37 protein-coding genes and 1 riboswitch are annotated in these 46222 nt (G+C 71.4%); of the genes, 22 read left to right on the top strand and 15 right to left on the bottom strand.

Annotated features, from left to right (window positions below):
- Nucleotides 1-677: 677 nt before the first annotated feature.
- The 4 genes from ACIBMZ_RS15605 (at nt 678) to mshC (ending at nt 4133) form a co-directional block, all read left to right on the top strand.
- Nucleotides 678-1391, top strand: a complete 714-nt coding sequence (locus tag ACIBMZ_RS15605; protein ID WP_396694151.1) for an MSMEG_4193 family putative phosphomutase — start codon at nt 678-680, stop codon at nt 1389-1391.
- Between the two features lie 52 nt (nt 1392-1443).
- A complete protein-coding gene (locus tag ACIBMZ_RS15600; RefSeq protein WP_117229826.1) occupies nt 1444-2019 on the top strand; it encodes a DUF3090 domain-containing protein in 576 nt (191 codons plus the stop codon).
- Nucleotides 2016-2834 (top strand): SCO1664 family protein, encoded by an 819-nt coding sequence (locus tag ACIBMZ_RS15595; RefSeq protein ID WP_396694149.1) that lies wholly within the window; start codon nt 2016-2018, stop codon nt 2832-2834. Before ACIBMZ_RS15600 ends, ACIBMZ_RS15595 begins: the two co-directional genes overlap by 4 nt.
- 66 nt (nt 2835-2900) lie before the next feature.
- A complete protein-coding gene (gene mshC / locus ACIBMZ_RS15590; protein WP_396694147.1) occupies nt 2901-4133 on the top strand; it encodes a cysteine--1-D-myo-inosityl 2-amino-2-deoxy-alpha-D-glucopyranoside ligase in 1233 nt (410 codons plus the stop codon).
- Nucleotides 4134-4191: 58 nt separating this feature from the next.
- Here mshC and ACIBMZ_RS15585 read toward each other — a convergent pair whose 3' ends face one another.
- Nucleotides 4192-4983, bottom strand: coding sequence for a GntR family transcriptional regulator (locus tag ACIBMZ_RS15585; RefSeq protein ID WP_396694145.1), 792 nt, complete (start codon nt 4981-4983; stop codon nt 4192-4194).
- A gap of 140 nt (nt 4984-5123) precedes the next feature.
- Nucleotides 5124-5993 carry a PAC2 family protein gene (locus tag ACIBMZ_RS15580; RefSeq protein WP_396694143.1) on the bottom strand — a complete coding sequence of 290 codons (870 nt, stop codon included), beginning with the start codon at nt 5991-5993 and terminating at the stop codon, nt 5124-5126.
- Between the two features lie 281 nt (nt 5994-6274).
- Here ACIBMZ_RS15580 and metH point away from each other — a divergent pair, with 281 nt between their 5' ends.
- On the top strand, nt 6275-9790 hold the full coding sequence (metH, locus tag ACIBMZ_RS15575) for a methionine synthase (protein ID WP_396694141.1): 3516 nt from the start codon (nt 6275-6277) through the stop codon (nt 9788-9790).
- Between the two features lie 271 nt (nt 9791-10061).
- Here the strand turns inward: metH and ACIBMZ_RS15570 are convergent, their stop codons facing one another.
- On the bottom strand, nt 10062-10796 hold the full coding sequence (locus ACIBMZ_RS15570) for an SDR family oxidoreductase (RefSeq protein ID WP_396694139.1): 735 nt from the start codon (nt 10794-10796) through the stop codon (nt 10062-10064).
- 101 nt (nt 10797-10897) lie between these two features.
- Here ACIBMZ_RS15570 and ACIBMZ_RS15565 point away from each other — a divergent pair, with 101 nt between their 5' ends.
- Nucleotides 10898-11737 (top strand): LysR family transcriptional regulator, encoded by an 840-nt coding sequence (locus tag ACIBMZ_RS15565; RefSeq protein WP_396694183.1) that lies wholly within the window; start codon nt 10898-10900, stop codon nt 11735-11737.
- A gap of 47 nt (nt 11738-11784) precedes the next feature.
- Here ACIBMZ_RS15565 and ACIBMZ_RS15560 read toward each other — a convergent pair whose 3' ends face one another.
- Both ACIBMZ_RS15560 and ACIBMZ_RS15555 read right to left on the bottom strand, forming a co-directional pair.
- Nucleotides 11785-14007, bottom strand: a complete 2223-nt coding sequence (locus ACIBMZ_RS15560; RefSeq protein WP_396694137.1) for a discoidin domain-containing protein — start codon at nt 14005-14007, stop codon at nt 11785-11787.
- Between the two features lie 219 nt (nt 14008-14226).
- Nucleotides 14227-15426, bottom strand: coding sequence for an ROK family transcriptional regulator (locus ACIBMZ_RS15555; RefSeq protein WP_396694135.1), 1200 nt, complete (start codon nt 15424-15426; stop codon nt 14227-14229).
- A gap of 216 nt (nt 15427-15642) precedes the next feature.
- Between ACIBMZ_RS15555 and ACIBMZ_RS15550 the strand changes: the two genes are divergently transcribed.
- The 4 genes from ACIBMZ_RS15550 (at nt 15643) to ACIBMZ_RS15535 (ending at nt 20223) form a co-directional block, all read left to right on the top strand.
- Nucleotides 15643-16938 (top strand): extracellular solute-binding protein, encoded by a 1296-nt coding sequence (locus tag ACIBMZ_RS15550; RefSeq protein ID WP_396694133.1) that lies wholly within the window; start codon nt 15643-15645, stop codon nt 16936-16938.
- Between the two features lie 66 nt (nt 16939-17004).
- Nucleotides 17005-17979 carry a carbohydrate ABC transporter permease gene (locus tag ACIBMZ_RS15545; protein ID WP_396694131.1) on the top strand — a complete coding sequence of 325 codons (975 nt, stop codon included), beginning with the start codon at nt 17005-17007 and terminating at the stop codon, nt 17977-17979.
- Nucleotides 17972-18811 carry a carbohydrate ABC transporter permease gene (locus ACIBMZ_RS15540; RefSeq protein WP_396694129.1) on the top strand — a complete coding sequence of 280 codons (840 nt, stop codon included), beginning with the start codon at nt 17972-17974 and terminating at the stop codon, nt 18809-18811. The genes ACIBMZ_RS15545 and ACIBMZ_RS15540 overlap by 8 nt, the downstream gene beginning before the upstream one ends.
- Nucleotides 18812-18822: 11 nt before the next feature.
- Complete coding sequence (locus ACIBMZ_RS15535; RefSeq protein WP_396694127.1) at nt 18823-20223, top strand: GH1 family beta-glucosidase; 1401 nt, start codon at nt 18823-18825, stop codon at nt 20221-20223.
- Nucleotides 20224-20292: 69 nt separating this feature from the next.
- Here the strand turns inward: ACIBMZ_RS15535 and ACIBMZ_RS15530 are convergent, their stop codons facing one another.
- Complete coding sequence (locus ACIBMZ_RS15530) at nt 20293-21237, bottom strand: SDR family oxidoreductase (RefSeq protein WP_396694125.1); 945 nt, start codon at nt 21235-21237, stop codon at nt 20293-20295.
- Nucleotides 21238-21415: 178 nt separating this feature from the next.
- On the opposite strand from ACIBMZ_RS15530, the gene ACIBMZ_RS15525 reads away from it, so the two are divergent.
- Entirely contained in the window at nt 21416-22258 is an 843-nt protein-coding gene (locus ACIBMZ_RS15525) for a helix-turn-helix transcriptional regulator (protein ID WP_396694123.1), read from the top strand.
- Between the two features lie 19 nt (nt 22259-22277).
- On the opposite strand, the gene ACIBMZ_RS15520 is transcribed toward ACIBMZ_RS15525, so the two are convergent.
- Nucleotides 22278-23864, bottom strand: coding sequence for a hypothetical protein (locus ACIBMZ_RS15520; RefSeq protein WP_396694121.1), 1587 nt, complete (start codon nt 23862-23864; stop codon nt 22278-22280).
- Between the two features lie 297 nt (nt 23865-24161).
- Here ACIBMZ_RS15520 and ACIBMZ_RS15515 point away from each other — a divergent pair, with 297 nt between their 5' ends.
- On the top strand, nt 24162-24581 hold the full coding sequence (locus ACIBMZ_RS15515) for a roadblock/LC7 domain-containing protein (protein ID WP_396694119.1): 420 nt from the start codon (nt 24162-24164) through the stop codon (nt 24579-24581).
- A gap of 4 nt (nt 24582-24585) precedes the next feature.
- Here ACIBMZ_RS15515 and ACIBMZ_RS15510 read toward each other — a convergent pair whose 3' ends face one another.
- Nucleotides 24586-24990 carry a DUF2267 domain-containing protein gene (locus tag ACIBMZ_RS15510; protein ID WP_396694117.1) on the bottom strand — a complete coding sequence of 135 codons (405 nt, stop codon included), beginning with the start codon at nt 24988-24990 and terminating at the stop codon, nt 24586-24588.
- Nucleotides 24991-25115: 125 nt separating this feature from the next.
- A riboswitch (cobalamin riboswitch) is annotated at nt 25116-25291 on the top strand.
- Between the two features lie 29 nt (nt 25292-25320).
- Between ACIBMZ_RS15510 and ACIBMZ_RS15505 the strand changes: the two genes are divergently transcribed.
- The 6 genes from ACIBMZ_RS15505 (at nt 25321) to ACIBMZ_RS15480 (ending at nt 31075) form a co-directional block, all read left to right on the top strand.
- Entirely contained in the window at nt 25321-26013 is a 693-nt protein-coding gene (locus ACIBMZ_RS15505) for an energy-coupling factor ABC transporter permease (protein WP_396694115.1), read from the top strand.
- Entirely contained in the window at nt 26010-26339 is a 330-nt protein-coding gene (locus ACIBMZ_RS15500; RefSeq protein ID WP_396694113.1) for an energy-coupling factor ABC transporter substrate-binding protein, read from the top strand. The genes ACIBMZ_RS15505 and ACIBMZ_RS15500 overlap by 4 nt, the downstream gene beginning before the upstream one ends.
- On the top strand, nt 26339-27082 hold the full coding sequence (gene cbiQ, locus ACIBMZ_RS15495) for a cobalt ECF transporter T component CbiQ (protein WP_396694111.1): 744 nt from the start codon (nt 26339-26341) through the stop codon (nt 27080-27082). Before ACIBMZ_RS15500 ends, cbiQ begins: the two co-directional genes overlap by 1 nt.
- Complete coding sequence (locus ACIBMZ_RS15490) at nt 27079-27978, top strand: energy-coupling factor ABC transporter ATP-binding protein (RefSeq protein WP_396694109.1); 900 nt, start codon at nt 27079-27081, stop codon at nt 27976-27978. Before cbiQ ends, ACIBMZ_RS15490 begins: the two co-directional genes overlap by 4 nt.
- A gap of 31 nt (nt 27979-28009) precedes the next feature.
- Nucleotides 28010-30142 (top strand): alpha-glucuronidase, encoded by a 2133-nt coding sequence (locus ACIBMZ_RS15485; protein WP_396694107.1) that lies wholly within the window; start codon nt 28010-28012, stop codon nt 30140-30142.
- 126 nt (nt 30143-30268) lie between these two features.
- Nucleotides 30269-31075: a hypothetical protein gene (locus ACIBMZ_RS15480; RefSeq protein ID WP_396694105.1), complete on the top strand. Its 807-nt coding sequence runs from the start codon at nt 30269-30271 to the stop codon at nt 31073-31075.
- A gap of 38 nt (nt 31076-31113) precedes the next feature.
- Here the strand turns inward: ACIBMZ_RS15480 and ACIBMZ_RS15475 are convergent, their stop codons facing one another.
- Nucleotides 31114-31848 (bottom strand): TioE family transcriptional regulator, encoded by a 735-nt coding sequence (locus ACIBMZ_RS15475; RefSeq protein WP_396694181.1) that lies wholly within the window; start codon nt 31846-31848, stop codon nt 31114-31116.
- 63 nt (nt 31849-31911) lie between these two features.
- Between ACIBMZ_RS15475 and ACIBMZ_RS15470 the strand changes: the two genes are divergently transcribed.
- Entirely contained in the window at nt 31912-33483 is a 1572-nt protein-coding gene (locus ACIBMZ_RS15470) for a DUF6194 family protein (RefSeq protein WP_396694103.1), read from the top strand.
- Between the two features lie 66 nt (nt 33484-33549).
- On the opposite strand, the gene ACIBMZ_RS15465 is transcribed toward ACIBMZ_RS15470, so the two are convergent.
- The 5 genes from ACIBMZ_RS15465 to ACIBMZ_RS15445 form a co-directional block, all read right to left on the bottom strand.
- Nucleotides 33550-34236 (bottom strand): hypothetical protein, encoded by a 687-nt coding sequence (locus ACIBMZ_RS15465; protein ID WP_396694101.1) that lies wholly within the window; start codon nt 34234-34236, stop codon nt 33550-33552.
- A 147-nt stretch (nt 34237-34383) separates the two neighbouring features.
- Nucleotides 34384-36024: an extracellular solute-binding protein gene (locus tag ACIBMZ_RS15460; protein ID WP_396694099.1), complete on the bottom strand. Its 1641-nt coding sequence runs from the start codon at nt 36022-36024 to the stop codon at nt 34384-34386.
- Between the two features lie 45 nt (nt 36025-36069).
- Nucleotides 36070-36993 carry a carbohydrate ABC transporter permease gene (locus tag ACIBMZ_RS15455; RefSeq protein WP_396694097.1) on the bottom strand — a complete coding sequence of 308 codons (924 nt, stop codon included), beginning with the start codon at nt 36991-36993 and terminating at the stop codon, nt 36070-36072.
- Entirely contained in the window at nt 36990-37967 is a 978-nt protein-coding gene (locus ACIBMZ_RS15450) for an ABC transporter permease (RefSeq protein ID WP_396694095.1), read from the bottom strand. The genes ACIBMZ_RS15455 and ACIBMZ_RS15450 overlap by 4 nt, the downstream gene beginning before the upstream one ends.
- Complete coding sequence (locus tag ACIBMZ_RS15445) at nt 37964-40342, bottom strand: glycoside hydrolase family 3 N-terminal domain-containing protein (RefSeq protein WP_396694093.1); 2379 nt, start codon at nt 40340-40342, stop codon at nt 37964-37966. The genes ACIBMZ_RS15450 and ACIBMZ_RS15445 overlap by 4 nt, the downstream gene beginning before the upstream one ends.
- Before the next feature lie 295 nt (nt 40343-40637).
- Between ACIBMZ_RS15445 and ACIBMZ_RS15440 the strand changes: the two genes are divergently transcribed.
- From ACIBMZ_RS15440 to ACIBMZ_RS15430, 3 genes are all read left to right on the top strand, one after another.
- Nucleotides 40638-41666, top strand: a complete 1029-nt coding sequence (locus tag ACIBMZ_RS15440; RefSeq protein WP_396694091.1) for a LacI family DNA-binding transcriptional regulator — start codon at nt 40638-40640, stop codon at nt 41664-41666.
- A 20-nt stretch (nt 41667-41686) separates the two neighbouring features.
- Nucleotides 41687-42730 (top strand): acetylxylan esterase, encoded by a 1044-nt coding sequence (locus ACIBMZ_RS15435; protein ID WP_396694089.1) that lies wholly within the window; start codon nt 41687-41689, stop codon nt 42728-42730.
- 263 nt (nt 42731-42993) lie between these two features.
- The gene (locus tag ACIBMZ_RS15430) at nt 42994-44418 is read left to right on the top strand and encodes an endo-1,4-beta-xylanase (RefSeq protein ID WP_396694087.1); all 1425 of its coding nucleotides are present in this window, start codon (nt 42994-42996) and stop codon (nt 44416-44418) included.
- A 153-nt stretch (nt 44419-44571) separates the two neighbouring features.
- On the opposite strand, the gene ACIBMZ_RS15425 is transcribed toward ACIBMZ_RS15430, so the two are convergent.
- Nucleotides 44572-46173, bottom strand: coding sequence for an RICIN domain-containing protein (locus ACIBMZ_RS15425; RefSeq protein WP_396694085.1), 1602 nt, complete (start codon nt 46171-46173; stop codon nt 44572-44574).
- Between the last annotated feature and the right edge of the window lie 49 nt (nt 46174-46222).

Below are 46222 nucleotides of genomic sequence, written 5' to 3'. Positions count from 1 at the left end.
AGAACGCCGTTGCGGAGCATGGTGTTCATGGGGGTAGCTCCATTCGGGGGTAGGGCACCGTGGGGGTGTGGTGCCGACGCCGTCTGGCGCTGGTGAACGATCAGGGGAGGCAGGGCCCGGGTCGGGCTGGCTGCTCACAGGTCCGGGGTGTTGGCTCCGCGCGGGGCGTGAGCCGGTTGTCGACGCGCGGTCCAGGTGTAACGGCCGGCGGGGTTCGATGATTCCCGCCGCGCGACGCCGCGTGTGGCGTTGCCGTGGCCCGGTCTGACACTGCCGTCGGTACGCGTGGGCTCGGCCTCGCCGGTACCTGGGTGGCCGGTCCTGAGGTGGCCGGTACCTCGTTACAACGACGTCGGGCCGCCGAGAATTCCACCACCAAACTGGATTTTGCGGGCAAATCGCTCAGGTGGGTTGGCTGGTTCGGGGAAGAGGCAGAAGGGGTGGGTGGATCTGTTGTCGCTCCAGCGACAACAGATCCACCCACCTCGGGGTTCTGGGCGGGGCTGGGATGTGAGGAGGGGTCCCCTGCTATGCATCAGGCGTTAGCAAGGTGCCCTTCCTTACACACCAACCCCAGCCGGCTCCGGGCGCGGCGGGGTATGCGTGCCGTTCGCGATGAATGTCGGGTTCGGGTCGGTGGCGGGACGGGCCGGGGCGGGCGGCGGTGAGGGCCTAGGGTGGTGCGGGTGGCGACACTTCTGCTCCTGCGACACGGACGCACCACCGCCAACGCCGACGGCGGACTGGCCGGTCGGCAGCCGGTCGAACTGGACGACACCGGTCGGACCCAGGCCAGCGCCGTCGGCGAGCGCCTGGGGGGTCTGCCGCTGGCCGCCGTGGTGACCAGCCCGCTCATCCGCTGCCGGCAGACCCTGGAACTCGCCCTGCCACAGGCCGCGCCGGTCGTCGAGGACGGGCTCATCGAGTGCGGGTACGGCACCTGGGAGGGCCAGCCGTTGAAGAAGCTGGCCAAGGAGCCCCTCTGGGCGGTGGTGCAGCAGCATCCGAGCGCGGCGGTCTTCCCCGAGGGGGAGGCGATGGCGCAGATGGCGGCCCGTGCCGTCGCGGCGGTACGCGCCTGGGACGCCCGGATCGCCGCCGAGCACGGCCCGGAGGCGGTCTGGCTGGCCTGTAGCCACGGCGACGTGATCAAGGCGATCGTCGCCGACGCGCTCGGCGTACACCTGGATCTCTTCCAGCGGATCGTGGTCGACCCGGCGTCGGTGACCGCGATCCGCTACACGCCGCTGCGTCCCTTCCTGGTACGCCTCAACGACGTCGGCGGCGACCTGTCCGGGTTGGTGCCTCCGGTCCGCAAGCGGCGTCGCCGGGCCGCCCGGCCGACGGACTCGGATGCCGCCGTGGGCGGCGGTGCGGGCGGCGTGCGGTGACTCGGGTCGGTGGGGTGCGCGGCGTGCGGGGGCGCCGGATAGGGTCGTGGGTATGACGCACCAGGTGCACGCCTTCGAGCCGCCTGAGCGGTTCGTCGCCGGGACCGTCGGGCCGCCGGGGGAGCGTACGTTCTTCCTCCAGGCCCGCGGCGGCGGCCGGGTGGTCAGCGTCGCGCTGGAGAAGGTCCAGGTCTCGTTGCTCGCCGAGAAGCTGGAGGAACTGCTCACCGAGGCGCAGCGCCGCTTCGGCGTCGATCTGCCCGAGGCACCCGCCTCGCTCGGTGACAACGAGCCGCTGGAGACGCCGGTCGACGAGGAGTTCCGGGTCGGCACCCTGGGGTTGGCCTTCGACGCGGACTCCGCGACCGTGGTCATCGAGGCGATCGCCGTCGGCGAGACCGAGAGTGAGCTGGAGCTGGGGGAGTCGGAGGAGGACGAGGCCGACGACGTCGAGCCGGACGAGGACCTCGACCGGCTCCGGGTCCGGCTGACGCCCGAGGCGACTCGCGAGTTCATCGAGCGGGCGCGGCGCGTGGTCAACGCCGGCCGTCCCCCGTGTCCGCTGTGCGGCCAGCCGCTCGACCCGGCCGGTCACCTCTGCCCCCGGAACAACGGCTACCACCGGTGACCTCGTCCGGCCTGGCACCCCGGCAGGACGGTGGCGCGGCGTTGCGGCTGTTGCGCGACGGTGACCTGAGCATCGAGGGCCGGCTGGTCGACGCCTCCAACACCACCCTGCGCGGCATCCTCACCCTGGACGGCGTGACCGCCCGCTGCGTCTACAAGCCGGTCCGCGGTGAGCGTCCGCTGTGGGACTTCCCGGACGGCACCCTCGCCGGCCGGGAGGTGGCCGCCTACCTGGTCTCCGCCGCCAGCGGCTGGGACCTGGTGCCGCCCACGGTGCTGCGGGACGGCCCGTTCGGCCCCGGCTCCTGCCAACTGTGGATCGACGAGCCGGACGACGCCGAACCGCTCGTCGGGTTCGTGCCGGCCGACGCCGTACCGCCCCGCTGGTTCCCGGTGGCGGCGGCCCGCGACGACGACGGCACCGCGTACGCGCTGGCTCACGCCGACGACCCGCGGCTGGCGCGACTCGCGGTGCTCGACGCGGTGATCAACAACGCCGACCGTAAGGGCGGCCACGTGCTGGTCGGTCCGGACGACCGGCTGTACGGCGTCGACCACGGCGTCAGCTTCCACGTCGAGGAGAAGCTGCGTACGGTGCTGTGGGGCTGGGCCGGCCGACAGTTGCCGCCGGACGCCGTCGAGACGCTGGACCGGCTCGCCGTCCAGGTCGCCGGTCCGCTCGGTGACGACCTCGCCGACCACCTCACCATCGGTGAGATCGCCGAGCTGGCCGCCCGGATCGGGCGGCTGCGTGGGGAGTGCCGTTTCCCGCAGCCGTCCCACGACTGGCCGGCCGTGCCGTGGCCGCCGGTGTGACCATGTCGGCTTGATCACTGACGAGCCCGGCGTGACGCCCGCGGTCGGCTGGCTAGGCTGACGGTCATGGAGTCTTGGGTGGGGCACGAGGTGCCGCGGCTGCCGGGCAGGGGTGGGCCGCTGAGGTTGTTCGACTCGGCGCGGCAGGGTGTGCACCCGACCGACGGACCGACCTCCATGTACGTCTGCGGCATCACGCCGTACGACGCCACCCACCTGGGACACGCCGCCACCATGATCACCTTTGATCTGGTGCAGCGGATGTGGCGCGACGCGGGCCACGAGGTGCGGTACGTGCAGAACGTCACCGACATCGACGATCCGCTGCTGGAACGCGCCGAACGCGACGGCGAGGACTGGAAGGTCCTGGCGATGCGGGAGACGGCGCTGTTCCGGGAGGACATGGAGGCGCTGCGGATCATTCCACCGGCCCACTACGTCGGTGCCGTCGAGTCGATCCCGGACATCGCCGAGAAGGTGCTGCTGCTGCTCAAGGACGGCGCCGCGTACCGTCTGGAGGACGGCACCGGAGACGTCTACTTCGACGCCTCCACCGCACCGCGCTTCGGCTACGAGTCCAACCTGTCCCGCGCCGAGATGCTGGAGATCTTCCCCGAGCGCGGCGGCGACCCGGACCGGGCCGGCAAACGCGACCCGCTGGACCCGCTGCTGTGGCGCGGGGCCCGCGACGGTGAACCCTGCTGGCCCGGGGGCGACCTCGGCCCCGGCCGCCCCGGCTGGCACATCGAGTGCACCGTCATCGCGCTGAACCTGCTCGGCGCCACCATCGGCGTCCAGGGCGGCGGCAACGACCTCGTCTTCCCGCACCACGAGTGCTCCGCCGCGCACGCCGAACGGCTCACCGGAACGCTGCCCTTCGCCGAGCACTACGTGCACGCCGGCATGATTGGCCTGGACGGCGAGAAGATGTCCAAGTCCCGTGGCAACCTGGTCTTCGTCTCCCGGCTGCGCGCCGACCGGGTCGACCCGATGGCCGTCCGGCTGGCCCTGCTCACCGGCCACTACCGCGCCGACCGTTCCTGGACCGACGACCTGCTGACCACCGCGCAGGAGCGTCTGGCCCGCTGGCGTCGGGCCGCCGTCGCTCCCGCCGGGCCGTCCGGCCAGACCTTCCTCTCCGCCGTACGCGACCGCCTCACCGACGACCTGGACTCCCCGGGGGCGGTGCGCCTGGCCGACGAGTGGGCCGAACGCACCCTCGCCGGTGCGGCCGACGATCCGGCCGCCCCGGCCCTCTTCGCCACCACCCTGGACGCCCTCCTCGGCATCCGCCTCTGACCCTCGCCCCGCCGCGCCCTGCCCCGCACCCGCCGCATCCTGCTGCGAGGAGTGGGGGTCAGCCGAGGACCAGGCCGGGGTCGGGGTCGGGGGCGCTGGTGGGGGCGGGGATCGGGTACTCCTCGGTCAGCGTGGTGACCGGTCCGGGCCAGGTGGCCTGGGCGACTTCGATGGGCTTGCGGTGCGCGTCGTACGCCACGTGCAGCAGGTGCAGCACCGGGGTGTCCGGCCGGATCTGGAGGGTCTCGGCCTCCTCGCGGCTGGGCTGGCGTGCGGTGATGGTGTCGGTGGCGGTCGCGTACCGGCGTCCGGTGGCCTCCTCCGCCTCCTGATAGAGCGGGCGGCCGAAGGCCTCGGCGCGTTCCAGTGTGGTGCCGGCGGTGTCGGCGGGCAGGAACCAGGAGGCGCCCACCTCGACCGGTGAGTCCTCGGTGCGGACCAGGTGGCGGCGGCAGAGCAGGTCGGTGCCGTCGGGTACGCCGAACGCGTCGGCGACCTCGGGCGGTGCGGGGGAGCGGCCGACGGCGACGAGTTGTTGGCGGTACCGGGCGGCCAGGTCGGTGTGGTAGCCCCGGAAGCCGCCGTAGCGACCGCGGGAGAGCCGGTTGAGTCGCCGCCGGGTGCCGCGCACGTACGTGCCGGAGCCGGGTTTGGTGATCAGGATGCCTTCGACGCGGAGCTGGTCGACGGCGCGTTGCACGGTCTGCTTGGCCACGCCGAACATCTCGGCGATGGCCGGGATGGACGGTAGCCGCTCACCCGGCCCCCAGTCGCCCCGGCGGATCTGCGTCTTGAGCTGTGCGGCGATCTGCCGGTGCGGGAACTCTGCGGCACCCGGGTTGATCTGCATTCCCCGACCCCCTATCAGCTAGGTTCCTAGGATGCCCTACGGGGTGTGGGTCGCGCCACCCCGACACGACAGAGGTCGACGAACAGACGCCCCGGACACGATCACGTGTCCGGGGCGTCGCGCGGAGAGGGGGAAGTCGGCTACCAGGAGCCGGCGGTCGGGCCGGCGGAGCCGCCACGGCGGCGCAGGTACTTCTCGAACTCCTGCGCGATCTCGTCCCCGGTCAACGGGGTGATGCCCGCGTCGCCGACGCGTTCCTCCAGCTCACGGACGTACTCGCCGAGTTCGGCGTCCTGCTCGGCGGCGCTGCGGACCCGCTGCTCCCACTCGGCGGCCTCCTCGGCCAGGTCGGCCATCGGCACCGGCAGGTCGAGCACCTCCTCGACCCGGTGCAGCAGGGCGAGCGTGGCCTTGGGGCAGGGCGGGTTGTTGGCGTAGTGCGGCACGTGCACCCAGAACGAGACGGCGTCGACCTCGGCCCGGGTGCAGGCGTCGTGCAGCACGCCGACGATGCCGGTCGGTCCGTCGTACCGGGTGGGGGTGAGCTGGTAGCGGCGGGCGGCGTCGGCGTCGGAGGCGCTGCCGCTGATCGGCAGCGGCCGGGTGTACGGCACGTCGGCCAGCAGCGCGCCGAGCAGGACCACCCGCTCGACCTCCAGGCTGTGGCAGATCTCCAACACCTGCTCACAGAAGGTGCGCCAGCGCATGCTGGGCTCGATGCCCCGGATCAGCACCACGTCGCGTTCGGTGCCGGAGGGGCTGGCCACGGTGAACCGGGTGGTCGGCCACTCGACCCGTCGGGTGGCACCGTCGGACATCGTGATGGTGGGCCGGCTGACCTGGAAGTCGTAGAAGTCCTCCGGGTCCAGTTCGGTGATCGGCCGTGCCTCCCACACCTGTTCCAGATGTTCCACGGCGGCGGTCGAGGCGTCGGCGGCGTCGTTCCACCCCTCGAAGGCGGCGATGGCCACCGGGGATCGCAGCACCGGCAACCCGTCGAACTCGGTCACGCCGTCACCTCACCCTGCTCGTCGCCGACGGCCTCGGTCGGCCGCCCGCCGTGCGTGGTGGTGTCGCTGATGTCCCTCACATCAGTCAGCCTACGTGCCGCGCCCGTACCCGGCCCGCCGGCCGCGCCGGATCCCCGGCCCGTCACCACGGCCGGTGGCGGCCGGAGGGGCCGGGTGTAGCGCGCATAGTGGGCGAAAGCGGGCAGGTGATCCCGGCGACACAATGTGGGAACGGCCGCACGTGGGGATGCGGGGCCACCGTGTCGCACTAACCTGAGAGCGTGCGGACTTCGTTGCTCGATGCGCTGGCAGACCGGATCCTCGTCACCGACGGGGCGATGGGCACGATGCTTCAGGCCGCGGACCTGACCCTCGACGACTTCGACGGTCTGGAGGGGTGCAACGAAATCCTCAACGTCACCCGTCCGGACGTGGTGCGTGGGGTGCACGAGGCGTACCTGGCCGCGGGCGCGGACTGTGTGGAGACGAACACCTTCGGTGCCAACCTGCCGAACCTCGCCGAGTACGACATCCCCGAGCGGATCTGGGAGCTGTCCGAGGTGGGGGCGCGGCTGGCCCGGGAGGCCGCCGACGCGTACTCGACGCCGGAGCGACCCCGCTGGGTGCTCGGCTCGATCGGCCCCGGGACCAAGCTGCCCACGCTCGGGCACGCCGCGTACGCCACGCTGCGCGACGCGTACCAGCAGAACGCCGGTGGCCTGATCGCCGGTGGCGCGGACGCGCTGATCATCGAGACCTGTCAGGACCTGCTCCAGGTCAAGGCCGCGGTGACCGGGTCGAAGCGGGCGATGGCCGAGGCGGGCGTCCAGGTGCCGATCATCTGCCATGTGGCGGTCGAGACCACCGGCACCATGCTGCTGGGCAGCGAGATCGGCGCGGCGCTGACCGCGATCGAGCCGCTCGGGGTGGACCTGATCGGGCTGAACTGCTCGACCGGCCCGGCTGAGATGGGCGAGCACCTGCGCTACCTGGCCCAGCACTCGCGCATCCCGGTGTCGGTGATGCCCAACGCCGGCCTGCCGGTGCTCACCGCCGACGGCGCGTACTTCCCGCTCGGCCCGGAGGACATGGCCGACGCCCTGGAGCGGTTCGTCGTCGAGTACGGCGTCGCGCTGGTCGGTGGCTGTTGCGGCACCACGCCGGAGCACATCCGGGTGCTCTCCGAGCGGATGCGCGACGTGCGGCCGGTGGTCCGCGAGCCACGCGCCGACGCCGGTGTCTCCTCGATCTACCACCACGTGCCGTTCGCCCAGGACGCCAGCGTGCTGATGGTGGGGGAGCGGACCAACGCCAACGGCTCCAAGGCGTTCCGGGAGGCGATGCTCGCCGCCGACTGGCAGGCCTGTGTGGAGATCGCCCGGAGCCAGGCCCGGGACGGCTCGCACCTGCTGGACCTCTGCATCGACTACGTGGGGCGCGACGGCACCACCGACATGCGGGAGCTGGCCGGACGTTTCGCCACCGCCTCCACGCTGCCGATCATGTTGGACTCGACCGAGCCGGCGGTGATCGAGGCCGGGTTGGAGATGCTCGGCGGCCGGTGCGTGGTCAACTCGGTCAACTTCGAGGACGGCGACGGCCCCGACTCCCGCTACGCGCGGGTCATGCCGGTGGTCGCCGAGCACGGCGCCGCCGTGGTCGCGCTGCTCATCGACGAGGAGGGCCAGGCCCGCACGGCGGAGTGGAAGGTACGCGTCGCCGGCCGGCTCATCGAGGATCTGACCAGCCGCTGGGGCCTGCGCCGCGCCGACATCCTCATCGACGCGCTGACCTTCCCGATCGCCACCGGCCAGGAGGAGACCCGCCGCGACGGCATCGAGACCATCGAGGCGATCCGGGAGATCGCCCGCCGCTGGCCGGGCGTGAACTTCACGCTGGGCATCTCGAACGTCTCGTTCGGCCTCAACCCGGCGGCCCGCCAGGTGCTCAACTCGGTCTTCCTGCACGAGTGCGTGCAGGCCGGTCTGACCTCGGCCATCGTGCACGCCAGCAAGATCCTGCCGATGTCCAAGATCCCCGACGAGCAGCGGGAGATCGCCCTCGACCTGGTCTACGACCGCCGCCGCGAGGGCTACGACCCGGTGCAGCGGTTCATCGAGGTCTTCGAGGGCGTCGACGCCGCGTCGGCACGCGCCACCCGGGCCGAGGAGTTGGCCGCGCTGCCGCTCCACGAGCGGCTCAAGCGGCGGATCATCGACGGCGAGCGCAACGGCCTGGAGGCCGACCTGGACGCCGCGATGGCCGCCGGCACCGCCCCGCTGCTCATCATCAACGACATCCTGCTGGACGGCATGAAGGTCGTCGGTGAACTGTTCGGCTCCGGTCAGATGCAGTTGCCGTTCGTGCTCCAGTCCGCCGAGGTGATGAAGACCGCGGTGGCCTACCTCGAACCGCACATGGAGAAGGCCGACGACGGCGGCAAGGGCCGCATCGTGCTCGCCACCGTCAAGGGCGACGTGCACGACATCGGCAAGAACCTGGTCGACATCATCCTGTCCAACAACGGCTACGAGGTGGTGAACATCGGCATCAAGCAGCCGATCTCCGCCATCCTGGACGCCGCCGAGCAGCACCGCGCCGACGCCATCGGCATGTCCGGCCTGCTGGTCAAGAGCACGGTCATCATGAAGGAGAACCTGGTCGAGATGGCCACGCGCGGGGTCGCGGAGCGCTGGCCGGTCCTGCTCGGCGGCGCGGCACTGACCCGGGCGTACGTCGAGGACGACCTGCGGTCGATGTTCCCCGGCCAGGTGCACTACGCCCGCGACGCCTTCGAGGGACTCTCCCTGATGGACCGGGTGATGGCCGCCAAGCGCGGCGGGGCACCCGTGGTCGACGCCGAGCGGGAGGCCGCCCTGGCGGCCCGGCGGGCCCGCCGCGAGCGGCAGCGCGCCGTGGTCGCCGAGTCGCTGCCGGAGCTGAGCGACACCTCGGTCCGCTCCGACGTGGCCGCCGACGTGCTGGTGCCGCGCGCACCGTTCTTCGGCACCCGGGTGGTCAAGGGCGTGCCGCTGGCCGACTACGCGGCGCTGCTGGACGAGCGGGCCACCTTCATGGGCCAGTGGGGCCTGCGGGGCGCACGGGGCGGCAAGGGTCCGTCCTACGAGGAACTGGTGGAGACCGAGGGCCGGCCCCGGCTGCGCTACTGGCTGGATCGCCTGATCGCCGACAAGGTGCTGGAGGCGGCCGTGGTGTACGGCTACTTCCCGGCGTACTCCGAGGGCAACGACCTGGTGGTGCTGGACGAGAACGGCCACGCCGAGCGGGCCCGGTTCACCTTCCCCCGGCAGCGCCAGGAACGGCGCCTCTGCCTCGCCGACTTCTTCCGCCCGCGCGGCGACGACCTGGACGTGGTGGCCCTGCAACTGGTCACCGTGGGCCAGCCGGTCAGCGAGTACGCGGCCAAGCTGTTCGCCCGCAACGAGTACCGCGACTACCTGGAGGTGCACGGGCTGTCCGTGCAGCTCACCGAGGCGTTGGCCGAGTACTGGCACAAGCGGGTCCGCTCCGAGCTGACCCTGCCCGACGGCCGTACCGTCGCCGCCGACGACCCCACGGACCTCGCCGGCCTGCTCCGCACCGACTACCGGGGCTGCCGGTACGCGTTCGGCTACCCGGCCTGCCCGGACCTGGAGGACCGGGCGAAGATCGTGGAGTTGCTCGGTGCGGAGCGCATCGGCGTGCAGTTGTCCGAGGAGTTCCAGCTCATGCCGGAGCAGGCCACCGACGCCATCGTGGTCCACCACCCGGAGGCCAGCTACTTCAACGCCAAGTGACGCCCGCAGGTGCCGTGACCTGCACTTCCGGCACCTCATGATCGATAGTGTGCGCGCCCGGTCCGCGCAGAAGGTCACGCTCGATCCGAGATCGAGTGGCTATTGTCGGGCTTGGATGCCACTCGATCCCTGATCGAGGGTGACCTTGCGGTGGCTTCACGGCCGCCCGCCGCGGGGGCCGCCTGTGTGCGGTCGTCGGGCCGACGTTCGGTGGCACCGGAGGGGCCGTTCCCTCGACGTGCCGTACCGCTGCCGAGGGGGCGGCCGGGGATCACCAGGGGATGGTGCCGTCGTCGTTGGAGAAGGTGCCGGTGGGGCCGTCGTCGGGCAGGGTGGCGAGCCGGATCGGAGTGGCGGCGGCCTCCTCGGCGGGGCGTCCGAGGCCGCCGGTGAAGTCGGTGGCGACCAGGCCGGGGCAAGCGGCGTTGACCAGGATGCGGGTACCGGCGAGTTGCCGGGCGTAGTGCACGGTCACCGCGTTGAGGTACGACTTCGTCGGTGCGTAGGCGGCCATGATCGGGCCGACCTCGATGGTGGGGTCGGTCTGCCAGGTGAGGGATCCGATGCTGCTGGAGACGTTGACGATGCGCGGGGCGGGGGAGCGGCGCAGCAGCGGCAGCATCGCGTTGGTCACCCGGATCACGCCGTGGACGTTGGTGTCCACGACCGCCCGGACGACGTCCAGGTCGAGGGTGGTCGGGTCCTGCGCCCAGCCCGGCCCGCTCGGTCCGGAGATGCCGGCGTTGTTGACCAGGACGTCCAGGCGTCCGCCCTGGCGATCGATCAGGTGGGCGGCCTCGGTGACGCTGCGGTCGCTGGTGACGTCCAGGGGCACCGGGAAGGCGTCCCCCCCGGCGCCGTGCAGCGTCTTCACGGCCGCGTCGCCCCGGGCCTCGTCGCGGGCGCCCACCGCGATCCGGTAGCCGCGTACGCCGAGGCCGGCGGCGATCTGGTAGCCGAGTCCCTTGTTCGCGCCGGTGATCAGCGCGGTCTTCATGTCGCTCATGACGCCGATGGTGGCGCGGCGCGCAGCGGGTTCCTTACACCGTTTCGGTACGTGCTGATACCCCACGGGTATCGGCGCAGTACCGTCGAGAGGTGGACACGCTGGAGACCCGCGAGTTGCGGTACTTCGTGGCCGTCGCGGAGGAGTTGCACTTCACTCGGGCGGCCGAGCGCCTCGGTATCGCCCAGCCGCCGCTGTCGCGGGCGATCCGGCAGCTCGAACGGCGTCTCGGGGTGACGTTGTTCGACCGCGACCGGCGCGGTGTCACGCTCACCGGTGCGGGTCGGGTGCTGCTCGACGAGGCCCGCGCGATCCTGGACGCCACCTCGGCGGCGGCCCGCCGTACCCGCCGGGCGGCGACCGTCCCGCCCCGACTGACGCTGGCCACCAAGGCGGGTACGAATCACGAACTGTTGCAGAAGCTCCTGGAGGCGTACGCGGCGGAGCCCGGGGCGGTCGAGGTCGAGGTGCTGCTGTGCGGGATGGGGGACCAGGCGCGGATGCTGCGGGACGGTCGCGCCGACGTGGCGCTGATGCAGCGGCCCTTCGACGACCTGACCGGTTTCGACACCGAGGACCTGGTGACCGAGCAGCAGGTGGCGATCCTGCCGGCCGGGCATCCGCTCGCCGCGCGTACCTCTCTGACCATGGCGGAGATCAGTGACCTGCCGGACCTGCCGGTGGCCCGGTGGCCGGGTCGGGACGGCGGTTACGCACCCGGCCCGGGGCCGGAGATCCACGACCAGGCGCAGTTGGCCCAGTTGATCGCCCTCGGGCACACCGTGGCGGTCCTCTGTGCCTCGTCCCGGTCCTGGCTGTGGAGTGCGCACACGGCCGTACCGCTGACCGACGCCCCGTACGTCTCGACCGTGCTCGCCTGGCCCGCGCACAGCCACTCCCGGACGGTGGCCGGGCTGGTCCGGGTCGCGGCCGGACGGTAGAACGGTGTCGGGTGCCGGGCCGGGTTGCCCGGCACCCGACGGCCGTCCTACGGGTAGGTGGTCAGGTACGCGACCTGGTTGGCGCTGTTGACCGTGTTCCCGGTGTTGTTGATCATTCGGTTGATGGTGCCGACGCCGCCGAGCGACACGGTCACCATGTTGGTGAAGCGCACGTTCGGGTTGTTCGGGACCTCGAAGGAGCGTTCCGCGACCACCGACGGGTCGACGTTGAAGTAGGCGTAGCTGCCCAGCCCCCACGCCTGGTGGCTGGTCACCGAATCGGCCACCTTGTACGCGGCGTAGCCCCGGGTCGCCCCGTTCATCCAGGCGGCCTGGTTCGGTGGGTCGTACGGCAGTTCGTTCTGGTAGAAGTACGTGCGCCCACGGTTGCCGTTCCAGACGGTCTGGTACTTCTGGTAGTGCTCGACGAAGAGGCCGTACATGGTGACGTCGTCGCCGTTGACCACCAGCCCGGTGTCGGCGGTGTTGACGGTCCAGCCGACGCCGTCGCCGTGGTCGGCCCGCCACAGCCACATGTGGTCGCCGATCACGTCGTCGCTGTTGACGACGAGGCTGGTGGTGGCGCGGCCGACGCCCGGTCCGCCGATGCGGAAGAACACGTCGTGCAGCGAGGTGGGGTTGGCGGCGTGGTCGGCCGACGACCCGGACGGGCCGACCTCCATCAGGACGGGCGAGGTGGTGGTGCCGGCCTCGAACATGATGCCGGCGACCTTGACGCCGTCCACGTCGGCGACCCGCATGCCGACGGTGCCGTTGTCGGTCTGGATGGTGGCCAGGCCGAGGCCGAGGATCACGGTGTTGGCCCGGTTGACCTGGATCGGTTCGGTGACGCGGTGCACGCCGGGGGTGAACAGCAGGTGCTTGCCCTGGGCGAGTGCGGTGTTGATGGTGGCCGCCGAGGTGCCGGGCCGGACGACGAAGAAGTCGGCCAGCGAGATCGACGAGCCGGCGGGGGTCTTGTTGTACCAGGTGGTGCCGCTCGAGTTGGTGCGCAGGGCGGGCACGAAGACGCGGTACTCGCCGGTGCCGTCGACGTAGAGGAACGGCTTCTCCCGCACCACCGGGGTGGTGGGGACGACGGTGTGCGAGGGGTTGGGGAAGTTCGGCGCGGGTGCGCCGGTCACGCCCTGGAAGACCATGTTCCACACCGAGCCGGTCCAGCCGTTGCCGAACTCGCTGTTGCGTGAGTACCACTGCTGTTGCGAACCGGAGACGACCAGGCCGTCGATGCGGGTGTCGGCCATCAGGCCGCCGCTGGACCAGCCGTCGTGGCCGTTCCAGAGCTGGATCTGGTTCTGCGCGCCGCGCAGGTGCATCCGCCGGTACGGCGCGGCCTGCGACACCGCCCAGCGTTCCACCTGTACCCCGGCGGGCAGGGTCACCGACAGGTTCTCGGCGGCCCGCCAGAAGTTCTGGGTGGCGTTGCCGTTGAACCAGTTCGCCTCGACCCGTACGTGGCCGTTGAGGTTCACGTCGTCGGGTGACATGCCGAGACCGGCGACCTGGGTGAAGAAGCCGAGGTTGACGTCGGCGGTGTAGGTGCCGGGTTTGAACAGCACGGCGTAGCGCTGCGGCCCGAACTGGTTGGTCTCCTGCTGGGTGAAGAGGGTGTTGAGTCGACTCTGGATGGTGGCGGTGGGGGTGGACGGGTCGAAGACGAACGTGTTCGGCCCGAGGTTCGGGTTGCGCGGATCGGTCGGCTCGACCGGGGTGCCGGTGCCGCCGGTCTCGCCCCAGACCTGGAACTCCCACAGCGAGTAGCCGTATCCGGTGGCCCGCTGGGTGCCGTACATCCGCACGTAGCGGCCGGCGCCGCTGACGGCGACGGTCTGGGTGCCGCCGGTGGCGGTGCTGGTGCTGTGCACGGTGGTCCAGGAGGTGCCGTCGTCGGAGACCTGGATCTGGAAGGCACGGGCGTGCGCGGCCTCCCAGGCCAGGGTGACCTGGGTGAGGGTGGCCCGGACGCCGAGGTCGACGCGGAGCCACTGCGGGTCGCTGAACGCGCTGGACCAGCGGGTGCCGGAGTTGCCGTCCACGGCGGCGGAGGCAGGGTAGGCGCCGCCCTCGGTGGAGGAGGCGGTGGCCGGGCGGCCCTGGGACAGCAGGACGGGCGCGGCCTGGGCGGGTGCCGCGCCGACGGTCGGGACGAGGGCGGCGACCAGGGTCACCGCGAGCCCGGCGAGCAGGCGCCGGGTGGTGGGTCGTCGGCGGAGGTGCGGTGGCGGTACGTGGGGTGCGCGTGCGGTCATGACGTCGCCTGTCGGTCGTGGGGGAGCGGACGTCGGGCGCGACGGGGTGCGGGACAGGCTGCTGGTGAGGCGGTGTGCGGTGCGGCTGGTGCGGCGGTGCCGCCGGGAGGGCACCGTGGGCGCCGGAGCGCCTGCCGCAGAGTGTTGCGTCGTCGTTGCGGCGGCGTCAAGACATCGATCTATAACGTCGTTATTTATCCCGAAGGTCTGCTTTGCGGCTTAGTGGCGGACCCCGCCGGTGGCGAGCAGCCGGGCGATCGGCAGGGTCGCCGCGCCGAGCGCCACCGCGTCCACGCCGAGTTCGCCCAGCTCGATCGAGACCTGCGCGTACGGCAGGCGCAGCGCCTGGCGGCCCGCGGCGGCCCGGACGGCGGGCAGCAGTTCGGCCAGCGCCATGACGGCCCAGCCGCCCAGCACCACCCGCTCCGGGTTGAACAGGTTGATCAGGTTGGCGACCCCGGCGCCCAGGTAGTCGGCCGTCTCGTCGAGCACCCGGCGGGCGGTCGGCGACGACTCGGCCGCCGCCACCAGCGCGGCGATCTGCGACTCCTCGTCGGCTCCGGGCACCGCCCGTCCGTGCCGGGACTCGCGGTAGCGGTCGATGATCGCCTCGGCCCCGACGTACGCCTCCAGACAGCCCCGGGCGCCGCAACGGCAGGGGCGTCCGCCGTACACGAGGGTGGTGTGCCCCCACTCGCCGGCGCTGCTGGACGCGCCCCGGTAGGTGACGCCGTTGGTCACCACGGACGCGCCCACACCGGAGCCCACCAGGGCGAACACCGCGTGCCGGGCACCCCGGCCGGCGCCGAACCACATCTCGGCCTGGCCGAGGGTCTTGGCGCCGTTGTCGATGTGCAGCGGCAGGTCGGTGCCCTCGGCGATCAGACGTTCCAGCGGTACGTGGTCCCAGCCGAGGGTCTGCGCGTCCACCACCGCCCGGTCGCCCTGCTCGACCACCCCGGAGACGCCGATGCCGACACCGAGGACCTCGTCGTGGCGCGCGTCGGCCTCGGCCAGCACCCGGTCGATGCCGGTCAGCACGTGCCCGGCCACCGTGGTCGGCTCGGTGCCGCCGTCCTCCAGCGGGTACTCGGCGCTGGCCAGCAGGATCATCGCCAGGTCGAACAGCTCGACCCGGACCCGGGTCTCGCCCACGTCCACCCCGACGACCACGGCGTACCGGGGCGCCATCCGCAGCATCATGCTCGGTCGGCCCCCGTCGGACTCGGCGGCGCCGGCCTCCATCACCAGGCCCTCGTCGATCAGGTCGCCGACCACGTTGCTCACCGCCGGCTGGCTCAGGCCGGTGCTGCGGACCAGATCCTGCCGGGTCAGCGGGCCGTCCAGGAAGATCCGGGACAGCAGGGCCGACCGGTTGCGCACCCGGACGCTGCGGTTCGTCGCCCGCGCCAGCTCCACGTGTCACCTCATTTTGATCGGCCCGCCCCGGGGCGACTGTACGGCCCGTGCTTGACGGCTCCCCGCCGAGCCATTTTAATGACGACATTAATTAAGCCGTGATGTAACTCGGCGGGAACCTTCTCCGCCTCCCCTCCACCGTCCGGTCCCGCCCACGCTGCCCCGTCCTCCCGGGCCCGACCGGCGTCCCCACCACCCCCGTCGAAAGGGCAGACCGTGTCGAGACGACACCTCGCGATACTCACTGCGACCGTGCTGGCCGCCGCGTCGCTCACCGCCTGCGGCTCCGGCGAGTCCTCCGGCGAAGCCGGCAAGACCCTCACCTACTGGGCCAGCAACCAGGGCGCCAGCCTGGAGGCCGACAAGGCGATTCTCCAGCCCGAGCTGGACAGGTTCACCCAGCAGACCGGCATCACGGTCAACGTCGAGGTGGTCCCCTGGTCGGACCTGCTCAACCGGCTGCTCGCCGCGGCCACCACCGGGCAGGGCCCGGACGTGGTCAACATCGGCAACACCTGGTCGGCCTCGTTGCAGGCCACCGGCGCGCTGGTCGAGTTCGACGACGCCACGCTCGACAAGATCGGCGGCAAGGACCGCTTCGTCCCCGCCGCCCTGGCCGCCGCCGGTGCCGCCGACAAGCCACCGGCCGCCGTCCCGCTCTACAGCCTCGCCTACGCGCTGTACTACAACAAGAAGTCGTTCGCCGACGCCGGCATCACCGCCCCGCCGACCACCTGGGAGGAGGTGGCCGAGGTCGGCCGGAGGCTCACCGGCGACGGCAGGTGGGGCCTGGCCGTCGAGGGCGCCAACCCGTCGGAGAACGCCCACCACGCGTTCACCTTCGGCCAGCAGTACGGCGGCGACTGGTTCGACGCCGCCGGCAAGCCCAGCTTCGACACCCCGCAGAACGTCGCCGCCGTCAAGCGCTACGTCGACCTGATGGCCGTCGACAAGATCGTCAACCCGAGCAACGCGGAGTACGCGCAGAACCAGTCCGTCTCCGACTTCGCCGGTGGCAAGGCCGCCATGCTGCTCTGGCAGGCCGCCGGAGCCAACCTGCGGTCACAGAACATGGCCCCGGACGCGTACGGCGTGGCCCCGGTGCCGTTCCTGGCCACCCCGCCGGCCGGCGGCAAGCAGATCAACAGCATGGTCGCCGGCATCAACATCGCCGTGTTCAAGCACACCGAGAACCTCGACGGCGCACTGGAGTTCGTCAAGTTCATGACCAGCGACACCGAGCAGGTGACGCTGAACAAGACGTACGGCTCGCTGCCGGCGGTCACCACCGTCGCCGCCGACCCGGCGTTCGCCGCCGACGAGCAGAAGGTCCTCGCCCAGACGCTGGCCACCAGCGCGGCACCGCTGCCGCAGGTGCCCGAGGAGAGCACCTTCGAGACCCTGGTCGGCACCGCCATCAAGGAACTCTTCGCCGACGCGGCCAGTGGCAGGCCGGTCACCGAGGACAGCGTCCGGGAGAAGTTGACCCGGGCACAGCAGCAGATGCGCTGACCACGGACCGCTGGCCGTGGGAGGTGCCCGCCGACCCTCTCACGGCCAGCCTGCGGAAGGACCCTGATGGCCGTCACCACCTCGCCACCCGCCAGCACCCCCACCGACACCGGGTCACCCGCGCGGCCACGATCCCGCCGACCTCGCCGGTCGCTGCTGCCGTACCTGCTGCTCGCCCCGGCCATCGTGCTGGAGCTGGCGATCCACGTCGTGCCGATGCTCGTCGGCGCGTGGATGAGCCTGCTGGAGTTGACCCAGTTCCACATCCGCGACTGGTCCGGCGCGCCCTTCGTCGGGCTGGACAACTACCGCGTCGTGCTGGACGTCGACTCCGCCGCCGGAGCCGACCTGCTGCGCTCGTTCCGGGTCACCGTCGTCTACACGGTGCTCTCCGTGGGGCTGTCCTGGGTGCTCGGCACCACCGCCGCCGTCCTGCTGCAACGACCCTTCCGGGGCCGGGCGGTGCTGCGCGCGCTGTTCCTCACCCCGTACGCGCTGCCGGTCTACACCGCCGTGATCACCTGGACCTTCCTGTTCCAGCGCGACACCGGCCTGGTCAACCACGTGCTGGTCGACCAGTTGGGGCTGGTCGACGAGCCACCGTTCTGGCTGATCGGCGACAACAGCTTCGTCGCGCTGCTGGTCGTGTCGATCTGGCGGACCTGGCCCTTCGCCTTCCTCTGCATCATGGCCGGACTACAGAACATCCCCGACGAGCTGTACGAGGCCGCCGCCATGGACGGCGCCGGATTCTGGCGTCGCCTGCGCTCGGTGACCCTGCCGATGCTGCGCCCGGTCAACCTGGTGCTGCTGCTGGTGCTGTTCCTCTGGACGTTCAACGACTTCAACACCCCGTACGTGCTGTTCGGCGGCTCGGCACCGGCCGAGGCCGACCTGATCTCGCTGCACATCTACCGCAGCTCCTTCCAGACCTGGGACTTCGGCACCGGCTCGGCCATGTCCGTGGTGCTGCTGCTGTTCCTGCTGCTGGTCACCGCCGGATACCTGCTGCTGACCAACCGACGGAGGAACGATGCGTGAGACCGCCGCCGAACGCTGGTCGCGCCGGGTCGTGCTGACCCTGCTCGCGGGGTTCGTGCTCGTCCCGCTCTACGTGATGGTCAGTTCGGCGCTCAAACCGCTGCAGGACGTCCAGGCCGCCTTCACCTGGTGGCCCCGCCGCCCGACCGGGCAGGCGTTCGTGGACATGTGGTCGACCGTCCCGCTCGGCCGGTACCTGCTCAACAGCCTGCTGGTGGCCAGCGTGGCGGCGATCTTCTCGGTCACCGTGGCGGTCTTCGCCGCGTACGCGGTCAGCCGCTACCGGTTCCGGGGCCGGCAGGTCTTCTCGGTGACGGTGCTCTCCACCCAGATGTTCCCCGGCATCCTGTTCCTGCTGCCGCTGTTCCTGATCTACGTCAACCTGGGCAACGCCACCGGCATCGCGCTCTACGCCAGCCGTACCGGCTTGATCATCACGTACCTCACCTTCTCGCTGCCGTTCTCGATCTGGATGCTGGTCGGCTACTTCGACTCGATCCCGCGCGGGCTCGACGAGGCCGCGCAGGTCGACGGCGCCGGCCCGCTGCGCACCCTGTTCCAGGTGGTGCTGCCGGCGGCGGTGCCCGGCGTCGTCGCGGTGACCGTGTACGCGTTCATGACCGCCTGGGGCGAGGTGCTGTTCGCCTCGGTGCTGACCAACGAGAGCAGCCGCACCCTCGCCGTCGGCCTGCAGGGCTACTCCACCCAGTTCAACGTCTACTGGAACCAGGTGATGGCCGCCTCGCTGGTGGTCAGCGTGCCGGTCGTCGCCGGCTTCCTGGCGTTGCAGCGCTACTTCGTCGCCGGTCTCACCGCCGGCGCGGTCAAGTGAGCCCGTCCACCGTGAGAACCGAGGAGAACCCGCCCGTGCCGGACCTGTCCCCGCTCCCGCCCGACTTCCTCTGGGGTGTCGCCACCTCGGCCTACCAGATCGAGGGCGCCGTGCACGCCGACGGCCGTGGACCCTCCATCTGGGACACGTTCTGCACCCGGCCGGGCGCCGTCGACAACGGCGACACCGGCGAGGTCGCCTGCGACCACTACCACCGGTGGCCGCAGGACGTGGCGCTGATGCGCGACCTCGGCGTCGAGGCGTACCGCTTCTCGGTGGCCTGGCCCCGGGTCCGACCCGACGGCGTCGGCCCGGTCAACGCCGCCGGCCTGGACTTCTACGACCGGCTGACCGACGCGCTGCTGGCCGCCGGCATCCGCCCGTTCGTCACGCTCTACCACTGGGACCTGCCGCAGGCGATGCAGGACCGGGGCGGCTGGCCGCAGCGGGACACCGCCGAGGCGTTCGCCGACTACGCCGCCGTGGTCGCGGCCCGCCTCGGCGACCGGGTCACCGACTGGTGCACCGTCAACGAGCCGCTCTGCGTCGCCTGGATCGGCCACCTGGAAGGGCGGATGGCCCCCGGCGAGCGGGACCTGGGCCGCGCCGTGCACACCGCCCACCACGTGCTGCTCGGCCACGGCCTGGCCACCACCGCGATCCGGGCGAACGCCGCCGCCCCGGCGTCGATCGGGCCGGTGCTCAACCTCAGCCCGATCGACCCGGCCAGCGACCGACCCGCCGACCTCGCCGCCGCACGCCGACTCGACGGGCACGTCAACCGCTGGTGGCTCGACCCGCTGCACGGCCGGGGCTACCCGACCGACATGGTCGCCACCTACGGGGTGGAACCACCGGTGCGCGGCGACGACCTCGCGGTCATCGCCACCCCGACCGACTTCCTCGGCGTCAACTACTACTTCCGGCAGGTCGCCGCCGACGACCCGGACGGCCCGGCACCGTACGCCCGGCAGGTGCCGGTGCCCGACGCGCCGCACACCGCGATGGACTGGGAGGTGCACCCGGCCGGCCTGGAACGCCTGCTGGTCGAGGTCAGCCAGGAGTACGCGCCGCCCCGCATCCTGGTCACCGAGAGCGGCTCGGCCTGGCCGGACGTGGTCGCCGCCGACGGCACCGTCACCGACCCGGAACGCACCGACCACCTCGAACGGCACCTGGCCGCGTGCGCGGCGGCGGTCGGTCGGGGCGCCCCGGTGGCCGGCTACTTCGCCTGGTCCCTGCTGGACAACTTCGAGTGGGCGTACGGCTACGACAAGCGCTTCGGTCTGGTGCACGTCGACTACGCCACCCAGCGGCGCACGCTCAAGGCCAGCGGCGTCCGGTACGCCGACCTGATCCGCATCCACCAGCGGCGTACCGCGACGGTCGATCCCGTCGCGGTACGCGGATGACGGGCCGACGGGGCCCGGGACGCCCCGGGTGCCGCGCCGGGCGGCATCCGGGGCACCCACCGCACCGTCTCAGTCGGTCGGGTACGACACCGCGGTCAACTCCTCGGAGACCCGCCAGACCCGCTGCGCCTCGGCGGCGTCGCCCAGCCGGGAGTAGAGCTTCTGCTCGGCCGGGGCACCACCCAGGTTCCCGATGCCGCTCGGCCCGTAGAACCGGCCACCGACGGCGGCGGGGGCGGTGGCGGCGTACAGGGCGGGAAGCTGAGCGGTCCGGACCGTGCCCACCACGACGCCGAGCCGGGACATGGTCTGGATCATGTGTCGGCCCATGGTGTCCCGCTGGCGACCCACCTCGGGACGCGCGGCGAGCAGGCTGGTCGGGGCGACCCCCGGGTGGGACAGGTTGCTGGTGATGCCCCAGCCGTGGGCCTTACTGCGGCGGTCCAGTTCGAGCCCGAACAACCCGAACGCGATCTTCGACTGGCTGTACGCGCGCATCCCGTCGTACGACCGATCCCAGTTCAGGTCGTCCCAGTTGATGGCGTTGCGGTTCGCCGCGATGCTGATCTGCGACGTCACCCGCGCCCGACCGGCGCGTAGCAGCGGCATCAGGTGACCGACGAGGGCGAAGTGCCCCAGGTGGTTGGTGCCGAACTGCAGCTCGAACCCGTCGGCGGTGCGTTGCAACTGCGGCGGCGTCATCACGCCCGCGTTGTTGACGAGGAGATGAATCGGCCGCCCCTCCGCACGCAGCGTCTCGCCGAGCGTGGCGACGGAGGCCAGCGAGGAGAGGTCGAGCGCCCGCAGCGACACGGTCGCCCTCGGGTGCTGACGGCGGATGGCGGCGACCGCCGTCTCGCCCTTGTCCGGATTGCGCACCGGCAGGATCACGTCGGCACCGGCGGCGGCGAGCCGGGTGGCGATGCCGAGCCCGATGCCGTCGCTGGCCCCGGTGACGACCGCCCGCTTTCCGGACAGGTCGGGAACGCTGATGTCGATCGTCTTACCTGGCATGTTCGTACTCCTGGGATCGTGTCGGTGTCTCCACCCTCGGCGATCCCGGCGGCGATATTCAGGGCCCGTCGATCCCCGGATCGGGCGGCCGGGTCAGCGCGGTGAAGGGGGGATCGGCGGGCCGTGGCTACCGACCGACGCTGGCGGTAGAAACGAGGTGGCACCGAAGGAGGCACCCATGGCGATCGACCGGACCGGACTGGCGCAGTTCCTGCGACGGCGTCGCGAGTCGCTGCAACCGGCGGACGTCGGCCTGCCGCGCGGGCAACGCCGCCGCACGAGCGGGCTCCGGCGCGAGGAGGTGGCCGCGCTCTGCCACATGTCGACCGACTACTACTCGCGGCTGGAACGCGAACGCGGCCCGCAACCGTCCGAGCAGATGATCGCCTCCATCGCGCAGGGCCTGCACCTCTCCCTCGACGAACGCGACCACCTGTTCCGGCTCGCCGGGCACAACCCGCCCGCGCCGAGCGCCGCCGGCACACACATCAGCCCGGGCCTGCTGCGCATCCTCGACCGCCTGCACGACACCCCCGCCGAGGTCGTCACCGAACTCGGCGAGACGCTCCGGCAGACCCCGCTCGGCGTCGCGCTCACCGGCGACCTGACGCGCTATCAGGGCCCGGCCCGCAGCATCGGCTACCGGTGGTTCACCGACCCGGAGACCCGCGCCCGCTACGACCCCCGCGACCATCCGCACCTCACCCGGATGTTCGCCTCCGGGCTACGCGAGGTCGTCACGCTGCGCGGTCCCGGTTCCCGCGCCGCGCACCTCGCCGACCTGCTCCTGACGGAGAGCGACGAGTTCCGGCGGGTCTGGGAGGACCACGAGGTCGGCGTCCGCCCGCACGAGGTGAAGCACTTCGTCCACCCTGAGCTGGGCATGATGGAGCTGACCTGCCAGGTGCTCGTCGACCCGGGGCAGGGCCACTCGCTGCTGGTCTACACCGCCGTACCCGGCAGCGAGAGCTACGAGAAGCTGGAACTGCTGGCCGTCATCGGCACCCAGGCGATGCACTGAGCACGCGACACCGTCCCGGTCACGGGGTGCTCGTCTGCGCCACGCCGAGGCCGGCCAGCACCGCACCCCGGTAGACGACGACCGGTTCGCCGGAGCCGTCGCGGCGCACGACCACCACGGCGTCGAGGTCACCCGGCTGCCCCCGGGGACGGGTGGGCCGCAGCGAGATCAGCAGGTGACCGCCGTCCGGGGTGAGGATCACCCGGTCGACCCGCTGGTCGTCACCGGCACCGGTGGGCACCTCGGTCGCCGCGCCCGACCCGTCGGTCACCAGCACCCGGTCGGCACGTTCCTCGCCGTCGGAATCGACCACCGTGTGCAGCACCGCACCGCCACCGAGGCTCGCGGTGGGCGTGGCGCCCGGCGGGGCGGTGGTCACCGTACCGTCGGGATCGAGGGTCAGCGTCTCGCCGCCCGGCTGGAACAGCAACGCCGACACCGCCGACGCGACGGCCGGCGGGGTGTCGGTCTTGCGTACCAGCACCGCCGCCGCGGCGGGCGAGCCCGGCTGCGGGGTCGCGGTGGCCTCGGAGAGCCGCACCGACCAGGCGCGGGTGGGGCGCGGCGTCGGCTCGCCGCTGTCCGGCCCGAACGGCACGTCGACGACCAGGGCGGTGTCCCCGGACACCGTCGCGGTCACTGACCCCGTCATCGGCGGCAGGTCCGCCACCGGCGTGACCGCACCCGAGGTGAGATCGAGCACGGCGAGCCGGTTGCTGCCGGAGCGGGTGTCCACCACCACGGCCCGTCGCCCGTCCGGGGCGAAGGCGACCTCCCCGACCGGGGTGAGCAGGGTCCGCACGTCACCGTCCGGGGCCACCACACTGACCGCCCGCCGCTGGTCGAGAAGGTGCAGCACCGCGAAGCCGCCCTCTGTCATCGCCCCCTGAACCGTGCCGCTGCCGAGCGTGACGGTAGGCCGGGACCGCCCGTTCGAGGTGTCTGCCACGACGAGCCGCCGGGGCCGCTCCTTGCTGGGCGCGGCGAGGTAGCGGCCGTCCGCGCTGGCAGCGATCGGGTACGACGGCAACGTCATGGGCGCACTCGCCGCCCCGGTCTCCAGGTCGATCCCGCCGTACCCGGTGCGCGGCCGGTCCTGCCACACCACACCACCCAACTCGGCGGCAGAACAGGACGCCTCCACCGACGGCTGCGCGATCGCCCCCGCGCCGGTCACCGTGAGGCACCGGGAGCCGGTGATCGCCAGCCCGACGCCGACGCCGGTGACCTCCCGGGCGTACGTGTGCTCGGGCAGCGTGACATCCCGCAACCGCCCGCCCACGAGCAGCGCGTCCCGGCGGTCCTCCGCCAGGCCCCGCGCGACCGTCGGGAACCGGGGATCGCCCAGGGCGAGGTCGACGTGCCGCCGGACCGGCGTCAGCCCCGCCACGTCGTCCCCGAACCGGTCCACCGCCAGCAGCCCGACCAGGTCGCTGCGCCGCTCGTCCGCCACCGGCACCGCCAGCACCGCCGCACCGAGCCCCCGCACCTCGGCCGGCAACGGCGCTGCCCGCACCGGCAACTCCGACTCCGCCCCGTCGGAGCAGCCGGCGACCGTCGCGAGAGCGGCCACCGCGATCAGGGCAGTCCAGCGGGTACGCGTCATCCCGCCATTCTGATCACCGTAGGCAACCGCCGCGACATGAGGCCGCCGGGCGAGGTGTGGATGTAAGGAGGGGTCCCCTGCTATGCACGAGGCGTTAGCAGGGGACCCCTCCTTACATCACGGTCGGTCAGAGGAACGGTTCTCGGTGTGACCGTGACGTCCGACCCGTCCGATTAGGGTGACCAGCGGCGTCGTACGTTAGGGGGATCAGGGAACAGGTTCGGGGGAACGTAGGGCCCCTGACACCGCGTCTTCTCTGGTACGAACGTAGGAGTTTCGACGAGAGGACAGCGCCTTATGACCCATGCCCTGGTCACCGCCGAGAACCTCAACGCCGCGCTCGACGACATCGTGGATCGGGTGCCCGGTGCCAAGTTCGCGGTGGTGCTCTCCCCGGACGGCATCATGCTGGGGGCCTCGCGGGGCATCGACGAGGAGATCGCCGAGCAACTGTCCAGTGTGGTCTGTGGGCTTCAGGCGTTGGGTCTGGCCGCCGCACGATTGTGCGGCAACGGCGAGCTGCATCAGGTGGTGGTGCAGATGTCGCGGGCGTTCCTGTTCCACGCCACCGCCGGCAACGGGGCGATCCTCACCGTCGGTATCGACGGTTCGGCGGAGGTCGGGGACATGGCGTACGAGGTCGCCCTGTTCTGTGCGCAGGCCGGCGATCACCTGCCGGTGTACGTGGAGCCGGCGCCCCACCTGACCGGCCGGTGATCCGCTAGCCGCGGTCGCGCTGCGCGTCGTAGGACGGCGCCGGGTTGGCCACCTGCCACAGTTCGGCCGGCAGGTTCGCGATGACGTCGTCGTATGCGGCGGGGGCGACGTCACCTCGAATGGTGTCCAGGACCGCCCGGATGCCGGCCTCGGCCAGGTCGGGGTCGACGTCGGCCCGGCCGCCGACGCGTTGGACGAACACGTCGAGCCCGAAGCGTTCGGCGGTCTCGCTGGGCGCGAACGTGTACGCCCGCAGCCCTTCCGGGAGTTGCTCGGCCAGGTCCCGGGCCTCGCCTCCGTCGATCCGCTCGGCCAGCGTGGTCAGGGTTGCGCGCGCGATGGCGGTCGCCTGCTCCGTCGACGCGCCGGTGCGGTTCGCCACCGAGTCGATGAACTCGTTCTCGTCCAACCCGCCGGCCCCTTTCTCGCAACGGATCTGGCGTCTACCCGGGAATCGTCGTGACAAACGGCACTCTTCACCCGAGTACGGTCGTCGGGGTATCGACGAGTCTTGTGCGCCGGTGCGCGGAACGGATAACGTCTCGCCGTCGCGGTAATGGGAAGCCGGTGTGAGACCGGCGCGGCCCTCGCCACTGTGACCGGGGAGTTCACTCCGACTTGTACGCCACTGGGTCCGTGGAGGACCTGGGAAGGCCGGAGTTCGCGACGATCCGGGAGCCAGGAGACCGACCCCGACGTGTGATCTCGTCCACGAGGTGTTGGAAGGGGAGGTCGACTCATGCACATCGCTGAGGGCTACCTACCACCGGTGCAGGCGGCGGCATGGTTCGCGGTCTCGACGCCGTTCGTCATCCACGGTGCACGCAACCTGGTCCAGCAGGTCCGCGCGAATCCCGACGCGAAGCTGTTGCTCGGCGCGGCCGGGGCGTTCACCTTCGTCCTGTCGGCGCTGAAGATCCCTTCGGTGACCGGCTCCTGTTCCCATCCGACCGGTGTGGGGCTCGGGGCGATCCTGTTCCGGGCACCGGTGATGAGTGTGCTCGGCACGATCGTGCTGCTGTTCCAGGCACTCCTGCTGGCGCACGGCGGGTTGAGCACGCTCGGCGCGAACGTCTTCTCGATGGCCATCGTCGGCCCCTGGGTGGCCTTCGGCGTGTACGCGCTGGTCCGCCGGCTCGGTGGCGGCCTCGGCATCTCGGTGTTCTTCGCCGCCGCCCTGGCCGATCTGGCGACCTACTGCGTGACCAGTGCGCAGCTCGCGTTGGCCTTCCCCGACCCGGATTCGGGCTTCGTCGGCGCGCTTGCCAAGTTCGGGTCCATCTTCGCGGTCACCCAGATCCCGCTGGCGATCAGCGAGGGGCTGCTCACCGTCCTGGTGGTGCGGTTGCTGGTCCGGGTGAGTCCGCAGGAACTCCGCCGGCTCGGCGTACTGCGCCGTCCGGCCCCGACGACCGAGGGAGCGGTGGCGTGAAGTCGTTCGGCCGGACCAACCTGTTGTTGCTGCTCGCCGTGGTGGCGTTGGCGGTGGCGCCGCTGGTGCTGGGGCTGGGCAGCGGCGATGAGCCGTTCACCGGTGCCGACGCCCTCGCCGAGGAGGCGATCGTCAACGACCATCCCGACTACGAGCCGTGGTTCAGCTCGATCTACGAGCCGCCGTCGGGTGAGATCGAGTCGGCGTTGTTCGCGCTCCAGGCCGCCCTCGGGGCCGGTTTCCTCGGCTACTACTTCGGGGTCGCCCGGACCCGGCAGCGGCTGCGTGGCGAGCAGTCCGCGACCGGGGAGAAGACCACCGACTAGTGCTCGCGTTGGACGTGGCGGCGTACGCCAGCCCCTGGCGGTGCCGCCACCCGGCGGAGAAGGCCCTGTTGGCCCTGGGGCTGCTGGGTTGTGCGCTGCTCCTGCCGCCGTGGCCGGGCGCCCTGGTGGTGGGCCTGACCGCGACGGTGGCGCTGCTCGGGCCGGCGGCGTTGCCGCCGCGCCTGCTGGTCCGGGCGGCCCGGACGCCGCTGTTGTTCATCCTGACCGGTTCGGTGCCGATGCTGGTGGCGGTCTCCGGCCCGACGCGTGTGCGGTGGGCGCCGGAGGGGGTGGCGACGGCCGCCACGACCGCCGGTCGAGCCTGCGCCGCGTTGCTCTGTCTGCTGCTGTTCGCCGCCACCACGCCGCTTGCCGACGTGCTGCCCCGGCTCCAGCGTCTCGGGGTGCCCAGCGCCGTCACCGAGGTGGCCGCGCTGATCTACCGGATGTTGTTCCTGCTGTTGGAGAGCGTGCACGCGGTGCGGCAGGCCCAGGCGGCCCGGCTGGGCTACCGGACCTGGGCCAGCACCTACCGGTCGCTGGCCGGGCAGGCCGGCGCGGTCTTCGTCCGGGCGTTCTCGCTGGCCCGGCGGTGGGAGGAGGGGTTGGCGCTGCGCGGTTACACCGGCTCGTTGGCGGTACGCACCGAGGTGCGGCAACCGTCGGTGGCGTTCCTGGCGGTCACCGTGCTGCTGTTGGCGGCGGTGGTGCTGTCCACCCGGCTGCTGGTGGTGTTCGGGTGAGCGGCGACCCGCCCCTGTCGGAGCCGCGCGAGGTCGGTGACCCGCCGCTGCTGGAGCTGCGCGGGGTCAGCTTCGGGTACGAGGCGGACCGTCCGGTGCTGACCGACGTCGACCTGCGGGTGCCGGCCGGGCGGCGGATGGCCGTGCTGGGGCCCAACGGCGGCGGCAAGACGACCCTGTTCCGGCTGATGGTCGGCGCGTCGGCCGTCGACTCGGGCACGGTGCTGGTCGGCGGGGTGCCGCTGCGTCGGACCCGGGCCGGGCTGCTCGACGTCCGCCAGCAGGTGCAGTTGGTGCTCCAGGATCCCGACGACCAGTTGTTCGCTGCGACCGTCTTCCAGGACGTCTCGTTCGGGCCGGTCAACCTCGGTCTGGACGACGCGCGGGTGCGGCAGCGCTGTGCCGAGGCGCTGGCCGCGTTGGAGATCACCGACCTCGCCGACCGTCCCACCCACCTGCTGTCGTACGGGCAGCGCAAGCGGGTGGCGATCGCCGGAGCGGTGGCGTTGCGACCCCGGGTGCTGATCCTCGACGAGCCGACCGCCGGGCTGGACCCGTCGGGGGTGGAGGCGCTGCTGCGGACGCTCGACGCCCTGCACCGGGCCGGCACCACGCTGCTGCTGGCCACGCACGACGTGGACCTGGCATACCGGTGGGCCGACGAGCGGGTGCTGGTGGCGGGCGGCCGGATCCGGCAGGGCGTGAGCGGTGCCGAGTTGGGCGGCGGGGACCTGCTCGACGGTGCCGCGTTGACTCCGGCGTGGGCGCCGGTGGTGCACCGGCTGTTGGACCGCGTGCCCGACCTGGCCGGGGCCCGGCCACGGACCCCGGCGGAGTTGGCCCGGCTGTTGGACGCTGCGGTCGGTACCGGCCGAAAGGTTCCGGAAGGACCTTGACGCATCGATCAAGATGGTTACGATCTGCGCAATGCGACGGATTCGCCCGGAGCACACCGGCCCCGACCCGACCGACGTCCATCCCGCCTGGCTACCGCCGGCCGCGTTCCGCGCCGTCGGTGCCCGGCACACGCTCGTCCACGGCGACGGCCTGCTCGTCGACACGGTGCTGCACGAGGTCCGACTCGCCTGCGCCACGCACGGCGGCACGTTCCGCCGCTCCGCCGACGGCCCACCCGCCCACCTCGTCCTCGCCCTGACCGGGACCGCCGGTCGGCCGGGCGGGACCGCGCCGTCCGACCGCACACCGTCCGTCGTGGACGACGACGGGACGCAACGGGTCCTCGACGCCGCGCGGGCCGACCTGGCCGCCGCCGGGGGCGGGCCGCTCGGCGACGAGGGGTACGCGGTCGTGCGCCACGGCGAGGTCACGGTGGTGCTGGCCGACGAACCGGCGGGACTGCTCTACGGGCTGTTCCACGTGGTCCGGCTCGGTGAGGCGGCGTTCGGCGCTCCGCATCCGGCGCGGGCGTACCGGCCGGTGATGCGGCGACGGATGCTGGACCACTGGGACAACGTCGACGTGCACCCGGTGATGGGCCAGGTCGAACGCGGGTACGCCGGTGGGTCGATCCTCTGGCGGGACGGCCGGGCGCACCCGGACCGGGCCCGGGTGCGGGCGTACGCGCGGCTGCTGGCGGCGTGCGGGATCAACGCCGTGTCGGTGAACAACGTCAACGTGCACGCCACCGAGGCGCGGCTGCTCACCGACCGGCTCGACGACGTCGCCGAGATCGCCGACGACCTGCGCCCGTACGGCATCCGGGTGCACCTGTCGGTGAACTTCGCCGCGCCGGTGATGGTCGGTGGGCTGTCCACCGCCGACCCGCTCGACGAGAAGGTGGCCGCCTGGTGGGCGGAGACCACCGCCCGGGTGTACGACCGCATCCCGGACTTCGGCGGCTACCTGGTGAAGGCCGACTCGGAGGGACAGCCCGGCCCGTTCAGTTACGACCGTGACCACGCCGACGGGGCGAACCTGCTGGCCGAGGCGCTGGCGCCGTACGGGGGCGTGGTGCACTGGCGGGCCTTCGTCTACAACCACCGGCAGGACTGGCGGGACCGCTCCACCGACCGCGCCCGCGCCGCCCACGACACCTTCGCCCCGCTCGACGGTCGCTTCCGGGACAACGTGGTCGTGCAGGTCAAGCACGGTCCGGTGGACTTCCAGACGCGGGAGCCGGTCTCCCCGGTGATCGCGGCGATGCCGGGCACCCGGCTGGCGGTCGAGTTCCAGGTGACCCAGGAGTACACCGGCCAGCAGCGGCACGTCTGCTATCTGGCGCCGTGGTGGCACGAGGTGCTGCGGTTCACGCCGTGGGGCGAGGACGGGCCGACGGTCGCCGACGTGGCCGCCGACGGCGGTGGACTGGCCGCCGTCTCCAACGTGGGCGACGACCCGTTCTGGACCGGTCACCCGCTGGCCCAGGCCAACCTGTACGCCTACGGCCGGCTCGCCTGGGACCCGCGCCTGCGTCCGGAGGAGGTGCTCGACGAGTGGATCGACCTGACCTTCGATCCGGCGGCCGGTGCCGATCCCGAGCTGCTGCGGCGGACGCTGCACGAGATCATGGACGACTCGTGGCGCACCTACGAGCGGTACACCGCCCCGCTCGGGGTGGGCTTCATGGTGCGACCCGGGCTGCACTACGGTCCGGACGTCGACGGGTACGAGTACACGAGATGGGGCACCTACCACTTCGCCGACCGGAACGGGGTGGGCGTGGACCGGACCCGGGCCACCGGCACCGGCTTCACCGGCCAGTACCCGCCGCCCTGGTCGCAGGTGTACGAGTCGGTGGAGCAGTGCCCCGACGAGCTGCTGCTCTTCTTCCACCACGTCCGCTACGACCACGTGCTGCACAGCGGGAGCACCGTGGTGCAGCACATCTACGACACGCACTTCGCCGGGGTCGCCGAGGTGACGGCGATGAGTGACCGCTGGGCGGCGCTGGCCGGGCTGGTCGACCCGGCCGTGTACGCCCGGGTGGATGAGCGTCTGGCCGAGCAACGACGCAGTGCCCAGGAGTGGTGCGATCAGGTCAACGCGTACTTCCATCGCAAGTCCGGAGTGCCGGACACGTATGGTCGTCCGCTGTTCTGAGGCCGGGCGGAGTCGGTGGGGGTTGACCGACTCCGGTAGCGTGTCGGCGGTCTGCCTGGGGGAGGTCCCCCAGCGTTGTCCAGGGAATGGGGCTGTCAGTTGTCACTGTCCAAGAGGGTCGCCGTCGTGGCGGTCTCCGCGCTCACGGCACTCGCGATGACCGCCTGCGGCGGCGGTTCGTCGTCCGACTCGGATGCTGCGGCGCAGCCGAACGTGCTGGAGCAGCTCGCCAAGGACTTCAAGGGGTCGCTGCAGAAGACCGTGGAGAAGACCGAGTCCAGCGACTCGGTGACCATGTCGATGCAGGGCACGGCGGGCGGCGAGAAGATCACCGCGCAGGGTGTCATCGATCTGCGTGACCCGATCAAGGTCGAGATGACGACCACCGACTCGGACGGCAAGCCGACGACCATCCGGATGATCGAGACCGCGGTCTACGTCGAGGTCCCGGAGGCCGACCGCGCCAGCATGGGCGGCAAGCGCTGGCTGAAGATCGATGTGGGTGCGGCCGGTGCGCAGGCCGGCATGGACTTCACCAAGCAGCTTGAGGACGTCGACCCGACCAAGCAGGTCAAGGCGCTGCTCGCCAGCGAGAACGTCACGGTCGTGGGTGAGGAGAACGTGAACGGGGTGGACACCGTCCACTACACCGTGACCCAGTCGATCGAGGAGTACCTCCAGCAGATCGACGCCGAGATGCGTAAGGGCGTCGAGCAGGAGCTGGCCAAGCAGGGTGTCAAGGAGGTCACCATCGACCTCTGGGTCGACGGGCAGTACCAGCCCCGTCGGGCCAAGGTCGTCACCGGCAACCTCGGCGACATTACCGTCGACTACACCGACTACGGCAAGCCGGTGAACATCGAGACCCCGCCGGCGGCGGAGACCACCGACTTCGCCGAGATGATGAAGGGCCTCGGGGACCTGACCTCCTGACCCGGAACCGGCACGACTGCCCGGTCGGTGAGTAGCCCTCACCGGCCGGGCAGCGTCGTCTCCGCCGCCGGATCCAGGTACGCGGCGAGCCGCGCCGCGCCGGTGAGCAGGTGCCTCCCGCGTACGGTGAGCCGCTCCCGCCAGCCGTGCAGGGACGCGGCGAGCGGTGCGGTGCCCCCGGCGGCGCGTACCCGGCGGAGCACGTCGGCGATGTGGTCGAGCCGGTATCCGCCGCGCCGCAGCAGGTGAGCGAGTTCGGCGTCCCGCACGTCGTCGGGGGAGTAGACGCGGTAGCGGGTCGCCGGGTCACGGTCCGGCCGCAGCACGCCGGCCCGCTCCCACTTGCGCAGGGTCGCCGGGCGTACGCCGAGCCGGTGCGCCACGGCACCGATCGGCATCCCCGTGCGACGGCGCGGTTCGGGCGTGGCCCCGACGAGGACCGCCACCGCCGCCTCGACCGCGTCGAGCGTCTCCCGGTCCCGGTGCAGCAGAGCGTGGCCCTGGTCGATGATCCGCAGCGCCGTGTCGATCTCGCCCCGGTGCACGGCGCGCATGATCTCGCCGCTCGCCGCGTGCCCGTGCCCCCGGATCAACGCCAGGTACGCGTCCAGCGCGCGGGCGTGCCGCTCGGTGTACCTGCGGTATCCGGTCGGACTGCGCTCGGCGGGCGGCAGGATCCCGTCCCGCTCGTAGTTGCGGACCGCCTGCGCGGACAGCCCGTGCGGGCGGGCCAGGTCGATCGGTCGACGTGTCCCACCGTTTGAGGGTTGCACCGCGTTCACCGTGCCAGTCTGCGCCAAAGTCTCAACAGGCGGTTCAGCGATACGGTCGATGGAATGACAGATCTCCTGGACCTGCTCCCCGTACCGCCGACCCTGCTCGCGCTCGGCGAACCGACACACGGCGAATCCGCCTTCCTCCAGATCCGCAACGAGCTGTTCCTGACGCTGGCGCAGCGCGGCTACCGGTCGATCGCGCTGGAGAGCGACCGGGCCGCCGGGCTGGTCGCCGACGAGTTCGTGCGGGGCTGCGCCACGGTGACCCTGGACCGCGCGCTCGCCGAGGGGTTCAGCCACGGGTTCGGTGACGCCCCGGCCAACCGGGACCTGCTGGTGCGGATGCGGGAGTACAACGCGGGGCGGTCGGCGGCCGAGCGCCTGACGTTCCACGGCTTCGACGCCCCGCTGGAGATCACCGGTGCCCCCAGCCCCCGCCGCTTCCTGCTCCGGGTCTGTGAGTTCCTGGGTCGGGACCGGACGGCCGAGATCGACGCCCTGGTGGGCGACGAGACCCGGTGGAGCGACCAGGAGGCGATCTGGGAACCGGGGCGGTCGGTGGGCGACACGCCCGAGGCGCAGCGCCTGCGGGTGCTCGCCGACGACCTGCTGACCGAGCTGTACCTGCACGCGCCCCGGCGGCCGGGCGGCTGGCGGGCGGCGTACGCGCAGGCCACGGCGGCGGTCGCGGTGCTGCGCTACCACGCGACGGCCGCCGCGCCACTGGGCCGGGAGGAGCGCTTCGCCCGGTTGGTGGCGGTCCGGGACGCGCTGATGGCGGAGAACCTGCTCGCGATCCGTGCGGCCGAGGCGGACCGGGGGCCCACCCTGGTCTTCGCGCACAACCGGCACCTGCAACGGGAGCCGGGCACCATGACGATGGCCGGTGTCGAGGTCACCTGGTTCAGCGCCGGTGCCATCGCCGGCTCGTTGCTCGGCGACGGGTACGCGGTGGTGGTCGGCAGCCTCGGCGTCAGCCCGGCGCTCGGCATCGGGACGCCCGAGCCCGCCTCCTTCGAGGCAGCCCTTCGCCGCGACGGCGACCTGCCCCGCTACGTCGCCGCCGCGACGGTGCGTCCCGCCGAGAAGCGGGCCCACGACTACCGTTACTTCCCGCTGGAGCAGGCGACCGTGGAGCACGCGGACGCGCTGCTGCACGTGCCGACCGGCACCGGCCCGGCGATGCTCGCCGAACGGATCCTGGCGCTGCCCGGCACCACGCAACTCGTGGCGGGCGCGGAGAACGGGGCGCCGGAGGGTGCCTGGGGCGACCGGTTCTTCTCCGTCGGCCCGGACCACCGGCGGCCGTTCGCCACCATCGTGGAACGTGACGTGCCCGGCTTCGACGAGGACTCCGGGCTCGACCGACCCGGTGTCTTCCGGCTCAACCTCGACGTGGGCCGGACCGAGTTCACGCGGTTGTTCGGGTTCCCGCCCGGCGACTTCCCGCAGCACCGGCACGAGTACGACCTCGCCCGGTTGGACACCGTGTTGCCGCATCCCGCGTACGCCCGGCAGGGCTTCGTCGGCATCGTCATGCCCGGCCCGCAGATGCTGCCCGAGATCGACCGGCTGCTGGCGATCGCGCACGCCCGCGCCGTCGCGCGTCGGAAGCGCTCGGGTGAGGTGTAAGGAGGGGACCCCTGCTATGCACGAGACGTTAGAAAGGTGCCCTTCCTTTCACGCACCCCGTACGAATCACGCACCCCGTACGAACTCCTCGCGGATGGCGTCGGTCATCGGCGCGGTGCCGCGGACCAACGCCAGCGCCAGCAGCGACCCCAGGGCCGCGGTCGCCGCCTCCGACGCGACCAGCGTCAGCGCGGTCGCCGCCACCAGCAACAACGCGGTACCGACCGCCACCACCGGGGTTCGGCTCACGAAGTAGGCGGCCAGCCGCAGCACGTCCCGCAGCCGGAACGCGAACAGCGAGGTGATGACCAGCGCGTTGACCCCGACCACGGCGACCCCGACCCCGACCGCCACCAGCGGCACCACCCACCAGCCGGGTACCCCGGCCACCGGCAGGTTGACCAGGTTCACCGCGATGATCGTCAGCCACACCAGCGTCGGCACCCAGACCAGCAGCGCACCGATCAGGTTGGCCCGGTAGCCGCGCCGGAACAGCCGCCCCGGGTGCAGGTCGGTCAGGTCGAGGCGTTGGTGGTGCAGCGTGTACAGCGCGGCGGACAGCGCCGGGCCGAGTGGCACCGCACAGAGCGCGACCAGCGGCAGGTTGCTCGGATGCCGTTCCAGCGCGAACAGGGCGACCAGGCCGGGCGCCGCGCAGACCAGCAGCAGCACCTCGACCACCAGCAGCGTGTAGACCAGCGCCGCACCCCGCGACAGCGGCCCGTCGCCGAACTCCCGCACCACGGCGCTCACGGCCGCTCCTGGCCGCGCAGGCGGCTCTCGTTCCCGTAGGGCGCGGTGTGGCCGACAACAGTGCTGCGCATCCTCGTCCTCGGGGGCTCGCGGGGGCGGGAGAGTGGCCGGTCCGGTCGCACCGACACGATCGGACCGGCCCGGGGGTCAGCCGTTGGCCTCCTTGTAGCGTTCGTACGCCTTGTTCGCCAGCTCGACGTACGCGTCCATGTTCTTGCCCTTCAGCTCCGCCAGGTAGGCGTCCCACTGGCCGAGGTCCCGCTGGCCGAGGACGAACTGGAGGGTGGCCTGGTAGACGTGGTCACGCAGCGGGGTCTCCCAGAGCGACACCTGCTCGCGTTCCTCGTCGTCGAGCGGGTACGGCGGCGGCGGTGACTTCGGCGTCCGGGCGTTCATCACCTGCTGGAACTCCTGCTCCTCGGGGGAGAAGAACGCCTGGACCAGCTCGGGCTTGCCACCGTAGGCGAACACGCCGTTGTAGAAGCCGAAGTCCTTCTGCAGGTGCTTGGGCGCGCTCGGGTTGAGGCCGATGACGTTGACGTCGGGGGCCAGGGTGGGTTTGCCGGAGGCGTCCTTGACGAAGGTGGTGCCCTCCACGCCCCACTTGGCGAACTCCTGGCCGGCGTCGGAGTACCAGAGCCAGTCGACGAACTGCATCATGGCCACGAAGTTCTTGCTGTCCCGCGCCTTCGACGAGATCATCATCCCGTTCTCCAGGCGGCTGGACGGGTTGATCTCACCGGCCGGCCCGACCGGCAGCGGGATCTTGGCGATCTTCGCCTTCGGGTTGGTCGCGGCCAGGTCCGGCCGGTAGTCGTTCACCACGGCCTGGGCGTTCGCGCTGATCACGAAGGACTTGCCGTTGGCGAGCTTCTGCCGGGCGGCGTCGTCGGTCTGGGTGAAGCTCTCCGGGTCGAGCAGCTTCTCGGCGACCAGCTTGTTGAGGTACTCCAGCACGTGCCGGTAGTGCTCGGTGGCGCCGGTGTACTCGAACTTCTGCGCCTGCGCGTTCCAGCTCATGTGCTGGAAGTTCCAGCCGGCCCCGTCCAGCCCGTGCGTGACGGCCAGCAGGTTGAGCAGGTTGCCGGCCGGGTTGGGCTGGCTCCACCGGTCGGAGAACGGGTAGACGTCCGGGTAGGCGGTCTTCATCGCCTTGAGCACGGTGTAGAGCTCGTCCCAGGTCTTCGGGATCTCCAGGTTCAGCTCCTCCAGGATGTCGGTCCGGATCGCCAGCGAGTAGTCGTGCCAGGGCTTCTCGTGCAGGCCGGGCAGCAGATAGAACTTGCCGTCCTGCTGGCGGAGCGTGTCGATCTCAGGCTTGAGGTTCCACTTCTCGATCTTCTCCTTGAGGTTCGGCATCAGATCGAGGTAGTCGCTGACCGGCAGGATCGCCCCGGAGGAGACGAACGTGTTCACGTCCGGCGGGTACGTCTTGGGAATCAGCAGCGGCGCGTCCCCGGCGCCGATCAGCAGGCTGCGCTTCTGGTTGTAGTCGCTCAGCGGCACCGCCACCGGTTCCAGCGTGACGTTGGTCCGGGAGGTCAGCTCGGACCAGAACAGCCAGTCGTTCTTCAGCGGGTAGTTCGGGTGGTTGTTGTAGAGGACGGAGAAGGAGATCGGTTCGGTGGCCGTGAACTGCGTACCGACCGCGTAGTTCTCCATCGCGCCGGCCCGGTTCTCCGACAGGTCCTGGTTGTCGGACGGGTCGTCGCCACAGGCGACGAGGCTGGAGGCGGTGAGCAGGGCGGCAGCGGCTATCGCCACCTGGCGCCACGATCTGCGGAGCATGGCGGTCCTTTCGGTGTGGTGGTGGGAGCAGGGGTGAACCGCTGGTCAGCCCTTGACCGCGCCGAGCATGATGCCCCGGACGAAGTACCGCTGGACGAAGGGATAGACCAGGAGGATGGGCAGGGTGGTGAGCACGATGGTCACGGACTTGAGGGTCGCCTCGGCCTGCACCTCGTTGGCCTCGGCGATCGCACCGACGTTCTCCGCGCCGGTGGCACCGGCGATCAGGTTGCGCAGGTACACGGTCACCGGCCACAACTCCTGTTGGTCCATGTACAGGAAGGCGGCGAACCAGGAGTTCCAGAAGGCCACGGCGTAGAACAGCACCATGGTGGCGACGATGGCCTTCGACAGCGGGAGCACGATCCGCAGCAGGATGCCGTACGTGTTCAGCCCGTCGACGGCGGCGGCCTCCTCCAGGTCGTTCGGCAGGCTCTCGAAGAACGCCTTCATCACCAGCAGGTTGAACACGTTGATCGCGTTGGGCAGCGCGATGGCCCAGACGCTGTTCTTCAGGCCGAGGCTGGTGACCAGCACGTAGTTGGGGATCAGGCCGCCGGAGAAGAACATCGTGAACACCGCGATACCGACCAGCGCACCGCGCCCCTTGAGGTCCTTCTTGGACAGCACGTACGCGTAGCAGGTGGTGAGCACGATCGAGATGAGCGTGGCGGTCACCGTGTAGACCAGGGTGTTGCGGTAGTTCGTCCAGAACAGCGAATCGGACAACACCAGGCGGTACGTGTCGACGGTGAACCCGCGCGGCACCAGGTTCACCTCGCCCGCGATGATGTACGCCTCCCTGCTCAGCGAGCGGGCCACGATGTTGACGAACGGATAGAGCGTCACCAGCACGACCAGCGTCAGCACGATCGCGTTGACCACCTGGAACGCCCGGTAGCCCCGGGACTGCCGGATGCCCCTGCGCCGACGGGGACGCGGTCGGGCGGCGGCGGGTTCGACGGTCACCACAGGCTCGTCCCCACCGTGCGACGCGCGATCAGGTTCGCCGACAGCACCAGGATCAGCCCGATCACCGCCTCGAACAGGCCGATCGCGGCGGCGTAGCTGAAGTTGCTGGACCCGAAGCCCATCCGGAACAGGTACGTGGAGATCACGTCGGCGGTCGGGTAGGTCAGCGGGTTGTACAGCAGCAGGATCTTCTCGAACCCGACCGCCATGAAGGTGCCGATGTTGAGGATCAGCAACGTCACCATGGTCGGCCGGATCCCCGGCAGCGTGACGTGCCAGGTCTGTCGCCAGCGGTTCGCGCCGTCGATGCGGGACGCCTCGTACAGGTCCTCGTCGATGGTGGTCAGTGCGGCGAGATAGAGGATGGTGCCCCAACCGACGGTCTGCCAGACCTCGGAGGAGATGTAGATGGTCCGGAACCACTCGGGGCGTTGCAGGAACGGTACCGCCTCGCCACCGGCGGAGGTGACCAGTGAGTTCACCGTGCCGTCCATGGCGAGCAACTGCATCACCATGGCGGCCACGATCACGATCGACAGGAAGTGCGGCAGGTACGACACGGACTGCACGAACCGCTTGAGTCGACGCGCCCGGACCTCGTTGAGCAGCAACGCCAGCACGATCGGCAGCGGGAAGCAGAACAGCAGCGTCAACCCGCCGAGCACCAGCGTGTTGGTGAAGACGTTCCAGAACGTCGGGTCGGTCAGGAACATCTTCACGTACCGCAGCCCGACCCAGTACTCGCCGAAAATGCTTCCGCCGGGCTGGAACCGGCGGAACGCGATCACGTTGCCCAGCATCGGCAGGTACCGGAAGATCAGGAAGAACAGCAGCGGCAGGATCGCCAGCGAGTAGAGCTGCCAGTCCCGGCGCAGCGCCCGCCGCCAGGTGCGTCGGGCCGCGCGTGGCGGGCCGGGCGGGCGCGCCGGTGGGTCGGGGGCCGGTGCGGTGACCATGGCCGGGGCACTCATCGCCGACCCCGGGTGGCGGGGGCGACCCGGGCCCGCGAGACCAGTTCCCGCTCGGGGCCGACCTCGCGTTCGGTGCCGACCAGCCGCAGCGCCAGGCGCGCCACCGGGTCGCCGCTGGAGCGGGCCAGCCGCAGCTCGACGTCGCCGGGCTCCACCACGCGTCGGCCGCGCAGCCCGGTGAAGGAGGCGACGTCGGCGGGGACCTCGAAGGTGACCCGGGCCGCCTCGCCCGGTCGCAACGGCACCCGCGCGTAGCCGACCAGGCGTACCACCGGTCTGGTGGTCTGCGCGACCGGATCGTGCAGATAGAGCTGGACCACCTCGGTGCCGGCCCACGAGCCGGTGTTGCGGACCGTGACGCCGACCGTGGCGGTGCCGTCCACCGGCCACGACGTGGGTCCGTCCTCGTCGGCACCGGCCACCGTGGCGTCACCCCACTCGAAGGTGGTGTAGCTCAGGCCGTGCCCGAACGGGAACGCGGGTGTCGGATCCACCGACGACACCTGCGTGCGGTGGCCGAGCGGAGGGGAGAGGTACGTGCCGGGCAGGCCGCCGCCGTGCCGGGGCACGCTGACCGGCAACCGCCCGGACGGGTTGACCTCACCGGTGAGCACCTCGGCCAGCGCCTGACCGCCGAGTTGCCCGGGGAAGAACGCCTGCACGACGGCGGCGGCGTCGTCCATCTGCGCGCCGAGCGCGTACGGTCGGCCGGAGAGCACCACCAGCACCACCGGTGTACCGGTGGCCAGCACCGCACGGACCAGCTCGGCCTGCACGCCGGGCAGGTCGAGGTCGACGGCGTCGCAGCCCTCGCCGGAGGTGCCCCGGCCGAACATGCCCGCCCGGTCGCCGACCGCCAGGACGACCACGTCGGCCTCGGCGGCGGCCTGGACCGCCGCCGCGATGCCGGAGGTGTCGTCACCGGTGACGGCGGTCCCCGGCAGGTACGTCAGGCGCGGGTGGCGCTGCTGGAGGGCCGTACGCAGCGACGGGATCTCCACCCCCACGCCGTGCTCGGGATGGTGCACCCCCACGTGCAGCGGGAACGAGTAGCAGCCGAGCATCGCCATCGGGTCGTCCGCCACCGGGCCGATCAGGGCCACCTGCCGCTCGGCGGCGAGCGGCAACACCCCGTCGGAGTTGCGCAGCAGGACGACGGACTGGCGGGCCAGCCGCAGCGCGACGGACCGACCGGCCTCGTCGTCCAGGCGCAGCTCGTCGACGTCGGCCGGCAGCTCCTGCCAGTCCTCGTCCAGCAGCCCCAACTCGATCTTCTGGATCAGCACCCGGCGCAGCGCACGGTCGACGAGCGCCTCCGCGACGGCACCGGAGCGGACCGCCGCCACCAGCGGGGCACCGTACGCGTCCACGGTGGGCAGTTCCACGTCGATGCCGGCGCGCAACGCCAGACCGGCGGCGTGCCCGGCGTCGGCGGCCACCCCGTGCAGGCTCTGCAGGAAACGGATGGCGAAGTAGTCGGCGACCAGGACCCCGGTGAAGCCCCACCGGTCGCGGAGCAGCCCGGTCAGCAACTCCTCGTCGGCGGCCACCGGCACCCCGTCGATCTCGGCGTACGAGTGCATGACCGAGCGCGCGCCGCCGAGCCGCAACGCCATCTCGAACGGCGGCAGGATCACGTCGGCCAGTTCCCGGCGCCCCATCGGCACCGGCGCCAGGTTGCGCCCACCCCGGGAGGCCGAGTAGCCGGCGAAGTGCTTGAGGGTCGCCACCACCCCGGCCCGTTCCAACCCCCGCACGTACGCCGCGCCGACGGTCCCGACCAGGTACGGGTCCTCGCCGATGGTCTCCTCGGTGCGTCCCCACCGGTAGTCGCGGGTCACGTCGAGCACCGGGGCGAGTCCCTGGTGGACGCCGGCTGCCCGCATCGACCGGCCGATCCGGTCGGCCATCTTCTCGACCAGCTCTGGGTCGAAGGCGGCGCCCCAGCTCAGCGGCGCCGGGTAGACGGTGGCCCGCCAGGCGGCGAAGCCGGTCAGGCACTCCTCGTGCACCTGCGCCGGGATGCCGAAGCGGCTCGCCGCGACGATCTGCGCCTGCGAGGCGGCCAACGACCGGGCGCCGAGGACCGGGTCGACCGGCGCGGTGCCGAACGGCCGGGTCAACTGCCCCAGGCCGTGCCGGATCGCCTCGGTCCAAGGGGGAGTGTGCTCGACCATGTCGGTCTGGTGGGGCGCGACGCCCTCGCCGGAGGCGTCGGCGCCGACCCAGAGGCCGACCAACTGGGCGACCTTCTCCTCCAGCGACATCAGCGGGATGAGCGCGTCGGCCCGCTCGTCGGGGCGCAGGGCCGGGTCGCGCCACCGATCCTCGTCCGGTGACGTCAATCGATCGTCGACAGGTAGCTGACTCGTCATGCGAACCCCTCTGGCCGCACCGGGCAGGTCGTCTCGGCAGGCCACATGGACGCCGCTGCGGACGGCGATTCTCGAAATTTTCGGAAACCAGTTCGTCACCTGTGTCGGGAACCTAAGGCTGTCGATGGAGTGTGTCAAGGGTCCGTGAAGCGACTGCCCACACGGCACCGACAGTGCAGGCAAGCGATTTCCGACCGTTCGTACTTCTCGCCACCACATCGACTGGCGTCGTCGCCATCGCCGGGATCCCATGCTATGGTTCCCCGAAATTTTCGGGATCTTTGCAGAGGGCCGGATGACGGAGAACCGATCGCCGGACGTGCTCGGCTCCACCACCATCGCGACCATCGCGCGGGAGGTGGGGGTCTCTGCGGCGACCGTCTCGAAGGTCCTCAACGGCCGGTCCGACGTCGCCGCCGGTACCCGGGCGCGGGTCGAGGCCAGCCTGGAGCGCCACCGCTATCGTCGACGCGCCCGGCGGTCGTCCGGCGAGGGACAGATCGAGCTGGTGTTCCACGAGTTCGGCTCGGACTGGGCCCTGGAGATCATCCGCGGGGTCGAGGCCGTCGCCGCCCTGCCCCCGGTCAACCTGGTGCTCTCCCAGCTCGGCGGCGCGCGTCGACCGCCGCCGTCGTGGGTGGACGCGGTGCTCGCCCGGCGTCCGCTCGGCGTCCTGCTGGTCATGTGCAACCTGACCGACCAGCAGCGACGACGCTTCGACCGGCAGTCGATCCCGGTGGTGGTGATCGACAACGACAGCGCCAGCGCCGCCACGGTGCCGGCGGTCGGCTCGAACAACTGGAACGGCGGCCTGCTGGCCACCCGACACCTGCTGGAGCTCGGCCACCGGCGGATCGCGATCATCTCCGGTCCACCCGACGTGCTCTGCGCGCGGGCCCGGACGGCGGGGTTCCGCTGCGCGCACGAGGAGATGGGCGTACCGATCGCACCCGACCTGGTCCGGTTCGGCAACTTCCACCTCGACGCCGGCTACACCCACGGCATGCAGTTGCTCAGTCGTCCGGACCGCCCGACGGCCGTCTTCGCCGGGTCGGACCTCCAGGCGATGGGGGTGCTGCGGGCCGCCCGGCAGCTCGGCCTGGACGTGCCGGGCGACCTGTCCGTGGTCGGCTACGACAACCTGCCCGTCTCGGCCTGGATCGGTCCCGCGCTGACCACCGTCAACCAGCCGCTGCGCGACATGGCCGGAACGGCGACCCAGATGCTGCTCGACCTGGCGCGCGGCGTCGCGCTGCCGACCAGCCGCATCGACCTGGTCGCCGAGCTGATGATCCGCGAGAGCACCGCCCCACCGCCCACCTGAGCCACCCGCTGTGAGGTGCCATGCCCCTGTTCGACCTGCCCCTCGACGAGCTGCGGCGGTACGCCCCGGCCGTGGTCGAGCCCGCCGACTTCGACGCCTTCTGGCGGGACACCCTGCACGCGACGGCGGCGACTCCGGTGCTGATCGACGTTCGAGCCGAGCCGACCGACCTGCGTCTGGTCGACACCTGGGACGTCACGTTCGCCGGTTTCGCCGACGAGCCGGTGCGGGCCTGGTACACCCGGCCCGCCGGGGTGGACGGGCCGCTGCCGGTGGTGGTGGAGTACGTCGGCTACGGGCGCGGCCGGGGCCTGCCGCACGAGCGTCTGACCTGGCCGGTCGCCGGGTACGCGCACCTGCTGATGGACGCCCGGGGACAGTCCGGCCAGTACGGCCTGGGTGACACGCCCGACCCGCACGGCGCGACGCCCGGCGGGCCGACGCCGGTGACCCGGGGCATCCTGGCGCCGGAGGGCTACTACTACCGGCGGCTGCTCACCGACGCGGTCCGGGCCGTACACGCCGCCCGTGCCCTGCCCGGCGTCGACCCGGCGCGGACGGTCGCGGCCGGCAACAGCCAGGGCGGTGGTCTGGCGCTGGCCGTCGCCGGGCTGGTGCCCGACCTGGCCGCGCTGATCACCACCGCGCCGTTCCTGTGTCACGTGCAACGGGCCATCGAGATCACCGACGCCGCGCCGTACGGCGACATCGTCAGCTATCTGGCCGTGCACCGGGAGGCGGAGGCGGCGGTCCGGCGCACCCTGTCCTACGTCGACGGGGTCGCCTTCGCCCGGCGGGCGCAGGCGCCCGCGCACTTCGGGATCGGGCTGCGGGACACCGTCTGCCCGCCGAGCACCGTCTTCGCCGCCTACAACCAGTACGGTGCCGGCACCGGCGGCCCCGCCCCGCAGCGGAGCATGCACGTGTACCCGTTCAACGGCCACGAGCACGGCGACGCCACCCACGTACGTCGGCAGATGCGGTGGCTCGCCGACCTGTTCTCCGGGTCGGCGGACCGGTCCGGTGCACCGAAACTTCCGGAGTTGTCGGTCGGGACCGGCTGACGCCCTGGCCACAGGGTTATCCCGCGGCGAGGTGCACGCAGGTCCGGCTCGGATGTGTCGAAAGTGTGTCGGTGCGCGTTGAGCTTTCAGACGTGTTTCGATACTGTTTTCGATACAACAGCCTCGATCTACTCATGGTGGCGGGCTGCAGGCACCGACCGGCGCGGCTCACGGGCATCCGCGCAGACGGCGGGAGCCACCATGTTTGGGCAGTAGTCGGGGCCGGCTTCCATCAAGCACGGCTTCGTCGAAAGGCTCATGCCATGAACAACGCCTTCGCCCGCGGCAGCGGGCGTCCGGCTCCCCGACTGCGGCCACGCATCGCGTTGGTCTCGGCCGCCGTCGGTCTCGCCCTCATCTCCACCAGCGTGGTGGTGGCCTCCAGCGCGAGCGCCGCGACCACCCTGGGTGCCTCGGCCGCCGAGAAGGGCCGCTACTTCGGCGCGGCCGTGGCGGCGAACAAGCTCTCCGACTCCACCTACGTCGGCATCCTCAACCGCGAATTCAACTCGGTGACCGCCGAGAACGAGATGAAGATCGACGCGACGGAGCCGCAGCAGGGGCAGTTCAACTTCGCCAACGCGGACCGGATCGTCAACCACGCCATCTCGCGCGGCATGTCCGTCCGGGGGCACACCCTGGCCTGGCACTCGCAGCAGCCCGGCTGGATGCAGAACATGTCCGGCACCCAGTTGCGTAACGCGATGCTGAACCACGTCACCCAGGTCGCCACCTACTACCGGGGCAAGATCCACTCCTGGGACGTGGTGAACGAGGCGTTCGCCGACGGCAGCAGCGGCGCCCGGCGCGACTCGAACCTCCAGCGCACCGGCAACGACTGGATCGAGGCCGCGTTCCGCGCCGCCCGGGCCGCCGACCCCGGTGCCAAGCTCTGCTACAACGACTACAACACCGACGACTGGACCCACGCCAAGACCCAGGCCGTCTACCGGATGGTCCAGGACTTCAAGCAGCGCGGTGTGCCGATCGACTGTGTCGGCCTCCAGTCGCACTTCAACGCCAACTCGCCCTACCCGGGCAACTACCGCACCACGCTCTCCAGCTTCGCCGCCCTCGGGGTGGACGTGCAGATCACCGAGCTGGACATCGAGGGTTCCGGCACCTCGCAGGCGAACGCGTACCGCGGCGTGGTCACCGACTGCCTCGCCGTCGCCCGCTGCACCGGCATCACGGTGTGGGGCATCCGGGACACCGACTCGTGGCGTTCCGGCGGCACCCCGCTGCTCTTCGACGGCAGCGGCAACAAGAAGGCCGCGTACAACTCGACGCTGGAGGCCCTGAACGCGGGCGGCACCACCCCGCCGCCCACCACCACTCCGCCGCCGACCACTCCGCCGCCCACGACCCCGCCGCCGACCACCCCGCCGCCCGGCGGATCCGGCTGCACCGCGACCGTGTCGCTGAACTCCTGGACCGGCGGATTCGTCGCCACCGTCCGGGTCACCGCCGGCTCGACCAGACTCAACGGCTGGGCGGTGACGGTGGCGCTGCCGGGCGGCAGCACGGTGACCAACACCTGGAACGCCCAGGGCAGCGGCACCAGCGGCAACGTGACCTTCCGCAACGTCAGCTACAACGGAACCGTCAACGCGGGTACCACCACCGAGTTCGGCTTCCAGGGCAACGGGACCGGCCCGACCGCCACCCCCACCTGTACCGCGAGCTGAGATGAAAGGAAGGGTCCCCTGCTAACGCCTCGTGCATAGCAGGGGACCCTTCCTCACGCCGCACGCCGCATACCGCACGCCGCATACCGCACGCCGCCGACCGCGCCCGGCGCACCGGGCGCGGTCGGTGCGCCGGGCGCGGTCGCGCGGGTGTCAGCAGCGGCTGATGCTCGCGTTGGAGAGCGTGACGTTGCTGATGGTCAGGTTGGTGGCGCAGGGGTTCTCCACGATCCGGTTGTTGGCCAGCGTGAAGTTCCGCAGGGTGATGTCCCGGTTGCCGGGGAACTCGGCACGGGCCGCCAGGCGGACCTCCCCGCCACCGCTGATGGTGCCGCCGCCCGCCGCGATGTCCACGCCGGTGCAGTTCTCGATCAGGACGGCGTTGTTGCCGGTGTTGGCGATGTCCACCCGGTTGATCGCCGTGCCGCCGGACTCCGAGACACAGAAGACACCCCGGCCTCCGCCGCGCGCCCGGACCGTGCCGACCCGGATGTTGATCGGGTACGACGAGCCGATCCGACCCGCGCGGTTGGCGACCCGGAAGGCGGCGTAACCGGTACCCGTACCGGCGTTCTCCGCGTCCACCGTGGTCACCGTGGCGTTGATCGTCTCGTTGAGCAGCAGACCCGACTCGCCGACGTTGCGGGCGGTCACCGTGCCGATGGTCAGCCCGTCCACCCCGTACGTCTCGACCGCGTGGGACCGGGCGCCGGAGACGTACACGTTGTCGATGCGGATGCTGCGTGACCACTGGCTGGTGTCGCCCCGGTTGTCGATGCGGACGCCCAGGCCGCCGGAGAGCCGCATGTCGATCTGCCCGAGGATCACGTTCGTCACGTTGCGCATGAAGATGCCGTACAACGGGGCGCCGGTGACGCTGAGGTTCTGCACCTCGACCTGGGTGGTGCCGCGGGAGTAGATCGGTGCCTGGTCACCGGAGCCTGAGCCGGTGACGTTGATGGTGCCGCACACGTCGATCGTGGTGTAGCTGGGCAGCGAGATGCGCGAGCCCGCGCTGATCGTGCCGGAACCCCGGACCACGACCCGCTGTTTGCTGGTCCGGCCGGCGCTGAGGCTGTTCACCGCCGCCTGCACGGCGGCACGCATGTCGGTGCCGGTGTAGACCGTGCTGCCGCCGTTGCGGGCGGTCCAGGTGCCACCGTTCAGGACTGCCTCGGCCTGGAACGCGCCGGTGCCGCAGCCGCTGGAACCGCCGAGGACCACCAACTGCCACTGCTGGTTGGTGCCGCCGACGTCCTGGTACTGCGAGATCATGCCGCCGTCGGCGGTGGACCACTCCCACACGTCCAGCGCCTTGTTCGAGTGCCGGTTGACGAAGCGGACGTAGCCGCCGTCGGAGTCGGCCAGCCGGAAGTGCTGCCGGTTGTTGCCGCTGACCGGCGTGTTCTGCACGAGTTGGACGCCGTCGTTGGCGTTGGGCAGTTCGAGGACCTTGCCGCTGTGCACCGAGCGGATCTGGTAGTAGCCGTTGCCCGCGTCGACGAAGCGCCACTGCTGCACCGCCGCGTCGTTGCGGGTGAACTGGTTGACCGGGGCGTTGTCGGCGGTGGACCAGTTCCACACGTCCATCGCCTTGCCGCTGTGCCGGTTGACGAACGCGTACGTGGCGTTGGGGTCCACGGTGGCGGCCCGTGCGGCCGGCGCGGTGACCGTCTCGGCGGTGCCGAGGAGCACCAGCGCGGCGACGACCACCAGGCCGAGCCGTGGTCGTCCCTTCGTTGTCCTGAGCAGCATGCGGTTCCTCCGGGGTGTGGATCGGTGGTGGTCGGTTACGACGCGGCGA

It is taken from the genome of Micromonospora sp. NPDC049900, from assembly GCF_044461025.1.
In the GTDB taxonomy this organism is placed as follows: Bacteria; Actinomycetota; Actinomycetes; order Mycobacteriales; family Micromonosporaceae; genus Micromonospora.
This window is presented reverse-complemented; position numbering and strand designations above follow the sequence as displayed.

Bases quoted from the DNA above. Each gene is read 5' to 3' on its own strand.
- ACIBMZ_RS15540 (WP_396694129.1), top strand. From the start codon at position 17,972: ATGCGTGAGACCGCCGCCGAACGCTGGTCGCGCCGGGTCGTGCTGACC.
- ACIBMZ_RS15460 (WP_396694099.1), bottom strand. From the start codon at position 36,024: ATGCTCCGCAGATCGTGGCGCCAGGTGGCGATAGCCGCTGCCGCCCTG.
- ACIBMZ_RS15545 (WP_396694131.1), top strand. From the start codon at position 17,005: ATGGCCGTCACCACCTCGCCACCCGCCAGCACCCCCACCGACACCGGG.
- ACIBMZ_RS15525 (WP_396694123.1), top strand. From the start codon at position 21,416: ATGGCGATCGACCGGACCGGACTGGCGCAGTTCCTGCGACGGCGTCGC.
- ACIBMZ_RS15440 (WP_396694091.1), top strand. From the start codon at position 40,638: ATGACGGAGAACCGATCGCCGGACGTGCTCGGCTCCACCACCATCGCG.
- ACIBMZ_RS15445 (WP_396694093.1), bottom strand. From the start codon at position 40,342: ATGACGAGTCAGCTACCTGTCGACGATCGATTGACGTCACCGGACGAG.
- ACIBMZ_RS15600 (WP_117229826.1), top strand. From the start codon at position 1,444: ATGACGCACCAGGTGCACGCCTTCGAGCCGCCTGAGCGGTTCGTCGCC.
- ACIBMZ_RS15450 (WP_396694095.1), bottom strand. From the start codon at position 37,967: ATGAGTGCCCCGGCCATGGTCACCGCACCGGCCCCCGACCCACCGGCG.
- ACIBMZ_RS15505 (WP_396694115.1), top strand. From the start codon at position 25,321: ATGCACATCGCTGAGGGCTACCTACCACCGGTGCAGGCGGCGGCATGG.
- ACIBMZ_RS15560 (WP_396694137.1), bottom strand. From the start codon at position 14,007: ATGACCGCACGCGCACCCCACGTACCGCCACCGCACCTCCGCCGACGA.
- ACIBMZ_RS15485 (WP_396694107.1), top strand. From the start codon at position 28,010: ATGCGACGGATTCGCCCGGAGCACACCGGCCCCGACCCGACCGACGTC.
- ACIBMZ_RS15425 (WP_396694085.1), bottom strand. From the start codon at position 46,173: ATGCTGCTCAGGACAACGAAGGGACGACCACGGCTCGGCCTGGTGGTC.
- ACIBMZ_RS15470 (WP_396694103.1), top strand. From the start codon at position 31,912: ATGACAGATCTCCTGGACCTGCTCCCCGTACCGCCGACCCTGCTCGCG.
- ACIBMZ_RS15430 (WP_396694087.1), top strand. From the start codon at position 42,994: ATGAACAACGCCTTCGCCCGCGGCAGCGGGCGTCCGGCTCCCCGACTG.
- ACIBMZ_RS15515 (WP_396694119.1), top strand. From the start codon at position 24,162: ATGACCCATGCCCTGGTCACCGCCGAGAACCTCAACGCCGCGCTCGAC.
- mshC (WP_396694147.1), top strand. From the start codon at position 2,901: ATGGAGTCTTGGGTGGGGCACGAGGTGCCGCGGCTGCCGGGCAGGGGT.
- ACIBMZ_RS15520 (WP_396694121.1), bottom strand. From the start codon at position 23,864: ATGACGCGTACCCGCTGGACTGCCCTGATCGCGGTGGCCGCTCTCGCG.
- ACIBMZ_RS15570 (WP_396694139.1), bottom strand. From the start codon at position 10,796: ATGAGCGACATGAAGACCGCGCTGATCACCGGCGCGAACAAGGGACTC.
- ACIBMZ_RS15530 (WP_396694125.1), bottom strand. From the start codon at position 21,237: ATGCCAGGTAAGACGATCGACATCAGCGTTCCCGACCTGTCCGGAAAG.
- ACIBMZ_RS15435 (WP_396694089.1), top strand. From the start codon at position 41,687: ATGCCCCTGTTCGACCTGCCCCTCGACGAGCTGCGGCGGTACGCCCCG.
- ACIBMZ_RS15585 (WP_396694145.1), bottom strand. From the start codon at position 4,983: ATGCAGATCAACCCGGGTGCCGCAGAGTTCCCGCACCGGCAGATCGCC.